The 57,671-nt window shown below is 56.2% G+C and carries 46 protein-coding genes, 1 tRNA gene and 1 rRNA gene (1 of these 48 running past the window's edge); 30 read left to right on the forward strand and 18 right to left on the reverse strand.

Going from position 1 to position 57,671, the window contains the following annotated elements; all coding sequences use genetic code 11:
* Both rrf and KP707_RS00010 read left to right on the forward strand, forming a co-directional pair.
* Positions 1-115: ribosomal RNA gene (rrf, locus tag KP707_RS00005) — 5S ribosomal RNA — on the forward strand.
* A 48-nt stretch (positions 116-163) separates the two neighbouring features.
* A tRNA-Met gene (locus KP707_RS00010) sits at positions 164-240 on the forward strand.
* 47 nt (positions 241-287) lie between these two features.
* On the opposite strand, the gene KP707_RS16670 is transcribed toward KP707_RS00010, so the two are convergent.
* The 3 genes from KP707_RS16670 to KP707_RS00025 all read right to left on the reverse strand — a co-directional run bounded on the left by KP707_RS16670 (position 288) and on the right by KP707_RS00025 (position 2,976).
* Positions 288-467 (reverse strand): hypothetical protein, encoded by a 180-nt coding sequence (locus tag KP707_RS16670; protein WP_252348817.1) that lies wholly within the window; start codon positions 465-467, stop codon positions 288-290.
* A 389-nt stretch (positions 468-856) separates the two neighbouring features.
* Positions 857-2,725, reverse strand: coding sequence for a ferrous iron transporter B (locus tag KP707_RS00020; protein WP_249210264.1), 1,869 nt, complete (start codon positions 2,723-2,725; stop codon positions 857-859).
* An 8-nt stretch (positions 2,726-2,733) separates the two neighbouring features.
* Positions 2,734-2,976 (reverse strand): FeoA family protein, encoded by a 243-nt coding sequence (locus tag KP707_RS00025; RefSeq protein WP_046900211.1) that lies wholly within the window; start codon positions 2,974-2,976, stop codon positions 2,734-2,736.
* A gap of 281 nt (positions 2,977-3,257) precedes the next feature.
* On the opposite strand from KP707_RS00025, the gene KP707_RS00030 reads away from it, so the two are divergent.
* Positions 3,258-3,599, forward strand: coding sequence for a metal-sensitive transcriptional regulator (locus KP707_RS00030; RefSeq protein ID WP_167386112.1), 342 nt, complete (start codon positions 3,258-3,260; stop codon positions 3,597-3,599).
* 25 nt (positions 3,600-3,624) lie between these two features.
* Here KP707_RS00030 and KP707_RS00035 read toward each other — a convergent pair whose 3' ends face one another.
* From KP707_RS00035 to KP707_RS00050, 4 genes are all read right to left on the reverse strand, one after another.
* Positions 3,625-3,906 (reverse strand): hypothetical protein, encoded by a 282-nt coding sequence (locus KP707_RS00035; protein WP_211506886.1) that lies wholly within the window; start codon positions 3,904-3,906, stop codon positions 3,625-3,627.
* A gap of 25 nt (positions 3,907-3,931) precedes the next feature.
* Positions 3,932-4,681, reverse strand: a complete 750-nt coding sequence (locus KP707_RS00040) for a copper resistance protein B (RefSeq protein WP_249210272.1) — start codon at positions 4,679-4,681, stop codon at positions 3,932-3,934.
* Positions 4,682-4,701: 20 nt separating this feature from the next.
* Positions 4,702-6,498, reverse strand: a complete 1,797-nt coding sequence (locus KP707_RS00045; RefSeq protein WP_211502200.1) for a copper resistance system multicopper oxidase — start codon at positions 6,496-6,498, stop codon at positions 4,702-4,704.
* A gap of 85 nt (positions 6,499-6,583) precedes the next feature.
* A complete protein-coding gene (locus KP707_RS00050) occupies positions 6,584-6,988 on the reverse strand; it encodes a hypothetical protein (protein WP_211501751.1) in 405 nt (134 codons plus the stop codon).
* 300 nt (positions 6,989-7,288) lie between these two features.
* On the opposite strand from KP707_RS00050, the gene KP707_RS00055 reads away from it, so the two are divergent.
* The 4 genes from KP707_RS00055 to KP707_RS00070 all read left to right on the forward strand — a co-directional run bounded on the left by KP707_RS00055 (position 7,289) and on the right by KP707_RS00070 (position 14,125).
* Positions 7,289-7,501: a heavy-metal-associated domain-containing protein gene (locus KP707_RS00055; RefSeq protein WP_086634247.1), complete on the forward strand. Its 213-nt coding sequence runs from the start codon at positions 7,289-7,291 to the stop codon at positions 7,499-7,501.
* Between the two features lie 76 nt (positions 7,502-7,577).
* Positions 7,578-9,974, forward strand: a complete 2,397-nt coding sequence (locus KP707_RS00060; RefSeq protein WP_211501752.1) for a TonB-dependent siderophore receptor — start codon at positions 7,578-7,580, stop codon at positions 9,972-9,974.
* Positions 9,961-11,676 carry an SbmA/BacA-like family transporter gene (locus KP707_RS00065; protein WP_211501753.1) on the forward strand — a complete coding sequence of 572 codons (1,716 nt, stop codon included), beginning with the start codon at positions 9,961-9,963 and terminating at the stop codon, positions 11,674-11,676. Before KP707_RS00060 ends, KP707_RS00065 begins: the two co-directional genes overlap by 14 nt.
* 79 nt (positions 11,677-11,755) lie before the next feature.
* The gene (locus tag KP707_RS00070; protein ID WP_211501754.1) at positions 11,756-14,125 is read left to right on the forward strand and encodes a heavy metal translocating P-type ATPase; all 2,370 of its coding nucleotides are present in this window, start codon (positions 11,756-11,758) and stop codon (positions 14,123-14,125) included.
* Here the strand turns inward: KP707_RS00070 and KP707_RS00075 are convergent.
* Together KP707_RS00075 and cysK are read right to left on the reverse strand one after the other, a co-directional pair.
* Complete coding sequence (locus tag KP707_RS00075; protein ID WP_211501755.1) at positions 14,119-14,796, reverse strand: alpha/beta hydrolase; 678 nt, start codon at positions 14,794-14,796, stop codon at positions 14,119-14,121. The two genes, KP707_RS00070 and KP707_RS00075, sit on opposite strands and share 7 nt — an antisense overlap.
* 127 nt (positions 14,797-14,923) lie before the next feature.
* Complete coding sequence (gene cysK, locus KP707_RS00080) at positions 14,924-15,919, reverse strand: cysteine synthase A (RefSeq protein WP_046900204.1); 996 nt, start codon at positions 15,917-15,919, stop codon at positions 14,924-14,926.
* Positions 15,920-16,226: 307 nt separating this feature from the next.
* Here cysK and KP707_RS00085 point away from each other — a divergent pair, with 307 nt between their 5' ends.
* The 5 genes from KP707_RS00085 to KP707_RS00105 all read left to right on the forward strand — a co-directional run bounded on the left by KP707_RS00085 (position 16,227) and on the right by KP707_RS00105 (position 20,339).
* On the forward strand, positions 16,227-16,421 hold the full coding sequence (locus tag KP707_RS00085) for a hypothetical protein (RefSeq protein WP_046900203.1): 195 nt from the start codon (positions 16,227-16,229) through the stop codon (positions 16,419-16,421).
* 118 nt (positions 16,422-16,539) lie between these two features.
* Positions 16,540-17,490, forward strand: a complete 951-nt coding sequence (locus KP707_RS00090) for an ABC transporter permease (RefSeq protein WP_211499808.1) — start codon at positions 16,540-16,542, stop codon at positions 17,488-17,490.
* A complete protein-coding gene (locus KP707_RS00095; RefSeq protein WP_211501756.1) occupies positions 17,487-18,470 on the forward strand; it encodes an ABC transporter permease in 984 nt (327 codons plus the stop codon). Before KP707_RS00090 ends, KP707_RS00095 begins: the two co-directional genes overlap by 4 nt.
* The gene (locus KP707_RS00100) at positions 18,460-19,413 is read left to right on the forward strand and encodes an ABC transporter ATP-binding protein (RefSeq protein ID WP_211501757.1); all 954 of its coding nucleotides are present in this window, start codon (positions 18,460-18,462) and stop codon (positions 19,411-19,413) included. The genes KP707_RS00095 and KP707_RS00100 overlap by 11 nt, the downstream gene beginning before the upstream one ends.
* Entirely contained in the window at positions 19,410-20,339 is a 930-nt protein-coding gene (locus KP707_RS00105) for an ABC transporter ATP-binding protein (protein WP_215751575.1), read from the forward strand. The genes KP707_RS00100 and KP707_RS00105 overlap by 4 nt, the downstream gene beginning before the upstream one ends.
* A 9-nt stretch (positions 20,340-20,348) precedes the next feature.
* On the opposite strand, the gene KP707_RS00110 is transcribed toward KP707_RS00105, so the two are convergent.
* Positions 20,349-20,963, reverse strand: a complete 615-nt coding sequence (locus tag KP707_RS00110; protein WP_086634204.1) for a LysE family translocator — start codon at positions 20,961-20,963, stop codon at positions 20,349-20,351.
* A gap of 112 nt (positions 20,964-21,075) precedes the next feature.
* Between KP707_RS00110 and KP707_RS00115 the strand changes: the two genes are divergently transcribed.
* The 5 genes from KP707_RS00115 (at position 21,076) to KP707_RS00135 (ending at position 29,099) form a co-directional block, all read left to right on the forward strand.
* A complete protein-coding gene (locus KP707_RS00115; protein ID WP_249202697.1) occupies positions 21,076-22,512 on the forward strand; it encodes a PLP-dependent aminotransferase family protein in 1,437 nt (478 codons plus the stop codon).
* Between the two features lie 287 nt (positions 22,513-22,799).
* Positions 22,800-24,260 (forward strand): xanthine dehydrogenase small subunit, encoded by a 1,461-nt coding sequence (gene xdhA, locus KP707_RS00120; RefSeq protein WP_215751569.1) that lies wholly within the window; start codon positions 22,800-22,802, stop codon positions 24,258-24,260.
* Positions 24,253-26,583 (forward strand): xanthine dehydrogenase molybdopterin binding subunit, encoded by a 2,331-nt coding sequence (gene xdhB, locus KP707_RS00125; protein ID WP_211501761.1) that lies wholly within the window; start codon positions 24,253-24,255, stop codon positions 26,581-26,583. Before xdhA ends, xdhB begins: the two co-directional genes overlap by 8 nt.
* Positions 26,584-26,585: 2 nt before the next feature.
* A complete protein-coding gene (gene xdhC / locus KP707_RS00130; protein WP_211499815.1) occupies positions 26,586-27,377 on the forward strand; it encodes a xanthine dehydrogenase accessory protein XdhC in 792 nt (263 codons plus the stop codon).
* Between the two features lie 180 nt (positions 27,378-27,557).
* Positions 27,558-29,099: a glucoamylase family protein gene (locus KP707_RS00135; RefSeq protein ID WP_235271728.1), complete on the forward strand. Its 1,542-nt coding sequence runs from the start codon at positions 27,558-27,560 to the stop codon at positions 29,097-29,099.
* An 18-nt stretch (positions 29,100-29,117) separates the two neighbouring features.
* Here the strand turns inward: KP707_RS00135 and treZ are convergent, their stop codons facing one another.
* The 3 genes from treZ to glgA are packed head-to-tail and all read right to left on the reverse strand — an operon-like array spanning position 29,118 to position 34,747.
* The gene (gene treZ, locus KP707_RS00140; protein WP_211501762.1) at positions 29,118-30,875 is read right to left on the reverse strand and encodes a malto-oligosyltrehalose trehalohydrolase; all 1,758 of its coding nucleotides are present in this window, start codon (positions 30,873-30,875) and stop codon (positions 29,118-29,120) included.
* A 17-nt stretch (positions 30,876-30,892) separates the two neighbouring features.
* The gene (glgB, locus tag KP707_RS00145; RefSeq protein WP_215751568.1) at positions 30,893-33,094 is read right to left on the reverse strand and encodes a 1,4-alpha-glucan branching protein GlgB; all 2,202 of its coding nucleotides are present in this window, start codon (positions 33,092-33,094) and stop codon (positions 30,893-30,895) included.
* Between the two features lie 12 nt (positions 33,095-33,106).
* Positions 33,107-34,747 carry a glycogen synthase GlgA gene (gene glgA, locus KP707_RS00150; RefSeq protein ID WP_211501764.1) on the reverse strand — a complete coding sequence of 547 codons (1,641 nt, stop codon included), beginning with the start codon at positions 34,745-34,747 and terminating at the stop codon, positions 33,107-33,109.
* Positions 34,748-34,951: 204 nt separating this feature from the next.
* Between glgA and glgX the strand changes: the two genes are divergently transcribed.
* Positions 34,952-37,090, forward strand: a complete 2,139-nt coding sequence (gene glgX / locus KP707_RS00155) for a glycogen debranching protein GlgX (protein ID WP_211506890.1) — start codon at positions 34,952-34,954, stop codon at positions 37,088-37,090.
* Between the two features lie 83 nt (positions 37,091-37,173).
* Positions 37,174-37,362 carry a YqaE/Pmp3 family membrane protein gene (locus KP707_RS00160; RefSeq protein WP_086634214.1) on the forward strand — a complete coding sequence of 63 codons (189 nt, stop codon included), beginning with the start codon at positions 37,174-37,176 and terminating at the stop codon, positions 37,360-37,362.
* Between the two features lie 73 nt (positions 37,363-37,435).
* On the opposite strand, the gene KP707_RS00165 is transcribed toward KP707_RS00160, so the two are convergent.
* Positions 37,436-38,230: an SDR family NAD(P)-dependent oxidoreductase gene (locus KP707_RS00165; protein ID WP_211506891.1), complete on the reverse strand. Its 795-nt coding sequence runs from the start codon at positions 38,228-38,230 to the stop codon at positions 37,436-37,438.
* Positions 38,231-38,407: 177 nt separating this feature from the next.
* On the opposite strand from KP707_RS00165, the gene KP707_RS00170 reads away from it, so the two are divergent.
* The 7 genes from KP707_RS00170 to KP707_RS00200 all read left to right on the forward strand — a co-directional run bounded on the left by KP707_RS00170 (position 38,408) and on the right by KP707_RS00200 (position 48,000).
* Positions 38,408-42,031 carry a PAS domain-containing protein gene (locus KP707_RS00170; protein ID WP_211506892.1) on the forward strand — a complete coding sequence of 1,208 codons (3,624 nt, stop codon included), beginning with the start codon at positions 38,408-38,410 and terminating at the stop codon, positions 42,029-42,031.
* A gap of 59 nt (positions 42,032-42,090) precedes the next feature.
* Complete coding sequence (locus tag KP707_RS00175; RefSeq protein ID WP_211501768.1) at positions 42,091-42,930, forward strand: aldo/keto reductase; 840 nt, start codon at positions 42,091-42,093, stop codon at positions 42,928-42,930.
* 100 nt (positions 42,931-43,030) lie between these two features.
* On the forward strand, positions 43,031-43,504 hold the full coding sequence (locus KP707_RS00180) for a flavin reductase family protein (protein ID WP_046900185.1): 474 nt from the start codon (positions 43,031-43,033) through the stop codon (positions 43,502-43,504).
* A 156-nt stretch (positions 43,505-43,660) separates the two neighbouring features.
* Complete coding sequence (locus KP707_RS00185) at positions 43,661-45,862, forward strand: TonB-dependent siderophore receptor (RefSeq protein ID WP_211506893.1); 2,202 nt, start codon at positions 43,661-43,663, stop codon at positions 45,860-45,862.
* Positions 45,863-45,869: 7 nt separating this feature from the next.
* Entirely contained in the window at positions 45,870-46,142 is a 273-nt protein-coding gene (locus KP707_RS00190; protein WP_346343905.1) for a hypothetical protein, read from the forward strand.
* Positions 46,139-46,447, forward strand: a complete 309-nt coding sequence (locus KP707_RS00195) for a hypothetical protein (protein WP_338085291.1) — start codon at positions 46,139-46,141, stop codon at positions 46,445-46,447. Before KP707_RS00190 ends, KP707_RS00195 begins: the two co-directional genes overlap by 4 nt.
* Positions 46,444-48,000 carry a PepSY domain-containing protein gene (locus KP707_RS00200; RefSeq protein ID WP_211501769.1) on the forward strand — a complete coding sequence of 519 codons (1,557 nt, stop codon included), beginning with the start codon at positions 46,444-46,446 and terminating at the stop codon, positions 47,998-48,000. The genes KP707_RS00195 and KP707_RS00200 overlap by 4 nt, the downstream gene beginning before the upstream one ends.
* On the opposite strand, the gene KP707_RS00205 is transcribed toward KP707_RS00200, so the two are convergent.
* Positions 47,990-48,805 carry an aminoglycoside N(3)-acetyltransferase gene (locus KP707_RS00205; RefSeq protein WP_211501770.1) on the reverse strand — a complete coding sequence of 272 codons (816 nt, stop codon included), beginning with the start codon at positions 48,803-48,805 and terminating at the stop codon, positions 47,990-47,992. The two genes, KP707_RS00200 and KP707_RS00205, sit on opposite strands and share 11 nt — an antisense overlap.
* A gap of 3 nt (positions 48,806-48,808) precedes the next feature.
* Positions 48,809-49,297, reverse strand: a complete 489-nt coding sequence (queF, locus tag KP707_RS00210) for a preQ(1) synthase (RefSeq protein WP_046900909.1) — start codon at positions 49,295-49,297, stop codon at positions 48,809-48,811.
* A gap of 171 nt (positions 49,298-49,468) precedes the next feature.
* Here queF and typA point away from each other — a divergent pair, with 171 nt between their 5' ends.
* From typA to KP707_RS00225, 3 genes are all read left to right on the forward strand, one after another.
* A complete protein-coding gene (typA, locus tag KP707_RS00215; RefSeq protein WP_086634249.1) occupies positions 49,469-51,289 on the forward strand; it encodes a translational GTPase TypA in 1,821 nt (606 codons plus the stop codon).
* Positions 51,290-51,565: 276 nt separating this feature from the next.
* Entirely contained in the window at positions 51,566-51,865 is a 300-nt protein-coding gene (locus KP707_RS00220; RefSeq protein ID WP_046900907.1) for a hypothetical protein, read from the forward strand.
* A gap of 149 nt (positions 51,866-52,014) precedes the next feature.
* Entirely contained in the window at positions 52,015-54,120 is a 2,106-nt protein-coding gene (locus KP707_RS00225; protein ID WP_211501772.1) for a type IV pilus biogenesis/stability protein PilW, read from the forward strand.
* Positions 54,121-54,224: 104 nt separating this feature from the next.
* Here KP707_RS00225 and KP707_RS00230 read toward each other — a convergent pair whose 3' ends face one another.
* Positions 54,225-55,478 carry a D-amino acid dehydrogenase gene (locus KP707_RS00230; RefSeq protein ID WP_046900180.1) on the reverse strand — a complete coding sequence of 418 codons (1,254 nt, stop codon included), beginning with the start codon at positions 55,476-55,478 and terminating at the stop codon, positions 54,225-54,227.
* 97 nt (positions 55,479-55,575) lie between these two features.
* Complete coding sequence (locus tag KP707_RS00235; protein WP_202206227.1) at positions 55,576-56,598, reverse strand: NAD(P)/FAD-dependent oxidoreductase; 1,023 nt, start codon at positions 56,596-56,598, stop codon at positions 55,576-55,578.
* 46 nt (positions 56,599-56,644) lie between these two features.
* Here KP707_RS00235 and KP707_RS00240 point away from each other — a divergent pair, with 46 nt between their 5' ends.
* Positions 56,645-57,671, forward strand: the 5' portion of a protein-coding gene (locus tag KP707_RS00240) for a glycosyltransferase family 4 protein (protein ID WP_211501773.1). It continues 41 nt past the right edge of the window; 1,027 of the gene's 1,068 nt are visible here — the first part of the coding sequence; it begins with the start codon at positions 56,645-56,647; the stop codon falls past the right edge of the window.

A 57,671-nucleotide genomic window follows, 5' to 3' on the forward strand; every position in this document is an offset into this window, starting at 1 on the left:
CCTGGTGGCCATTGCGAGGGCCCTACACCCGATCCCTTCCCGAACTCGGCCGTGAAATCCCTCAGCGCCTATGATACTGCACCTCAAGGTGCGGAAAAGTCGGTCGCCGCCAGGTCCCCTAGCCCACTCATCACTCCCACAACACCAACATCACCAATACCACCGCGGGGTGGAGCAGCCCGGTAGCTCGTCAGGCTCATAACCTGAAGGCCGTAGGTTCAAATCCTACCCCCGCAACCAGTGATTCAGACACTCCCGTGAGCATCGCTTCGGGAGTGTTTCTTTTTTCAGCCATTTCCAATGGCTTGCCGTTCGGTCCTGTTCAGGATCGTCCCCAGTTCTCCATACAGCATCGCGTCGATCTCGCCCCGGTTCGGGCCGGGAGTGAGCACGACCTTCTCGATCAGCGCTCGCAGCGCTTCGGCGGCTTCCAGCCGTTCCTCGAGGCGGTTAAGAGCGTCGGTCAAACGGCCTGACCTCTGCCGCTAGATCCACCACAGCGTCATGAACGTCGGACAGCAGGGACGCTAACTCGGTCTTGCAGGCTTCCAGCGCGTTCATCTCCGCGTTGGAGATGCCCAGCAGTCAGTTGGAACTGAAGACAAAGCTTATGATTCGTAAGTTGCCGATCAGTGTAGGAACCTGAGCGCCTAGACATAGACAGCTCAGTGGCATCCCCCTGCTTTCCCACTGCAAGCCTTACAACTGCTGCATCCTTTTGACGGGATAGCAACAGGGGGGCGAGATTGTAACCCGCAAGCATTTTTCAGGCGTCCCCAGCTCACTGGAAAGAGACGTGCATACCAGTAGAGTGCTGCGATACTGACCAGTAGAATGGCAACGATTGTTTCAATCATCATGCGTCTCCTGTGACAGCCCTGGCGACGTGATAGACGATGAAGGCTGCGACATAGGCCAAACCAAAAAGATACGCTGTTGCTCCCAGAACGACTTTCATGGACCGGGTTTCCCGTCGCATGACAGCCAGAGTCGAGATGCATTGCGGGGCATAAACATACCACGCCAGCAGCGAGAGAGCGGTAGCAATGCTCCATTGGCTGGAAAGAAGTGGCAGAAGCTTTGCGGATGCAGCGTCTTCACTCACCCCGAGTGCATAGACTGTCGCCAGCGCGCTGACGGCGACTTCACGTGCAGCGAGGCCGGGAATCAGGGAAACGCAGATTTGCCAGTTGAAACCGATGGGAGCAAAAATCGGGAGCATCAGGTGGCCAATCCGGCCCGCAAGGCTGTAGTCAATAGCAGCACCGGTCGCACCGGCGGGGGGAAGTGGGAAACTGGACAGGCCCCAGAGCAGGACATTTAGCGATACAATAATCGTACCAACTCGTGACAGGAACATCACCGCACGCTGCCACAGACCGAGCGCTAGGCTCTTAAGATTAGGGCGCCGATACGGGGGGAGCTCCAGAAGGAGTGGATGTTCTTCTGATTTGACGCCACGCGTCATTATGCGAGCGGCGATGATGCCGCTGACGATCGCCAGAGCATAGAGCCCAAACAGAACCAGCCCCTGAATTCCAAAAATTCCGAGAACTGTTTTGTGCGGGATGAATGCGCCAATCAGCAGTGTGTAAACTGGCAGACGGGCGGAGCACGTCATGAGGGGAGCGATCAGGATCGTGACCAGTCGATCCCTTGGGTTCTGGATAGTACGTGCGGCCATAATGCCGGGAATGGCGCAGGCAAAGCTGGAGAGAAGCGGGATGAAAGACCGGCCACTCAGACCGGCCAAAGCCATGACACGGTCCAGAAGGAATGCCGCACGCGGCAGATATCCCGACTCTTCCAAGGCCAGAATCCACAGGAAGAGAATTAGGATTTGCGGGAGGAAAACAATGACTGTTCCTGCGCCCGCGATAACGCCATCAGCCAGTAAGCTCCGCAAGACACCGTCAGGCAGCGGCCTGAGAATGAACTCCCCAAGCATGGTAATGCCACTTCCCAGAGCATCCATGAGAGGTTGTGCCCACGCAAAAACTGTCTGGAACATCACGAACAGCACGACCAGCAGAATGACTGGGCCCCAGACAGGATGCAGGAACCAGCGATCCAGTCGATCAACTAATCGGGCATGGCCAGCAGAGCGATCCGTAACATATGCCTGAAGCAGACGTCGGACTTCGGCATGAAGGTCCGCGTCCGGGGAAAGCGCTTTTGGCGGGGGTGGAAGAGGGCGGTCCAAAGCTTCCAGTAAAGGCTTAACACCCTGCCTGTTCAGGCTGATGACAGGCACAATCGGCATGCCAAGTTCTTGCTCAAGCCCGGCAATATCAATGGTCATGCCATTGCGCTTGGCCTCATCCATCATGTTGAGCGCAACGATGACGGGGACTTCAAGCTGACGAAGTTCCAGCAGAAAGCGCAGATGCAGCCGAAGATTGGTTGCAGAAATAACGCTGATCAGAAGTTCGGGACGTTTCTCAGTGCGGTGCTGTCCCAGGCAGACATCTCGCGTGACGTCCTCATCCGGGCTCGTAGATGCTAGACTGTAAGCCCCAGGAAGATCTAGCACGCGGATCGGGCGACCTTGCGGCGTGGAGAAAAAGCCTTCTTTTCGCTCGACCGTGACGCCAGCGTAGTTCGCTACTTTCTGACGGCTTCCGGTCAGCTGGTTGAAAAGCGAAGTCTTGCCGCAGTTCGGGTTTCCAACAAGGGCAGTCTGTAACACATGAGTCATAGGAGACGGCGAGGCGGGAGACGTCATTATGATGGTCAGACTGGGCGGCGCAGAACAATACGCGCTGCTTCTCCTTTGCGGAGCGCAAAACGGGATGTGCCAAGACTAACAGCAATAGGGTCTGCGCCGATTGGACCGGTCGCCACAATTTCCACTCTCTCGCCCGGAACAAAGCCAAGTTCACCGAGGCGGGCAGAAATGGGGTCTGCCAGTGTCAGCTCTTCGACCCGATCAATAATGGCATGATCTCCTTTGGAGAGTGTATTCAGATACCACATCAGTTTCTTATCCCAGTGCCTCCCAGCTCTCCCTTGGGCGTGCTGGCCGTTTCCCTAGATAGGCTCATCCGGCGGGAGCGAAAAGAGAGAGATGAGAATTATTTGCATCCACAGTTTACTTATTGACTGTGTGCCTCAGGATTTTTCTTGCGTGATATCATGTGGGCCGCCTCAAGAACGCCAGAAAGAGCCCGTCTGATAGGGCCGAATGGTCGGAATGAGCGTGGAGATGCTATGAACGCCTTCGCATGACCGCAGAGGAGCCGTGACCTATGAAGAGTATGACGAGAGAAGACGAGATTCCGGCAGACGGCTGTGTGCATTGTGCCACCAGTGAGACCCCCGGTGAGAAGCGCGTTGAGCAGCCTCAGAAGAAGGCACTGCTGAACCGCATCCGTCGGATCGAAGGTCAGGTTGGTGGTATCCTGAACATGGTACAGGATGACCGTTACTGCGTTGATATTCTCACACAGATCTCTGCCATCAAATCCGCGCTTGATGGTGTTTCCATCCAGATCCTGTCCACGCACGCTAATGGTTGTGTCAGGAAAGCCGTGCAGACGGACGGCGGTGAAGAGGCGATTGACGAGCTTTTGCAGGTCGTGCGCCGGATGATGCGCTGACGCCTCCTCTTTTCCATCGGTGGATTTAGCGGTCCTGTGTCGCGTCCGGGGCTGTGTCAGAAGGAGCGTCCATGCTCATCGCCTGACAGGCCTTGAGCTGCTGCTGCATCTTCGGAGTTAAGGGTTTGCTTTGCGTCTTGAGAGTTTCAAGGCGCTCGCAGATTTCCATCTGCTGATCCATGGTCAGGCCTGCCAGAGGATCTGCCTTTACGGCTACAGGCGCCTTTGGTTCGGTTGTCTGGCTGGGGGCAGCAGATGCCACTGTGGCGAACAGAAGGGCAGAGGCGGTGAGAAGAGCTTTTTTCATTATGAGAACTCCTGAAAAATGAAGATCAGAACCAGCTTCTGATGCCTAGGCTGAAGCGTACCGAGCCGGGCTTTTCGCCCTGATCCCGTACGATCCTGCGAGCCTGTGTCAGATGGCCGGAATATGTGATGCCCACATAAGGCGCGAATTTTCGCCATAGCTCGTAACGAAGCCTGAGCCCGGCATCGACGTCTGACAGGCCTGCGCCTGCCTGCCGGGCTGGATCAGACTTCGTATAGAGATTGAACTCCGCCTGAGGCTGGAGAATAAGACGATTGGTCAGCAGGAAGTCGTATGATCCCTCGACGCGGGCACCAAAGCGCCCACGGTCACTGACATACCCCGTGGCTTGAAACTCGAACTGGTATAAGGCCAGCCCTTGAATACCGAAGGCCCCCCACGTCCGGGTCGGGCCATCATCCAAGTCAACACGTACGCCGCCCTGAAGGTTCCAGTATGTGGAAATGGCACGGCTGTAGAGAATATCCTGCTGGCCATCGCTCAGGCGCCCTTTCTCAAGCGTGCCTTCAGACTTGATCCAGAGTCGGTCATAATCCGTGCCGTACCAGACTTCACCGTCCCAGCGGAAATCAGTTCCGGCGGGGGCATAGCGCCCTTCTGCCTGCTCCAAAATGCCATGGAACCAGCTGCTCTGGTCCATCATCACGGGCATGATGTTGCCAAGATGCGTGACCGCGCCCGGAATCGGAGCATCCGCGGCGTGATACTGCGTGGTGTCTTCGGCATGAGCCATACCGGCTCCAGCCAGAAGCATGGTTGCTGCCCAGGCGGCTTTCATGACACCACCACGGTGCGGAACATGCCCAGATCCATGTGATAGAGCAGATGACAGTGATAGGCCCACATGCCGGGAATATCTGCCGTCACGAGATAGCTCATGCGAGATCCCGGTTGTGAAATGATGGTATGCTTGTAAGGGCGATAATTGCCTTGGCCATTCTCCAGTTCACTCCACAGGCCATGCAGATGGATCGGGTGTTCCATCATGGTGTCATTGATCAGTGTGAAGCGGACCCGCTCTCCTTTTTTGAGGCGGATTGGTCCGGACTCTGAGAATTTTCGGCCATTAAAGCCCCAGATATAACGATCCATGTTTCCCGTTAGATGCAGGATAATCTCACGTGATGGAGGCCTGCGGTCTGCGCCCGGTCGTGTCGCGCGAAGCTGCCCATAATTCAGGACGCGTCGGCCATTGTTTTCCAGCCCATCCCCTGGGCTGTTTGTCCGATCAATCGGCATCATTGCGACGTTCTGGTTTTCGACATTAATCGGCGGCGGCCCAGGATCGTCGATTTCCATCTTTTGCATGGACATATGACCCATATGGCTCATGTCCATGTGAGACATATCCATTCCAGGCATGTTCTTCATGTCCGTGCCGTGGTCCATTCCGGGCATCGCCATGTGGTCCATGCTCTCTCCCGGCTTCATGTTGCCCATACCCATGTCGACCATGGTGCGGACGGGGCGTGGATCCATGGGCGGAATCAGTGCACTCATGCCCGAGCGAGGCGCCAGTGTGCCGCGGGCAAAGCCTGTTCGGTCTTCGCTTTGAGCAAAGATCGTATAGGCCCGGTCTTCCTTGGGCTGAACGATGACGTCATATGTCTCCGCCACACCGATGCGGAATTCATCAACCGGAACTGGCTCCACGTCGTTGCCATCCGCCTGAACGACGAGCATTTCGAGACCCGGAATCCGCACGTCAAACAGCGTCATGGTGGCGCCATTGATGAAGCGCAGACGCACACGCTCGCCTGGGCGGAACAGGCCGTTCCAGTTCATGTCTGGCGCGTTGCCGTTCAATGTATAGGTGTAGATAGCACCTGAAACATCCGCGATATCGGTTGCGGCCATGTTCATCCGGGACCAGGCAAGCCGGTCCTTCAGAGCGGCCATGGCGCTCCCCGCATCACGGGCTTCTTTGGGAAAGGATGCGGCTGTTCGTTGACGGAAGACGTAATAGTCATCCTGCATTTTGAGATTGCTGACGATGTCATGGGGCATGACATCCGTCCATTCTCCCAGAAAGATGACATAATCCCGGTCGCAGGCATTCGGATCAGGACGAATGGGGTCAATGACGATGGCGCCATACAGTCCCATCGCTTCCTGCATGTTGGAATGGCTGTGATACCAGTATGTGCCGCTCTGATGCAGGCGAAAGCGATAGCTGAAAGTCTCGCCCGGTGGGATGCCCGCAAAGCTCAGGCCCGGCACGCCATCCATATTGGACGGGACGCGGATCCCGTGCCAATGGATCGACGTTGTTTCATCCAACGCATTTGAGACGTTCAGTGTAACGGTTTCGCCCTGTTTCCAGCGCAGGATGGGGCCAGGCACTGTTCCACCAATATTGGGGGCGTGCATGGATTTTCCATCGAGAGAAATATGCGTTCGGCTGACCTTTAGATCCCAGATATTGGAAGGGGTTGAAGGCAGAAGGCCTGTAGACGTGCGAGTGCTCGCTTGTGCTTTGTGAGGCAGGGCGCTTAGGCAGGCTCCCGCACCGAGGCTCGTAACAAAACGCCGCCGCGTCAGGGGGCGTATGGGGTCGAATGAATTAGGCATCAGCTGAAAACCGGGAAACGGTGCAGGAAAACCGGAGCGCACGGATGCACACTCCAGCCGCAGCAAAGCTGCGGATCGGGTCGTTTCAGGAAATCAGCTGTTTGGGGGGAGGGGGCGTCGGAATCCAGTCTGTTCCAGACAGCGATGTGTGGCCTGTTTTGGCAAAGCGTCTGGCAATCGCAGGATGCGCCGACAACGAGGGTGTGTTCGCAAGCGTCAAGAGAGGCTCAGCCGACACAGAATGGATGTGGCAGCAGCCCTGTCCATGCCCCGCGTGGTGATGATCATGGAGAGTGGGAGTTCCGAGGCCCGGCATACTGTGCTTGTCGCAGGCATCAGTCGTCTTGTGAGTCATGGATACGCAGTGCGTCATGGCCATGGCGTGTGCCCGTGATGCTGCATGCGCCGGAAAGGCACCAGCCATCAGTCCCACCTGCATCAGCAGGCAGGCAATGATGCCAAGCCATGTCCGGGTATGCGTTTTGAGCATCACAGATCCCTGTCTTCCACAGGCGTCTGGATGTCCTTTCGCCTGCCTCCTGCAATGACCCTATACCCAGGCAGGGAATGAATGGAAGAGAGATTTCACCCACAGAGCACACACAAAAAGCAGGAAGACAGGATTTCTCTTGGATACCCCCCATCCGTACACATTATTTAATACGTTATATTAACGATTTTAATTTCAAAACCGCCCGGAAACCGCATAGGAGAAAAACATATACCCAACAGGGGTATGAAAGAATCGCAGTATTCCAAGGATACTGAGTAAGCCAGAAGGAAAATGACCATGACGCAGACAGCACATCTCAAAGTGGAAGGAATGTCCTGCGAAGGATGTGCAAAGCGTCTGCGCGAGGCGCTGGAACACGTGAGCGGCGTCTCGTCGGTTACAGTCGTACTGGCTGGCGGACAGGTTACGGTGGTGTACGATCCCGACGTGGCAACTCCTGCGGGGCTGGCCGAAACTGTTGAAGAAACAGGGTTCGACCTGGTTTCCTAACGCGCGTCGCCTTCTCATTCAGAGAGGCGCACGGTACACAACACCCGGTTCAATCTGTGAAACCAGTCCGGGTGTCATGCTGCAGCGTTATATTGTCAAATCGAAACAAATTGTGCGGCAGAATTATTTTTTCTGGGCAGGTTTTATGACACATCACGGCATTGACGCATCCAGACGTTTCCTGAAGTTCTCGGTCTCCGGGTCTGCCCTTCTTTGCGGGACTGTCCTGATGGGCTCCGCTCCTGATGCTCAGGCTGCGGAACGCGGAGAGAAAACACGCCAGAAAATGTCTCATTGCCGCATTCAGCACAAAGATGCGGGGGGACGGCAGGTCTGCGGGAAGCCGATGGTTTCTCCGGAAACTACAGCCGCTATTGCTGAAGCACCCGTGGCCCAAAGCCCCGATCTGGCCTCGACCGTGGATGGCGGAACAGAAAACCTGCGTGTTTATGGAACGCCACGCTCCTATACCGCACCCGCCGTAGAGGCATGGGGTAAAACGCTTGTCGCATTGAAGGATATTCCGCACTCCATTTCTGTCATCACACAGCAGCGCATGGAAGATTCCAACATGCTGACGATGACGGACGCCATGCGGCAGATTAACGGTATCCGCGTTCTTCCCGGTTCCACCGCCAACAGTAATTTCTATTCACGCGGCTATCAGCTCACGACGTCCATCGATAATACGCCGAACGCTGCTGGAACGCTGAATAATGCGAGTTTTGACCTGTCCATGTTTGACAGGATCGAGGTTATGCGCGGATCGGCCGGATTATTGCAGGGCGCTGGCGGAGCTGGTGGCGTTGTCAATCAGGTGACAAAAAAGCCTGGCAAGGATTTTGCTGCAAGCGGAAGTGCCTCGGTTGGTAGCTTCAATAATTATCGCGCCGATATTGATCTGACCATTCCGCTCAATCGCTCCAAAACGCTACGGTTCCGTACGGCCGACGTCTTTCAGGATAACGATTACTTCTACAAGTATGCCCATAATCGGATGTGGCAGGCTTATGGCGCTTTGGAATGGGACATTACACCGTCCACCACATTCCTTGTCTCTCATGCAGCCCAGAAGCAGAATATTGATGCACCCTATTACGGGCTCCCCGTCACGACCACGCGGACGCTCTGGTATGGCGGCCGGGATGCGAACCCCACGCCACCGTGGGGCTACAGCAATTATATGACCCAGCAGACGATCGCCTCGTTGACGCAGAAGCTCTGGGGCGACTGGAGCGTCACAGCACGTGGGACATTCTACGACCAAAGCTACAACACGCTTTATAATGAGCCGTGGACCAACATTGATACCCAGACAGGGCGCCTGACCTACAAGGACGCTGGAAACTTTCCATACCGAGGTACGAACACCTCCAGATCTGCGGACATCTATGCAACAGGCAGCTTCCGCCTTCTGCACCGGACGCATCATTTGCTGCTGGGTTTTAATTATAACGCCTACAACACACACGTTGCCTACGGAGCTGTAAATTCAGACGCGCTCTACTCTGATGTCAGCATCAACAATACGGCGGTCGTAAAGAAACCGGCTGCAGGCAGTATTACCTATAACCCGGCGGAAGGGGCTGAAGGCACAGACGACAATGCTTATCAGTGGGGGTTCTATGGTCAGCTACGCCTTGAGCTGATCCATCATCTTTCGCTGATTCTTGGCGGCCGGGTGTCACGCTTTTCCGAAAAGACGCGGGATGGCAGTCCGTCTCCGGAAAGCCCATGGAAAACCACGGCGAATATTCATGGCCAACTGACGCCTTATCTCGGCACGGTGTATCAGATCACGCCCAACCTCTCCTGGTACGCCAGTTATGCCAGCATCTTCACACCTTCTGTGGGGCGGCTGACTTTCAACGGAGAAGGTTTGACGCCGCAGCAGGGCAATCAGGTCGAAACGGGGTTTAAGGGCGAGTACTTCCATGGGCGCCTCAACATCTCGACAGCCCTGTTTCGTATGGAGAGTGTGAACCAGCCTGTACAGGACCTGGATCACACCAGCTTTTATATCACGACCGGCCCAATCCGTCGGCAAGGCTGGGAAGCGCAGGTGGATGGCCAGATCCTGCCGGGACTGGATGTCTCCATCGGATACACATATCTGGATACCAAGGTTTCCAACCCGAAAGTTTCAGACTTCGGGGGTGTTTTCTCACCGCATCACATGTTCAAGTCCTGGGTGCATTACAATGTGCAGCAAGGTCGTCTGAAGGGACTGAATTTTGGTGTCGGGCTGGACGCATACAGTAATCTTCGGGGCAGTTATGCCACGACAGTTCAGGGCGGTTACATGACGCTCGACAGCGTCATTGGATACCGGTTCAACAAGCATCTCAAACTTCAGTTGAACGCTTATAACCTGACAGACCGCTATTATTACGAGCGTGCCAGCGGCGTCTGGCAATTTAACTTCCCGGCCGCTCCCCGCAGTTTCATGGCAACGCTTCGTGGCACATACTGAACCCCCGACACCCCCACATTCTCTTTCTGACTGGAAGGTTCTGCTCCCCTACTGGCGGTCGGAAGATCGCTGGAAGGCGCTGGGCCTTCTGGGCAGTATTATCGGCTTATCCTTCCTGGATGTTCAGGTCGCGGTGTGGTTTGGGAAATGGGACCAGACCTTTTTTGACACGATGTTCGCGTACCGTGTTGCAGCCTGCATTGCGTTACTGCCCATTTATATTCTGATGACGTCGCTTAGCGCAGGAATGAGAGTCATCCAGCAATATATGACACAGGTGCTCTCCATGCGCTGGCGCCTGTGGAATACACGGGTCTATCTGCGCAAATACCTTTCTGATGACGCGTATTATCATTTGGAACATGGTCAGAACCGGGCGGATAACCCGGATCAGCGTATTGCCGATGATCTGGCCCAGATGACCGTTTGGACGCTCCGCCTTGGGCTGGAAGCCATTCAGGCTGTCACAACCTTTTTGTCCTTTGCGGTCGTGCTTTGGACGATCGGTGGAACACTCTCATTTGTCTGGCATGGTTGGCACATCGTCATCCCCGGATACATGTTCTTTGGAACGACGATTTCCATTCTTCTGGTCTCGTTCGTGCTTGAAAAAGCAGGTGGCCTCCTTGTCAGCGCTAATTATCGTCAGCAGCATTACGATGCTGATTTACGCGCGACCTTGCTGGATGTTCGCCGCAACGCTGAACAGATCGCGTTCTATGGTGGAGAGGCTGCGGAGCACTTCCGTTTGTCCGAATGCCTGAACCGTATTGCCAAAAACTGGCGCAGCGTCATGACCTACACGTGGCGCGCCAATACTGTGGTCGAACTCTACACGGGTGGCGTTAATATCGTTTTGTGGGCGCTGCTTGTGCCGAAGCTGCTGGCCCATGCTCTGACGTTTGGTCTGTATTCGCGAATCAATTCAGCATTCATGAATGTGCGCCGAAGCCTGCAATGGTTCATCGAAAATTACACGGATCTGGCAACGCTTCGCTCCATCCTTCAGCGTCTGGGGGAGTTTGAGCGTGTTGTTGTGAGCCTTCCGGCTGGTGGTATCGTGCGGGAGCCGACGGATGCAGACGGGATTGAAATTAAAGCTCTGTCTCTGGATCGCTCTGATGGCTCTCGCATCGCGGATATAGGAAGCCTCCATATTCCTGCGGGAGAGCGATGGTTTATTAGCGGGCCATCCGGGGCAGGGAAGAGCACCATGCTACGGGCCCTCGCCGGACTATGGACGCAGGGGAAGGGGCATATTTCTTTCAACATACGCGATGCCATGTTCCTTCCTCAGCGCAGTTATGTTCCGGCTGGCTCTTTGCTTCAGGCCCTTAGCTATCCAGCAACCCCGGATCGCTATGCCCGTAAAGCCTGTGAAGAGGCGCTTCTCGCGGCAAATCTGGAGTTTCTTACGCCAGATATGGAAAATGAAGCGGCCTGGGGAGACGTGTTATCTCCGGGAGAGCAGCAACGACTGGCATTTGCCCGGGTTTTTCTTGCTCGACCGTCCACGTTGTTCCTCGATGAAGCAACGTCTGCTCTGGATGAGAAGAACGAGGCTGATCTTTATGCGCGCCTCCTTGAACGCCTGCCTCACATCACCCTCATCAGTGTTGCGCATCACGCAGCCCTTAAAGCATTTCATGGCCAGGAAATGATTCTTCGCGAAAAAAGCGTAACTGTTCAGCGTCTTTTATAATACCATATGGGGGTATATTATTCCCCTTTGTTTTGGAGCCTGTGGCTTCGCGAATTCCGTCCGCTCAGGAGAGTCCCAGATGTCACAAACGGTCAGTTTTCCAGTTGGTGGAATGACCTGTGCGGCCTGCGCTGCGCGGATCGAGAAAGTTCTGAACCGCAAGGACGGTGTTCAGGCAGCCGTCAATTTTGCGTCTGAGCGTGCGCAGGTCGAACTGGAAGGCTCGGGCACCACAGTCGGGGACGTTATTGCCGCAGTGCGCAAAGCCGGTTTCTCGGTGGATGAGCAGAGTGTGGACTTCGCAATTACGGGCATGACCTGCGCTGCCTGCGCTGCGCGGATTGAAAAGGTTCTGAACCGGATGCCGTCCGTGCAGGGAAGCGTAAATTACGCTGCCGAGCGTGCGCATGTCACTTATGTTCCAGGCATTGTGACGCCTGACGATCTTGCAACCAAAATCACCAAGGCTGGGTTTGGGGCATCTCGTCTGGATGAAGGGACGCGCGAAGATCCGAAGGCAAAGCGTGAAGCTGTATGGCGTCGGGAGCGAAACCGCTTTTTGCTGACATTCGTACTTGCACTACCGCTTTTCATTGAGATGTTCGGCATGTTGCTGGGGCGTATGGAGACAGTCCCGCTTGCTGTTCAGTTTGTAAGTGCGACGCTGGTTCAGTTCGTCTGTGGCGCTCATCTTTATCGCCGAGCCTGGAATGCAGTTCGGGGCGGATCGGCGAACATGGATGTGCTGGTCGTTCTGGGAACGAGCATTGCGTATCTGTTCAGTGCCCTGGTGGCGATCCTGCACTTGCCCCAGCCAGTTTATTTTGAAGCCAGCGGTGCAATCATCACGCTGATTTCACTCGGCAAGCTGATGGAAACGCGTGCCAAAGTACGTACCAGTGCAGGGATTGAAAGCCTGTTGCAGCTTCAGCCGCAAACCGCACATGTCGAGCGGGACGGTGTTCTGGTTGATCGTGCGGTAGCTGATATGCACACCGGAGACATCTTTATCGTCCGGCCGGGCGAGAGTGTCCCGGTGGATGGCGAAGTGCTGGATGGTGCTTCAGATGTGAACGAAGCCATGCTGACGGGCGAAAGCGTACCGGTTCTGAAGCAGGCCGGGAGTGAAGTTTTCGGCGGGACGATCAACGCGAACGGTATGCTTCGGGTGAAGGCAACAGGTGTTGGCTCGGATACAGCTCTCGCGCGGATTGTTCGCATGGTCGAGCAGGCGCAGGGATCGAAAGCAAATGTCCAGAGACTGGCAGACCGTGTTTCCGGTATCTTCGTTCCCGCCGTTGTCGCATTCGCTGTCGCGACTTTCCTGATCGGATGGCTGGTCACAGGTTCCATGACATGGAGCCTGATTTCAGCGGTTTCTGTTCTCGTCATTGCCTGTCCCTGCTCGCTTGGTCTGGCTACACCGACGGCCATCATGGTCGGGACAGGGCGAGGGGCCCAGAATGGTATTCTGTTCCGGAATGCAGATGCGCTGGAGCAAGCCGAGAAACTTACGACAATCATTCTCGATAAGACTGGAACCCTGACGCAAGGTCGTCCGACTGTCACCCGTTTGCATCCTGCTGAGGGCGTTTCGGCTGACCGCCTGCTGGCCGTGGCCACATCGCTGGAGCAGAATTCCGAGCATCCTCTGGCTCGGGCTATCGTGGACTATGCCTCAGCTCACCGTGCGACGATTTTGAGTGTGGATGGGTTCAAGGCCATCCCAGGTCTGGGCGTTGAGGCACAGATTGACGGAGAGGCAGCTTTGCTCGGATCTCCGCGCTATCTCACGCAGGCCGGCTACAGCCTGGAAGCTCTTCCGGTGGCGGCGCTCGAAAATGAAGGGCAGACCGTAATTGCGGTCGCCACGGGAGGACACCTGCTTGGCATCGTCGCGTTGGGGGATGGTCTTCGCCCGGATGCCATTTCAACGGTCACCGCACTGAAGGCGCGTGGAATCAAGGTTGTCATGCTGACGGGCGATAATGAGCGTGCCGCAGCTGTTGTTGCGCGGCAGGTTGGCGTGGATGATTACCTCGCTGGCGTTTTACCGCAGCACAAGGCTGAAAGCGTGACGAAATATCGTGCTCAAGGTGCCGTTGTGGGGATGGTCGGGGATGGCATCAATGATGCACCGGCCCTGGCAGCAGCGGACGTGGGTTTTGCTGTCGGGGCCGGTTCTGCCGTTGCGTTAGACACGGCAGATGTCGTGCTTATGAAGAGTGAATTGGCGGCCGTTCTGGATGCCATTTCCCTATCTAAGGCTACGCTTTCGAAGATCCGGCAGAATTTGTTCTTTGCCTTTATCTATAACGTTCTGGGTCTGCCACTGGCCGCATTGGGCATGCTGAACCCGATTGTCGCGGGTGCAGCCATGGCCATGAGCTCAGTCTCGGTCGTAAGTAATTCTCTGCTTCTGAACCGCTGGAAACCACACTCTCACTGAGCTGGTGTCGTGAGGCGGCGTTGAACAAAGGAGATAAGGGTTCTGGCGCCATGGCTCCAGAGCCCCAGAAAATCATTACTCCCCACATGTCCTGTCAGACCGGCATCCGTAAATTCAGCTTGCCACCGTTGTGCCAGTAGCCGGGCACGATCGTTGGAAAGCCACTGATCGTTCCGGCTGGCCATCATGGCGACGGGAACCGGAGAGGGAGCCTCTGAAAGTGGAGCAAACGCGTTGATGCGAGATGCTTCCGGGTGCGTCGTATGCTCAATATCCGCTGGCGCAACGAGGAACGCACCAGCGACATTGGATGACTCATGCTGTGCGAGCCACCGCATGGTCAGGACAGCACCGAGGCTATGGGCGATAAGAAGGACAGGTTTTTCAGCATGCTGAATGGCCTGTGTCAGCGCAGCGTCCCACTCTTCCGGTGTTGGATTTTCCCAGTCTGCCTGATGCAGGCGAGGCAGGCCAAAAGCAGTTTCCCATCGGGTCTGCCAGTGGTGCTGTCCGGAACCGAAAAGCCCAGGTACGAGTAAGGGCGTGAACTGTGTTTTGATGTGATGAAATTCGGCGGCAAGAACCGTCTCTTCAGACGAGTGCTGAAAGGAAAGCGCTCGAGCACTCGCTGCTAGGTCCAGAGCAGTTGCGCGGCCAGAGAAAAGGTTCATGCCCAAAGCCTCCAGAAACCTGACCGGGAGACAATTCCCGATCAGGATTTGTGATCTGGATTAATAACGAACATAAATCAGAGTTCAATAAAATAACTATATCATAAAGTTATTTTATTGAACTTTTTTAGGCCAGTCCGTCGAAAAGCTGTGTGGAGAGATAACGCTCCGCAAAAGACGGGGCAATAACAACGATCGTCTTGCCCCGATTGGCGGTTTTCTTGGCCAAAGTCATGCCAGCATAGAGTGCGGCGCCAGAGGAAATTCCGATGGGAATGCCTTCGACGGCGGCGCAAAGACGGGCTGTTGTCAGCGATTCCTGCTCTGAAACCTCAATCACGCTATCCAGTGCCCGCAGATCCAGCGTATCCGGCTGGAATCCGGGGCCAATACCCTGAATACCGTGGGGGCCAGGTTCATCACCATGTAGAACGGCGCTTTCCCGTGGTTCTACACCAAAGACCTTGATCGCCTTGTTGTGTTTCTTGAGGCCGTGCGCAATTCCGGAAGCCGTGCCGCCAGTGCCCAGTCCGGCTACAACCATATCCACTTGCCCGGCAGTGTCGTTCCAGATTTCCAACGCGGTTGTCTGCTCATGAACTGCCGGATTGGCGTCATTTTCAAACTGACTTGGCATCCAAGCGTCAGGCAGCGTTTCCATCAGTTCTTCTGCCCGGCGGATGGCACCGGCCATTCCATCATTTGCAGGTGTCAGCTCGGTTGTCGCGCCCATGAGACGCAGCATCTTGCGCCGCTCAATGGAGGCACTTTCCGGCATGGTGACGATCAGGCGATAGCCTAGCGCAACAGCTGCAAATGCAAGCGAAATGCCTGTATTGCCGGATGTCGGCTCAATGAGGGCTGTCCGTCCCGGCGTGATCAGCCCGCGGGCCTCGGCATCGCGGAGCATGGCAACGCCAATACGGTCCTTGACGGAGCCTAGCGGGTTGAAGAACTCGAGCTTCAGCAGGAGGCGCCCCTGCAGCTTTTCCTGTTCCGTCAGGCGGGGCAGTGCAACGAGCGGCGTGCCCCCGACTGTCTCCAGGAATGAGTTGTAAACCTTACCGCGCGGAGCGGCATAACCTTCGAAGGGAGCGGGGGAAGACAAGGCCTTTTTGTTCATATCGTTTCTGTATCACAGGACGTGGAAAAGGGCAGGACGGAATTTGATCTTAAAAAACTAAATATAAAAGTAATATAATATATAATTTTACGAACCACTTATTGTTTATCGTAATATATTGACGATCTGACGTTTCATCCGTTATGAGAGCATGAATTGATCCACCGGAAGGGCATCCTGATGATGTGTCGAATGTGCTGCTGGCAACCCCCGTGTTGCCGACTTTCCGCGAGCCGGAATTCTTTCTCTTTTCATTCGTAATTTCCCGACAGCACACAGATGTCGGGCGCTTTTAAGGTTCGACGTCATGCTTGGTTCCACAGTTATCGAAATCAATGGTATTTTTCTCGGCGTTGCCATTCTGGTCAGCGCAACGGGTGCGCGCCGCTTCTATGCCGCCCATGACAGCGTTCGCGGGCTGCATAACCAGACCCTGACAGATTTATCCGCCCTGCGCCGTCTGGTCTCGCAGCATGCACGGTCCGTTCTGAGGCCGATCTGAATAAACGATTTACGTTTCTTCCTTTACACCTCTTCTCTTCCCCTGTCGGTCCGCTAGAACGGTAGGCTGAACAGATCGGCAGATGGGAGTGTGTGTGGGAGGAAACGGTTTTCTGCGAATGATCCGCGCGCTTTCCGTCAAGAAAGGCGTTGCTCTTGCAGTCGCGGCATTGGGGCTCGTCATTCTGGCGAGCTTATGTGCTCCGCTCTACGCCCAAATGGTGGGAGTGGACCCGTTTTCTTCCAACATTGCTGGAACCACCACACGTCACGGCCAGTCACTGGACCTGATGCAGCCGAACGATAATCCTCTGCATCTGGGTTTGACGCCCTTGGGGCCTGACTGGTCACCGGGTGCCTATATGCTGGGTTCTGATTCCCAGGGACGGGATGTTGCGTCTCGTCTGTTGTATGGCGGTCGAAGCTCCCTCTTGATCGCGGCATCGGCCGCACTGCTGTGTCTGTGCCTCTCGGGAAGCATCGGTATTTGTGCCGGATATTTCGGGGGTTGGGTGGATGTCGTTCTGTCCCGCTTGCTCGATATCCTGTGGGCTATCCCGGTTTACCTGTTTGCCATTTCACTGTCGGTTGTAACTGTAGGGCATGGCCTTCATCTGGGGTTTATAACGCTTGCTGCCGATAGCTTTCTGATTCCCATAGGCATTATTGCGCTGGTTTATGTGCCGTATGCCGCCCGCCCATTGCGAGCCCGTGTTCTGAGTCTGTCACGAGCAGAATTCGTCATGGCGGCCCGGGGAATGGGGGCCTCGGATTTTCGTATTCTCCGACGTGAAATTCTGCCCAGTCTTGCGCCCTCGATGGTTGTTCTCGGGCCTCTCGTCATGGCTCTGTGCCTTCTGGCGGAATCGGCGTTGTCCTTTCTGTCTCTTGGTGTGCAGGCCCCCGCAGCGTCATGGGGAACGCTCATTCAGGATGGAGAAGGCCTTCTCTATACGAGGCCAATTGTCGCCATAGCGCCGGGCATAGCAATTGTCGTGACAGTGCTGGCCTTGAATGTTCTGGGGAATGCCCTTCGGGATCATCTGGATCCGAAGGGAGCCGGTCGATGATACGCAGTTTCCTGTCGCGAGCCGGGCAGATGGCGCTGGTGATTTTCGGCATTTCCGTTCTGGTATTCTGCATTTTCTTCGCCACTCCCGGAGCAGACCCGACTGCGCGTATCGCAGGCAGGGGCGCCAGCCCGCAGGTCATGGCGCGGATCCGCGCCGAATATGGGTTCGACCGCCCGTTGCCTGTTCAGTACGTGCGCATGATGGAGAAACTGTTCGTCAGCAGAGATCTCACGTCTTTCGTTAATCATGGTCAGAAAGTCGTGCCCGAAGTGGTGTCTGCGGCACCGGTAACGCTGTCCCTCGTTGTGTGGGCTGCCTTCTTCTGGGTTGTAGGATCTCTGGGAATTGGCGTTGCGTCCGCGGTGCTGAGGGATAGCTGGGTGGATCGGGTCCTGATGGTGCTGGGTCTGATCGGGCTGTCCATGCCGGTTTTCTGGCTCGGGGAGGTGATCAATTTGTTCACCCAGAGTCGCTGGCACGATACGTGGCTGTTTCGATGGGTGCCTCCGTTGGGATATGTGCCGCTCTCTCAAAGTCCGACCGGCTGGGCAAAATCACTGCTTCTTCCATCGCTGACGCTCTCGGTCTCCTTCATGGGACTATATGCCCGCATCCTGCGATCAGAGCTTCTGAGTGCGATGGGAGAAGACTCTATCCGCACGGCAAGAGCGAAAGGCGCAGGGCCGGCTCGTGTCTGGCTCTGGCATGGATTGCGACTGTCATGGTTGAGCTATGTCTCGCTCTTCGGTCTGGATTTTGCCCAGTTGCTAGGCGGCGGAGCGTTGCTGACAGAGGTCGTGTTTGCTTTGCCGGGCGTGGGACGTCTGACCTATCAGGCTCTGGCCACCCTGGACCTGCCTCTGATCATAGCGACGGTCATGTATGCAGCCGTATTCGTTGTCATTGCGAATGCTCTGGTGGATGGACTGTATGCGCTCCTAGACCCGCGTATCAGGGATGGTCAGCATGGACGCTGAACAATTGCTCGATATTCAGGGCCTGAAGCTGAACCTGCCCGGTGGTACGCGGCTCCTTGAAGGTGTTTCATTGCGTCTGAAAGCTGGCGAGGCTTTGGGGGTCGTGGGGGAATCCGGGTCGGGCAAGAGCCTCACGGCCATGAGCGTCATGGGGCTTCTTCCCGGCCTGAAAGCATCAGGGAGCATCCTCTTTTCTGGACAGAAACTGGTCAACCTCCCGGACAAGGTGATGCGTAAGCTCCGGGGTGCGCAGATTGCAATGATCTTTCAGGACCCGATGACGGCTTTTTTGCCAGTAAGGTCTATCGGGGCGCAGATTGACGAGCAGATCCGTTTGCATCATTGCGTCAGCAGAAGCGAGGCCCGTGCAAGGACGGTGCAGCTTCTGGAGCGGATGGGCGTGCCCGATCCGGCTATGGCCGCAAAGCGGTACCCTCATCAACTGTCAGGCGGTCTGCGCCAGCGCGCCATGATTGCGATGGCACTCTCCTGCACACCGGCCCTGCTGATTGCCGATGAGCCCACGACAGCGCTTGACGTTACCGTGCAGGCTCAGATCCTGACATTGCTGCGCGAAATCCGGGAAGAAGGCGCCGGGGTCATGCTGATTACGCACGATATGGGTGTTGTCGCGCAGGCTTGCACACATGTGGCAGTCATGTATTCGGGACTGGTGGTTGAAAATGGCCCGGTTCGGGATGTGCTGGATCGTCCCTTGCATCCCTACACTCAGGCGTTGCTAGCGGCCATTCCACCCCTGGACGGTCCCAGACCCGAACGGCTTCCAACCATTCCAGGTCAGCCGCCGACACCTGATGATCGTCCAACCGGGTGTGTGTTTGCTCCCAGATGCAGCGTCGTTCGGCCAGAATGTGCCGTACGTCCGCCCCTGACTGAAATCGAGGAGGGACGACGCGTGGCGTGTGTCCTGTATGCGGCATGAGTGTTCTGCTGGAAGCGCGCAATCTGGAGAAATCTTACCGTCTTGGCCGGGGACGTGTGTTGCATGCTGTCTCGGGTGTTTCCCTGCAGGTGCGGAAAGGAGAAGCTCTGGCGCTCGTCGGGGAATCCGGATGCGGAAAGTCGACCCTGGGACGTACTCTGATTGGTCTGACACAGCCGACATCTGGCAAGGTTCTGTTCGACGGGCAGGAAATTTCCGGACTGTCCGATCGCGCAATGCGCCCTTGGCGCGCGCGAATGCAGATGGTCTTTCAGGATTCTTCTGCTGCCTTCAATCCACGCCGAACCGTGGGGGAGTCTCTGGCCGAGCCCCTCCGCATTCATCGTCGGCACGGGGTTAGGGAGCGTGTTGCGGAACTGCTTGATCAGGTGGGTCTTTCCCAGTCAGTCGCGGGGCGTTTTCCGCATGAGTTCTCCGGGGGGCAGAGACAGAGGTTGAACATTGCCCGCGCTTTGGCGCTAGGGCGGGAGCTTCTTGTCGCAGACGAGCCCGTTTCCGCACTGGACGTTTCTGTTCAGGCTCAGATCGTCAATCTGTTTGGGGATCTGCGGGCTTCTCTCGGCGTGGCATGCATCTTTATCTCTCATGATCTGTCCGTTGTCCGGCAAATGGCAGATCGGATTGCTGTCATGTATCTGGGCAGTATTGTGGAAGAGGGAAACGGCCTCGATGTGCTGGACCGGCCGGCACACCCCTATACCAAAGCATTACTGGATGCGGTTCCGCGCCCGGATCGGGCCTTGCCGCCGCCTTTGCAAGGCGACGTGCCTAGCCCGATCAATCCGCCATCAGGGTGTCGTTTCCATACCCGCTGTCCGATTGCCCAGCCGCGTTGTGCAACAGAACGTCCTGTACTTCAGCCGTCCGGTGAGGGACGGCAGGTCGCCTGCCATTACCCTCTGTGAAGTTGAAATTCAGCGAGAGGCCGTTTCAAAAGCCAGTGGGTAAAGGGACGCAACCAGTAACAGAGCCATCGCATAGTTGAAGCTCCGTAACAGAAGCGGCCGATGAAGCCACCGTCTCATGCCTGCGCCAAAGCCGGCCCAGAGCGCGACGGAAGGGCAATTCACCAACCCACAGATGACGCCGGCGATGGCAAGGTTGAAGAAGAAACCTTCCTTCGGAACATAGGCTGCAACAATACCGACGGCCATGACCCAGGCTTTCGGGTTGACCCACTGGAAACCAGCAGCCTGCAGGAAGCTGATGGGCTTTCCTTTCCCATTGGCTTCAGGCGTTGCTGAGGATGTGGCAATTTTCCAAGCCAGCCAGAGCAGATAAGCCGCGCTGGCATATTTCAGGCCAACGTAAAACCAGGGTGCATGCTCAAACAGGCTTCCCAACCCAAGGCCGAGAATAACCACCATTAGGACAAACCCCAGCGCAACCCCAAGCATATGTGGGATCGTCCGGCGGAATCCGTGTGTCAGCCCGGAGGACGCCAGCATCATATTGTTGGGGCCGGGCGTAACGGATGCGACAAACGTGAAAAGAACGAGAGGCGCAAAAGCCTGCCAGTAAGTCGGCATGACGGAATTTCCTGTTGCAGACGGGATTATCCTGATCACTATGACAAGGATTACCGGAACAGTACCGGTACAGTTGAACAGGATTCTTTCAGACTGTTCCGGAGGTTTGACCATGACAGTAATGCCAGCTCAGCATGGGACATTTCCCCTCTGGAAGCCCGTCCGTGGTGGTGACACAACGCTCGTTGAGCAACTCGAAACTGAATTCGCCGAGCGTATAGAGACACACAGGCTCAGGCCCGGCAGCCGCCTGCCGTCAGTTCGCAAGATGGCCGAAAGCGCAGGGCTCAGTCGCTATACGGTGATGGAAGCGTATGAGCGTCTTCTGGCGCGCGGGCTGGTTTTGTCACGGCCAGGCGCGGGATATTTCGTGCGCTCACCCGTCGAGCCGCCGGTCTTTGCGGAAGCCATAACGCAGGCGCCCCCGGAACAGTCAAAGCTCGATGTGACATGGCTTTTGCGCGAAATGTTCGGCACCGGACAGTCTAATCGCCTGACTGCGGCCTCTGGTGTTCTTCCATCGCACTGGCTGGATGCGGATCTGATCGCCAGCGCCATTCGGGCGGCCGCACGGGAAGATTCTGCGGGGTTACTGCAGTACGGCCATCCCCAGGGGAGCCCGCAGTTACGCCGACATATTGCGGCCATGCTGGGTGGTCAGGGAATCGCTGCGCATCCGGATCATCATCTGCTGATGACGGCGGGTGTCACGCATGGAATTGATCTTGTGCTGAGATTGATGGTCCAGCGTGGAGATACCGTACTGGTGGAGGAGCCGGGCTGGCCTTTGATTTTTGGTCGCCTGGCTGCCTACGAGGCAAGAATCATCAGTGTGCCGCGGGGACGGGAAGGGCCGGATCTGGAGGTTCTGGAGCGTCTGGCTGCGGAGCATAAACCGAAGCTTTTCCTAATTAACAGCGTTGTTCACAACCCCACGGGATATACTCTCGGGGCTGCAGCGGCGCATGATATCCTGCGTTTGGCCGAGAAATATGACTTCATGGTTCTGGAAGACGATACCTACGCGGATTTCCATGACGGAGCTGCTATTCGTCTTGCATCCATGGACCGCCTGCAAAGGGTTATTCTCGTTACAGGCTATGCCAAGACGATGGCGGCCGGTCTGAGAGTGGGTGTGCTGGCGGCGCGTCCGGATATTGTGGCGCGGCTGACGGACCTAAAACTTCTGGCCGGTTTATGTACGCCGCAGCTGGGAGAAAACGTCATGGCGCGTCTTCTGAAAGATGGACACTACGGTCGGCATCTTTCCCGGCTCCGGCAGAGGGTGAATCAGGCGCGCCAGAAATGTGCTGATGCGCTTATCGGATGTGGTCTTACGCTGCCGTATCTTCCGCCTGCGGGTATTTTCGTCTGGGTGGATTGTGGGCAGGATTCTGAGGCCGTTGCGCGGGCGGCATCTGCAAAAGGGATGCTTCTGGCGCCTGGAACATTATTTTCTCCGACGCAGGCACCGTCGAGCATGTTGAGGTTTACCGTTAGTGCTGTGGAGCAGCCCGAACTCTGGTCGGTTCTGAAAGGTCTTCTCTGAGGCGGCGCGCTGCAACAGCCATAATGGCTTGCTTAAAGATGCTGCATAGCGAAGCGAAAAGTGAGCTCGGTCTTGTGTGTCAGTGCGTGTTATTTGTGCTCTCGAAAAAGCAACGCGTTATGCGTATCTTGGATATGGACGGCAACGCCCTCTTCGGTGCAGGACTCTGCTAGTCTCCCATTTTCATATTCGGGGTTTCCCCATCTTCACCAGGGTCGAACTTTGACAGTCCAGCCAGCCTTCTTCCGTTTTGCTTTGCGCGTGTTGCCTCATGGAGGGCAAGAATCATGAGACAGGCTGTACAATTTTATCTGGGCGATGAGCACTGCACTCTGAATGGCCTGAACCCGACCCTGACTCTTCTGGACTGGCTACGAGATCGTTGCAAAACCGGAACGAAAGAGGGCTGTAACGAAGGCGACTGTGGCGCCTGCACCGTGCTGGTCGTACGATTGGATCAGGATCGGCTCGTTTGGCGCGCTGTGAATGCATGTATTCAGTTTGTCAGCATGCTGGATGGTGCGCAGGTTTATACGATTGAAGACCTCGGTACGCCTGATGCACCGCATCCCGTGCAGGCTGCTATGGTGGAACAGCACGGTTCGCAGTGCGGTTTCTGTACGCCAGGTTTTGTCATGTCCATGGCCGCGTATCGCAAGACGCCTGGTGCAACTGTTGATGATGCCCAGATTGACGATGCTCTGGCTGGAAATCTTTGTCGCTGCACCGGATACGCGCCGATTGTGCGCGCCATGAAACAGTCCATGTCGGCTGGCCCGGACCGTTTCGATGCGCAGGTTGCGACGATCACGGAGCGTCTCACAGCCCTGAATGACGGTGAAACCGTTCAGGTGTCTGGCGCAGAAGGCACCCTTACAATTCCGGCGAGTGTAGATGTTCTGGCTGACACATTGGTGCGGCATCCCGAGGCTACGATTGTCGCCGGGGCAACGGATGTGGGTCTGTGGGTGACCAAAGGCATGAAGCAACTGCGGCATGTCGTCTCGATCGGCCGTGTCCCTGAGTTACGGAAGATTGAGCTCACGGATGAAGGCCTGACGATCGGCGCTGCCGTGACTTATCAGGAAGCCAAGCCGTTTATCGCAGACCTCCTTCCCGATGCAGCAGAGATGATCCGTCGTCTGGGTTCAACGCAGGTGAGGAACAGCGCGACAGTCTGTGGAAATATCGCCAACGGTTCGCCAATTGGTGACGGGCCACCGATGTTTATTGCCGCTGGTGCAACCCTGCATTTGCGACTGGGCAATGAACGCCGCTCCATGCCTCTGGAAGCCTATTTCATTGCTTATGGAAAGCAGGATCGGCGGCCCGGGGAGTTTGTGGAAGCCGTTACTCTTCCGGTTCCTGGAAAGGACGTTCAGTTCCGCGCTTACAAGATTTCCAAGCGGTTCGATCAGGATATCTCAGCGGTTCTGGGGGCTTTTTTCATGCGTCGGAATGCAGACGGAATCATTACGTCTATCCGGCTGGCCTATGGTGGGATGGCAGCAACACCGAAGCGTGCAGCGAATGCTGAAGCCGCGCTGCTCGGCCGCCCGTGGGAAGAAGCAACGCTGGACGCCGCAAGAGCCGCGATTGCACAGGACTTCACGCCTCTGACGGATATGCGCGCCACAGACTGGTATCGCCGGACAGTCGCCGCGAATCTGCTGACGCGCTTCTTTGAGGAAACAACGGGCGGCCCACAGGCCCGTCTGGCCCGTACGGGAGGGCTGGCCCATGTCTGAAGCTCGCAAGATCCCGATGGTTCAGGGCGCGGCTTCCACCAGCATGAAGCATGAAAGCGCGATCCTGCATGTGACAGGGCGTGCGAACTACATCGACGATATGCCGGAGCCGAAAGGCATGTTGCATGTCGTCCCGGGGCTGAGCACCAAGGCTCATGCGCGGATCGTTTCCATGGATTTGAGCGCGGTGCGGTCTGCGCCCGGTGTGGTGCGGGTTCTGACGGCAGAGGATGTTCCGGGCGAGAACGAGATCAGCCCGGTTCATGCGCATGATGAGCCACTGCTGGCCACGGATCATGTTTACTACTGGGGCCAGCCGATGTTTGCCGTGGTGGCGACGTCCCGGCAGGCTGCCCGTCAGGCCGTCCGGCTTGCAAAGATCGAGTACGAAGAAAAACCCGCTATCCTGAACGTCGCTCAGGCGCGGGAAGCTGGCGGCGATCTGGTCTGGCGTCCGCTGGTCATGAAGCGCGGTGATGTGGAGGCCGGACTGGCTGCCGCGCCGCGTCGTCTGTCTGGCAGTATCACGATGGGCGGGCAGGAGCATTTCTACCTTGAAGGGCAGGCCGCTCTGGCTCAGCCAGGTGAGGCAGGGGAGATGCGTGTCTGGTCTTCCACCCAGCATCCGTCTGAAACGCAGCATCTGGTGGCCTGCGTTCTGGGGCGGCCGCATCATCTGGTCACGACTGAAGTGCGCCGGATGGGCGGGGGCTTTGGTGGCAAGGAAACGCAGGCCAATGCTGCGGCCTGTCTGGCGGCCATTGCGGCTGATCTGACCGGACAGGCTGCCAAGATGCGTCTGGACCGTGACGACGACATGATGATGACCGGCAAGCGGCATGATTTCGTCGTGGATTATGATGTCGGCTTCACGGATGACGGCGACATTCTGGCAGTCGATATGGTTCTGGCCGCCCGCTGTGGCTGGTCCGCCGATCTGTCTGGGCCTGTGGTGGATCGTGCGCTGTTTCATGCAGACAACGCGTATTTCTACCCGGATGTGCGGTTCCGTTCCGAACCACTACGTACCAACACGCAGTCCAACACGGCCTATCGAGGGTTTGGTGGTCCGCAGGGTATTGTCGCGGCAGAACGCGTGATCGAGGAAGTCGCATTTGCGACGGGGCTTGATCCTGTGAGCGTGCGACTGCGCAATTTCTATGGAACGACAGATCGGAACGTCACGCCGTATCACATGACGGTGGAAGACTCGATCAGCCGGGAAATCGTCACGGAACTGGTACGGCGCTGCGATTATGCAAAGCGCAAGGAAGAGATCCGCGCTTTTAATAAAACCAGCCGATACATCAAGCGCGGGATTGCCCTGACGCCGGTGAAATTCGGCATTTCGTTCACGGCGACGCACTACAATCAGGCTGGTGCGCTGGTTCATGTCTACACGGATGGTTCCGTGCAGGTGAACCATGGCGGGACGGAAATGGGGCAGGGTCTGCACACGAAAATGGTGCAGATTGCCATGCGTGAGTTTGGTCTGACGTCCGACCGGGTCCGCATCACAGCCACTACAACGGGCAAGGTTCCCAACACGTCTGCAACGGCTGCGTCTTCCGGAGCAGATCTGAACGGCATGGCAGTTCTGGATGCCATTACCAAGATCAAGCGCCGCATGATCGCGTTTGCTGCCGAGAAGTGGAATGTCGCGGAAGAAGACGTGCAGTTCCTGCCCGACGGCGTGCATGTCGGGGCAGACGTCATGACCTTCCAGCAACTGGCATGGCAGGTCTATTTCGCCCGTATCTCTCTGTCTTCCAACGGGTTCTACAAAACCCCCAAGATCTCCTGGGATCCGGCAACGGGGCGGGGACGTCCGTTCTTTTACTTCGCCTATGGTGCGGCCTGTGCGGAAGTGTCCGTTGATCTACTGACGGGTGAAAACACCATGGACCGCGTGGATATTCTCCATGACGCCGGGCAGTCCCTGAATCCAGAAATCGATGTCGGGCAGATCGAAGGTGGCTTCGTGCAGGGAGCAGGCTGGCTGACGATGGAAGAACTGGTCTGGGACCCGGCTGGTCGTCTGCGGACCCATGCGCCCAGCACTTACAAGATCCCGGCCTGTTCCGATCGGCCACGGATTTTCAATGTGGAACTGCTGGAAAACGCCCCGAACCAGGAAGAGACGATTTTCCGGTCCAAGGCCGTTGGGGAGCCTCCTTTTGTGCATGGCGTGGCAGTTCTTCAGGCCATTTCGGACGCTCTTGCCAGCCTGAATGACTACAAGACCTGCCCGCAGCTTGATGCGCCTGCGACGCCAGAACGTGTTCTGCGGACTGCCATGAGCCTGCGTGGCGAGAACGACTGACCATGCTGGAAGCCATCCGCCGCTGGCGTGATGCGGGGGAAGCGGTGGCCAGAATAACGGTTCTGGTCGCCAAAGGGTCCACGCCGCGTGAGGCCGGGGCTTATATGCTCCTCACACAACGCGAGCAGGTTGGGACCATCGGTGGGGGACGTCTGGAGTGGGACTGCATGGCGGATGCCCGGGCCCTTCTCACCAATGGTGACGATCATCTGGAACGTCATATTCCGTTGGGGCCTGCCATCAACCAGTGCTGTGGCGGCGCTGTGACGGTGAGCATCGAGCGCATACGAAACCTGGATGACATTGAGCGTCAGGCCTGGAAAGAGCGGGAGACGCTGCCTCAGTTGATTCTGTTCGGGGCTGGGCACGTAGGTAGAGCGCTGGCGAAATCACTGGCGCTTCTGCCCCTCAGGCTTGTCTGGGTTGATGCCCGGCAAGATGAGTTCGGGCCTGTTCCGCCAACAGTCGAAGCACAGGTCACATCAGACTGGGAAAGCACATTGAATGCAGCGCCTGCTGGTTCGGGCGTTCTGGTGCTGACACAAAGTCACACTCTGGATGCCCTCATTACGGGGGCAGCGTTGGCGCGAAATGATCTGCGATACGTGGGGATGATCGGCTCTCGTACGAAACGCAAACGCTTTGAGAGTGCATTCCGGGCAATCGACATCCCGCAGCAGCAAATTGATAAACTGGTCTGCCCGATTGGAGATTTTGGCGTACGGGACAAGCGTCCTGAAATGATTGCAGCTTTCGTGACGGCAGAAATTGCGGCTCGTTTGCTGGAGGTTTGACGGCAGTAGGAATCCGGGACTCGCCCATGTAACGGAAGCTTGCAAAATCGTACGGGATTCGTGATTTCCGAGTGGATAATTTTCGATATTTCTGGCAGTTTTCCAAGCCTCGCAGACATCACGCCGTTGTGATGTAACACCACGTTCAAGTGATGCATCTTCTGCGCTTATGGTGAGCCTATGAGCACTGACTTTCGGATGCAGCCTGCGCCAGGCAGCAGGTTTCTCTCGACAGCACGACGTGCAGGACAAAAGTTCTGTGCTTCATCCTCCCGTTTTCTCCGGACTGGAGTAGCGGCAGGGGTTGTGCACCTTGCCCTCTTTTCAGGATCTGCCATCGCAGCAGGTGCGGCGATACCGCAGGCCGACAAACCACCATCCCTCACGGCGGCCGATCAGACGTTTGTGGAAGATCTGGAACATCGGACATTCCGCTGGTTCTGGGACACGGCCAACCCCAAGAACGGGTTGATCCCTGATCGCTCTCCGCTGCCGAACGGCGCTGCGAGCATTGCGGGCGTGGGCTTCGGTTTGACGGCTTATGGGATTGGAGCGGAGCGCGGATACATAACCCGCCAACAGGCTGCGGACCGCACGCTGACCACCCTGAGATTTCTGATTGGTCTGCCGCAGAATGACAAGGTTTCAGGTGCAGCAGGGTATAAAGGCTTTTTCTACCATTTTTTGGACCCCAATACCGGCCTGCGCGTCGCGGACTGGTCTGAACTTTCCAGTGTAGACACAACGCTTCTCATGGGCGGCGTTCTGTTTTCCCAGTCTTATTATGACCGCGATACTGCGCAGGAAAAAGAAATCCGCGACATTGCCGATCGCCTGTATCGCCGTATCGACTGGACGTGGATGAAAGCGCATGGCCCTTGGCTGAGCATGGGATGGTCGCCGCCCAACACGTTCATCACGACGGACTGGAAGGGCTATAACGAAGGCCTGATCATTTATCTTCTGGCCATAGCATCGCCGACGCATCCCCTTCCGGCAGAAACATGGAAGACCTGGACGGCAACCTACGATGGGCAATGGGGAGATTTTCAGGGCCATAAGCTGCTGAATTTCGCACCACTCTTTGGTCACCAGTACAGCGAATCCTGGATTGATTTCCGTGGCATTCAGGACGATTTCAATCGCAAGCATGATGATGACTATTTCCAGAACGGGCGTGAAGCCGTGTACGCGCAGCGCGCTTACGCACAGGCGAATCCCGGAGACTGGAAGGACTACGGCGCTAATATCTGGGGTCTGACCGCCTGTGATGGCCCCGGGGACATTCAGCAGGATTATGACGGCAAGCATCGCCATTACCTCGCCTACAGCGCGCGCGGGGCGGGCCGGGATTACATTCTGGACGATGGCACCATTGCACCAACAGCCGCGGGCGGATCGATTGCCTTCGCGCCTGAAATTGCTCTTCCCGCACTGGAAGAGATGCGCAAGCGCTACGGAAGCCGGATTTACAATCAGTATGGCTTCCTGGACTCCTTCAACCCCTCATTCAAAGACAAGAATGATTACTGGGTCGACGGGCAGCAGCTTGGCATTGATCAGGGACCTATTCTGCTAATGCTGGAAAACTGGCGCAGTGGCTTCGTGTGGAACACGATGAAAAAGAATCCTTATCTGCGTGATGGCTTGAAACGCGCGGGATTTCAGGGCGGCTGGCTGAACGAAAAAACAGCGTCCAGCCAGGGCGACCGTCCGCTGTAATTTTGTAGGTCGCCCTTGTTAAAAGGCGCGACCAAGTGCCGCAACGAGCGTTCCGGGCGGAAGTGTCTGGGATGCTCGTTTAGAGCTGGTTTCGTAAAAGATGTTTTCTGGCTCGGGGAGCGAGACAGTGTCTGTGCCCAGGTTAACGGCAATGGTCAGCAGGCTGCCATCTCCAAGAGTCCAGGAGGCAATGACCGCTTTCTCTCCCAGAATATCAGCTCCCGCGCTGTAAGCTCCTTTTAGGTGCGGCGTAATTTTGGAATGGCGTAAGGCCAAAAGTTCTTTTGTTCTGGAAAGCCACGCTTGACCTTCCGGTGTGTCCCGTTCGGCCCGGTCCGGGCGAGAAATTCGAAATGTTTTCGGGTCAGTGGGGCTCGGAAGTGTCGCAAGAATTTCCGGGTCCGTCAGGTTGCAGTATTCGGCAAACTGTTCTTCGCGCCCACGGCGGACCTTCTCGCCAATGGCCCCGTGAAAATCCGAAAAGAAATAGAACGGCGTTTTTGAGCCCCACTCTTCCCCAAGGAACAGCATTGGCGTCATGGGGCAAAGAAGAAGCAGCGCATAGGCGGCTTTGAAGGCGTCGGGGTCAGAAAGGGTGATCAATCTTTCCCCCAGAGGGCGATTACCGATCTGATCGTGGTTTTGTAAAAACGTTACGAATTTTGTTGGAGGTAAATCGCTGCTCGGACTGCCACGCGTTTTCTGGCGCGGCGGAAAAAATTCGCCCTGCCACGCAAGCCCCTCTGTCAGGACACGTTTAAGAAGGCCGGTTGTTTCGTGATGAAACGGCAGGAAAAATCCTTTGTCCTCTCCGCTGAGCATGACGGTCAGGGTGTGGTGCCAGTCTTCGCTCCATTGTCCAGAATAACCATCGCGGAGAAGGCCCGCGTCATTATTCTCGTTTTCAAGAATTAAATGAACATGGCGGCCCTTTTCGACGGTTTTGTGAATGCGGCTCCGAAGTTTATAAAACCATTGTCGATCCGTAATGGCCCATGCGGCATCGATGCGGAGGCCGTCGAAGCGATATTCCATCAGCCAGTAAAGCGCATTGTCGATAAAGAAATCCGCTACGATTGGGTTATGGAAGTCGATACCATCACCCCAGGGCGTGTCGTAGCGCGGGTCGAAGAAGCCTTTTGCATATTCCAGCAGGTAATTCCCGTCTGGGCCGAAGTGATTGTAAACAACATCTAGAAAGACCATCAGACCCAGTGAATGAGCATGGTCGATCAGGTCCTTCAGGGCTTCAGGCCGTCCATAAGCTGGCGTTGGGGCATAAACCAGAACGCCATCATATCCCCAGTTCCAGTGACCACTGAAACTGTTGACCGGCATGAACTGAACCGTTGTGATGCCCAGATCCGCCAGTTCCTGAAGGCGGGCTTTCATGCCTTCATAATTGCCTTCAAGACCCAGATGCGTCTCGTAAATGATCGTTTCTTCCCACGGGCGCCCCGTCCAGTCGGGTGTTTTCCAATCATAAAAATCGGGGTCAAGAATTTCGCTTCGCCCATGTACGCCATCAGGCTGAAAGCGGCTGGCCGGATCAGGAACCGTGACATTGTCGCGGACGCGGTAGAGGTATCGCGCTCCGGCACCGCAAGGTGCTTCGGCGACGAATGTTCCATCTGCGTGTCGCCTCATGGTGATAGGCGGAAGGTCCTCCACCTCCACGAAGACTCTCTCACAGGAGGGAGCCCAGAGCGTGAACCGTGTCCGATCGGGAGCGATGAGTTCTGCACCCAGGCGGTTTTTAAACCTGAAGGAAGACATGCGCTGCGTCCTTTGTCTCAGGGAGCTGGAGAAAGATAAAGCACGGCAAGAGGAGGGAGGATCAGTTCGACAGAGTGTGGCATGCCGTGGGCGGGAATATCCTCGGCATACACGTGTCCATGATTGCCGAGATTACTTCCGCCCAGATGGGCTGCGTCTGTATTGAGGAGCTCTCGCCATTCACCGCGCCATGGAACGCCGATGCGGTAGTTCATGCGCGGAACAGGCGTCATGTTGCCTACAACAAGAACAGGGCGTGCATCTGGAGACTGTCTGAGCCAGGCAAAAACCGTGTTGGCGATATCGTCGGCAACGAGCCACTGAAACCCTTCATGCTCATCATCGGAAGCATGAAGGGCAGGATGAGAGCGATACAGCGTGTTGATGGAACGAACCGTGTCATGCATGCCGCGGCCATACCCGTCCCACAGCCGATACCACGCCAACTCACTTTCATGATTCCATTCGTGCGGTTGAGCCAGCTCTCCGCCCATGAAGAGAAGTTTTCGGCCCGGATAGGCCCACATCAGGGCATAGAGTACGCGCAGATTGGCATGTTTCTGCCACTCATCTCCCGGCATTTTGGTCAGGAGAGACCCTTTTCCGTGGACAACCTCATCATGGGAAAGTGGCAGGATAAAACGTTCCGAATAAGCATAGATCATGCCGAAAGTGATGTCGTTTGCGTGGTAACTGCGCCAGAGCGGATCAAGCTCCATGTACCGCAGCGTGTCATGCATCCAGCCCATATTCCATTTGTAGGTAAAGCCCAGGCCGCCTGTTCTGGCGGGCGCTGTCACGCCTGGCCAGGAGGTTGATTCTTCCGCGATCAGCATTGTGTCGGGGTGGAGGTCTTCCAGAGTTTCTGACAGATGGCGCAGGAAATTGACTGCTTCCAGATTTTCGCGCCCTCCATGAATGTTTGGGCGCCATTCTCCTTCCTTGCGGCTGTAATCCCGGTACAGCATGGACGCGACAGCATCGACGCGCAGACCGTCAACGTGGAACTGTTCCAGCCAGTGCAGGGCGCTCCCAGCCAGAAAACCACAGACTTCGTTACGCCCATAATTATAAATCAGGGTGTGCCAGTCCTGATGATAGCCTTCTTGCGGGTCTGCATGTTCATACAGGTGTGTGCCATCGAACTGGCTCAGCCCATGCTGATCGGCAGGGAAATGGGCAGGAACCCAGTCGATGATAACGCCGAGGCCGGCTTGATGGCAACGGTCAACGAAGTTGGCAAACTGGGCGCGTGAACCATGGCGTACTGTGGGCGCATAAAGGCTGAGCGGTTGGTATCCCCACGAGCCGGAATAAGGATACTCCGCGATCGGGAGCAACTCGAGATGAGTAAATCCCAGATCCTGAAGATACGGAATGAGCGCATCACCAAGTTCCTCCCACGTCATGATGTCATTGCCATGTTGGGGATGACGCCATGAGGGGGCATGAATTTCGTAAATTGAAATGGGAGCCTGACTGGCATGTCTGGCCGCGCGCGTGCTCAGCCATTCCGCGTCGTGCCAGACAAAGTCATCTGGCGCCGCGATAACGGAGGCATTGGCAGGCGGCAGTTCTGCGGCTTTGGCATAGGGATCTGCCTTGGCGGGAAGAACGTATCCATCCTGAGAGACTATTTCGTATTTGTAACGCTCTCCGGCGTGCACTCCAGGAATAAATAACTCCCACACGCCAGACCCATGACGCAGACGCATGCAGTGCCGGCGGCCATCCCAGATATTGAAATCGCCAACGACGGAGACACGTTTGGCGTTCGGTGCCCACACTGCGAAGCGGACGCCATTTACGCCGTCAACGGCCATGGGAATGGCGCCCATCATCCGGTCGATCTGCTGATGTTTCCCTTCCGAAAAAAGGTACAGATCCATGTCGCCCAGAAGTAGTCCGAAGCTGTATGGATCATGGGTGTCCTGCCAGGCGTCGGCCCAGCGGATACGCAGGCGATAGCGGGCAGAGCGGGGGAGCGTGGCGGAATACAGGCCGCGATCATCGATCCGTCGCATGGTTTTTTCCAAAACCTGCCCTGATGCCTGTTCCACCATGAGATGGACTTCCACAGCATCGGGGTAAAAGACTCTCACAATATCCTGGCGATGATCCCGGTGGCGGCCCAGGAGTGCGAAGGGGTCACTGCACTGCCCGGTCATAAGTGCGTCTGTCATGGATTGAAGAACGGGATCGACCGGACGAGCCATCATGCAAAAATACCTTCAGGAGCGGGTGCCCGTACGGGGCGTGAATGGAACAAGTGAAGACGTGGCTGCGTCGCCTGCGGTGCGTGGCATCCGTGCAACCTGCCGTGACAGCCGTGGACGTGCAGATGCCGGATCGGCCCGGCGTGGGGCGATATCACTGCCAGGCTCTGTCATGACTGTTTCATGGCCGGTCATGTCCTGCAGCAGGCGGGCGTATTGGGCGGCTTTGCCATTCCAAGACACATCGTGTAGGGCCCCATTCCGCTGCATCCGTGCCCAGACAGCCTTTTGACGAAACAGTGCCTGCGCGCGGCGGATTGCCAGATAGAGCATGTCCTCTGTTGTGGGGGAGAACAGAATTCCGTTTGCGACGCCCTCTGATACAGCGGCTGAATTGGCATCAATAATGGTGTCGCTCAGCCCTCCCACGCGGGCTGCAATCGGGATTGATCCGTAACGCAGGGCATGAAACTGCGTCAGGCCGCAGGGTTCAAAACGGGAAGGGATCAGGGATGCATCGACCGCAGAGTGCAGTCTGTGGCCAAGTGTCTCGCTGTACCGCAGATGGCAGACGAAATTTTGCGGATACCGGCTACGTAGGGTCGCAAACTCCTGCATGATGCCTTCATCACCCACACCGACAACTGCGAGCTGGATATTCTCCTGAAAGAGGCGAGGGGCCAGCTTTGCGAGAAGGTCAGCCCCTTTTTGTGTTGTCAGACGACTGACCATCCCGAGAAGCAGAGCATCCGATTTCTGGGGAAGGCCAAACTCAGCCTGAAACACACGCTTGTTCGCACGGCGCGCGATGATGTCTCCAACCGCATAAGGAAAGAAGACGGAGGGATCGGTCATGGGGTTCCATTCCCGAAGATCCACGCCATTCAGAATGCCGGTCAGGGCATTGGAACGCGCCCGCAGGACGGTATCCAGCCCCATTCCTTCCTCAGGGGTCTGAATTTCTTCTGCATACGTTGGTGACACACTGATCAGACGGTCTGAAAACTGAAGAGCGGCTTTCATGAAGCTGATCTGGCCGTAATATTCGAGTTGGTCGAAGGTAAAAGACCACTCCGGCAAACCAAATGCGTGTAGCATTTCGCGGGGGAAGAGCCCCTGGAACGCGAGGTTATGTACGACATGGGCGACCGGCGGCGTCGGGCCCTCCATATAGCGCAGATAGGCGGGAACCAGCCCGGCATGCCAGTCGTGGCTCAGAACTGCGTCTGGTTTCCAGTCGGGTATTAATCCGGAAGCAATTAATGCGGCCGTTCGGCATAGCACCGCATAACGGATGCCGTTGTCGCTCCAGGGCTGACCGTCTGGCGAAAGATATGGATTTCCGGGACGATTATAGAGATCTGGCACGTCCACGGCATACAGCGTGCCTCCATCGGTGCGGCCTTCCCAAAGGATAACGGAATATCCGAGAACATTATCGATCCGGATTGTTTCTTTGCGGTTGCACAGTGCATGCAGAACTGCCGGATAGCCGGGCACGATGGTGCGTGTGCTGATCCCGTGAGGCTCAAGTGCCGCTGGCAGTGAGCCGACGACATCTCCCAGTCCCCCGGTTTTGATCAGCGGATAGATCTCCGCCGCTACGGAAAGAAGCTGCAGCTCTCTCACAGCTGATGCGGGCGTATTCTGCGTCATCACACACACACCTCTCGCTATCCTGCGGAGTTGGATATTTTTTGGCTTTGTCGATGAAACAACGCCTGATGGATGCTGTTGGAAACGCCTTCACAAATAATTTATAGTCGTGTCAGAAGCCCTTCCAGCGTTATCGCCCCAAAAGCTGCACGGCTCTGCCATGGGGCAGGAAAACCGACTTGCGTTTTTGCTGGAACAATCAAAATGAGCGGTTCGCGTCAGAAGGGATTACAGGAAGGAAATCCTAATAATCTCGGAGCTACCTATGACGATTCCGGGGTAAATTTCGCCGTTTTTTCTGCCCACGCCAAAGCTGTTGAAGTCTGCCTGTTCGATGAAGACGGAACACGCGAGACAGATCGGATCCGTCTGCCTGAATATACTGATCATGTTTTTCATGGATGGATCCCGGATCTGAAGCCGGGGCAGTTATATGGTTACCGTGTTCATGGGCCTTATGAGCCCGACGAAGGGCACCGGTTCAATCCGAATAAATTACTCCTGGATCCATATGCCAGAGCATTCCATGGGGACCTTAAATGGGATCCTTCCCTGTTTGGTTATGAACTAGACAGCCCGGACAAGGATCTGAGTTTCAGCACGGCAGACAGTGCTGCATTTGTCCCCAAAGCCATCATCATTGACCCGACGCCGCAGCTTTTTGACCATCCCGATACACCCTGGACGGATACGGTCATCTACGAGATGCATGTGAAGGGGTATACCCGTCAGAACTCTGCCGTGCCCGAGAAACTGCGGGGAACCTATGCCGCACTGTCAGACCCGAAACTGCTGAAAAGTATTCGGGATATGGGCGTGACAGCGGTGGAATTCCTGCCGGTTCAAAGCTTCGTTAACAGCAAATTTCTGGCGGATAAGGGCCTTAGAAATTACTGGGGCTATAATACGATTGGTTTTTTTGCCCCCGAAAGCCATTACGCAGCAGAGCCTGATAATGCGGCTCAGGAATTTCGGGCTTTGGTGCGTGCCTGCCATGAGGCGGGCCTCGAAGTTATTCTCGACGTTGTTTACAACCATACAGCCGAGGGTAACGAGCTTGGTCCTACGCTTTCATTCCGGGGCTTGGATAATGTTTCCTATTACCGGCTCATGCCGGACAGCAAAAGACATTACATAAACGAAACGGGAACCGGAAACACATTCAGCCTGACGCATCTGAACTGCATCCGCTTTGTTGCGGACAGCTTGAGATATTGGGTCAAGGAAATGGGTGTTGATGGATTTCGGTTCGACCTCGGAACAATCCTTGCGCGTGAAGAAGATGGTTTCCATAATGATGCAACGTTCCTGCGTGTCTGCCGGCAGGATCCGGTGCTGTCGCATGTGAAACTGATTGCCGAGCCTTGGGACGTTGGTCCGGGTGGTTATCAGGTTGGGAATTTTCCGCCGGGCTGGGCAGAGTGGAACGACACGTTCCGGGATACTGTTCGTGATTTTTGGCGTGGCGAGGCCAAGTCTGGCGCGCTGGCGCCCAAGCTTCTGGCCAGCCCGGACCGTTTCAATCACAGTGGACGTCAGACATGGGCCAGTGTGAATTTTGTCACTGCTCATGACGGTTTCACACTTATGGACTGCGTCTCCTACAACGAGCGCCATAACGATGCGAACGGGGAGGAGGGTAAGGATGGCTCTCCCGATAACCGATCCTTCAATTATGGCGTGGAAGGACCGACAGAAGACCCGGATATTAATGCTACTCGCTGGCGCCAATGCAGGAACATGCTGTCCACTCTGCTTCTGTCACAGGGAACGCCGATGCTTCTGGCCGGTGACGAATTTGGCCGGACGCAACAGGGGAACAATAATGCCTACTGCCAGGATAGTGAGATTTCGTGGCAGAACTGGGAGATCGGCAAAGAAGGCGCCCAACTTCAGAATTTTGTTCGCCGCTTAACGGGACTAAGGCGCCGGTATCCCATTCTCCGGCGCGGGCGCTTTCTGACGGAGGCTTACAATAAAGAGCTGGATGTTCAGGAACTCACCTGGCTGACTGCTGGTGGCAATCAGATGATGCCGGAAGACTGGGGGCATGATCAGTGTTTTGGTCTGATGATCGACGGCCGCAGCCAGCGGAGTGGCATCATGCGACGCGGGTCAGATGCGACTGTGCTGCTTGTATTTAATGGATGGAAAGACGCCGTTCCATTCATACTGCCAGAGACAGGAGAAGGCCGGTGGAAGCTTCTGTTGGACACAAACCAGCCAGACGCTGGTAGCGAGATCGAGAAAGAAGTCTTTGACCAGAAGCATGAATACACCGTCACCGGTCGGTCTCTGCTGCTGCTGGAACTGATTTGTCGTGAAGCTGGTGAGTGTGCCTGAGGGCGGACATGGCGGATGAAACATTGCATCCATGTCAGAGCTGACGAAGAATGACGGACCCTGTTTTAGGAAAGGACTATCTTATGCGTCTCATTCTTGCCCTGCTTCTGCCGTGGCTTCAGTTCTTCACCATTGGTCGCCCGTTTGCAGGCATTATCTGCCTGTTCCTTCAGGTGACTGTTATTGGCTGGATTCCAGCTGCAATCTGGTCCGTGTATGCGTTGAGCCAGTATCGCACAGATCAGAAGCTGGCCGCTGCACGTCGCGGCTGAGCCTGTAACGCTCATAAAAAAGCCCCGACGTCGAAAGGCGCCGGGGCTTTTTTTATATTCTTAACTCGGGTCTTTAGATCGTATCGACGGTTCCACCATCAACCCGCAAAGCTGCACCCGTCGTGGCAGAGGCGAGGGGCGATGCTGCGTAAACAACGATATTCGCGACCTCGTCGACTGTTGCCATGCGCTGAAGGATATTGCTTGGGCGGTGCTTCCGGACGAAATCCGCCGCAAGCTCTTCCACAGGCTGAGTGCTGTCAGGGTTCTGGACCTTGAGCATGTCTTCTACACCCTCGGAAAGGGTCGGTCCTGGCAGGACGGAATTTACCGTGACATTCGTTCCCGCCATATCCTTGGCCAGACCGCGGGCAAGGCCTAGCATGGCTGTTTTGCTGACACCGTAATCGATCATTTCCACAGGAATGTTGATTGCCGATTCCGACGCGATGAAAAGGACACGACCCCAGTTACGCTCTTTCATGCCGGGCATGTAGGCGCGGGCCAGCCTGACACCGGAAAAGAGGTTGACCTCGAACAGCTTCTGCCAGCTTTCATCCGTGGTCTTGAAGAAGTCATTGGGGCCGAAAATTCCGGCATTGTTGATCAGAATATCAACAGCGCCTTCAGTGTTCACAAGCGTGTCACACCCTTCGGCAGTGCCAACATCCGCCACCACACTGCGGAAAGTGCCACCAGGAATACGTTCCCGCAGAACGTCCAGCGCTTTGTCTACGCTTTCCTGTTTACGGCCGTTGATGATGACGGTTGCGCCAGCTTCTGCCAGGCGCCGCGCTATGGCGAGCCCGATCCCGCCAGTGGACCCTGTGACAAGGGCTGTACGACCACTCAGATCAATTCCAAGCATGGCGGGTTTCCTTCTTCATCGGATGGCACATGGCGAAGGAAACGCGGCACGCTCTTGATGGTCGCAAAGGTTTTATGGAAAAGAACTCTGGCGGGAGGCTGCGCTCCTGTGAAGATCTGTTAGTGTGAGGTCGGCCCTCGTCCATCCGGGAAAAGCGGCGTGACCGGGAGAGACAGCATGACGGCCGGTTCAGAAGTAGCGCAAGCCAGCGGCAACGCTCTTCCTCCTTCGATCGTGCATCAGATCAGAACAGCCCTTGAAGACTTCTCGGAGCATCTACTGGCTTTGGCAGTCAGTCTGGGTGGTGGAGCTGCTGCTCTGGTTCTCCGTGACCATGATCGGGAGTGGGTTATTGTCTCTGGTGGAGACAGCCACTTTCTTGCCGAGCTTGAGGGTCAAAATCCTGAGGCTGTTTGCCGTCTTCCCGTTTATGAAAGCTCTCCTGAAGTCTGGCTGTGTGTCAGGCAGAAAACGCCAGGTCTGGAGAATGTCCAGGCCCTTTGCGCGCGCCATATTGCCAGGTCATTTCCGGTGGCAGACGGCTCCGGAGTGGCCAGTCAGCTTCATCGGCTGGATCGGCGTATCAGAAGAATGGCCGAAGCCGCGGAGATGGGTTTTTTCCGCTGTAATCTGACGCGTCGGCTTCTATTTGGAGATGAGCGCTTTGCCCAGATCTGGGGCCTTTCTCCCGAACTGCTGATGCAGGGGCTTTCGCTGGAAGATGCATATGCCTGCCTCCACCCAGATGACCGCGCCGCATATGAAAGTGTTGCAGAAGACGAATTGCGGGAAGAAGGCACTTTCGAATTCCGTTTCCGCATCGTGGTCTCACATGCGCAGGGTCCGACAATGGTGCGGCATCTGCTTATTCGCGGCTGGCGGGATGATGATCGGCCGGGTCACGATGATCTGTGCTCTGTCGGCGTGGTTATGGACGTTTCAAACGCCTCTGCCGTGGCTGAAGCGCTCAGATCCAGCGAAGCTTTTACCCACCTTCTTCTCTCCAGTTCGCCAGACTGCATTCATATTCTAGACATGGATGGGTGCATCCGGTTCATCAATGCAGGTGGCATCGAGGCTATGGAACTCGACAGCCCGATTATCCTGCATGGTGTTCCATGGGTTGATCTGTGGCGGGGGCAGGCTCGCATCATGGCCACTCAGGCCGTCAAAACGGCACTGGGTGGAGAGGCGGGACGCTTTCAGGGTTATGCCAATACCATGCGGGGAAACCGCCGCTTCTGGGATGTGGCCGTTACGCCGATTTTCGGGGAAGATGGAGACGTCCAGCGGCTTCTGGCGACGGGGCGTGATCTGACGGAAGTCAATCAGTCCAGTCTTCGGCTTCAGCTTGCACTGGATGCAGGCGCCATTGCCGGAACATGGATGTGGGATGACAATTCTTCTCTCGTGATCGGGGATACGCGTCTGGCTGAAACGCTGGGCCTTGATGCAAAAGCGCTGGAGCAGGGCGTTCCTGTTACGGCGTTCTACGCTGCTATCGAGCAGGAAGATCAGGGGCGCGTTGCGGCCGCCATCACAAACGCCCTTCACACAGGCGGGCGATGCGATTTCGAATTCCGTGTCCACACACCAGCTGGCCCGCGATGGTTTGAAGGGAATGGGCGTTGCGATCTGACTGAAGACGGGCGACCGCTCCGTTTTCCTGGCATCGTGCTGGATATTGATCACAGCAAGAGACAGGCCCTTCGTCAGGCGGCATTGGTAGAGCTTGGAGATCGCCTGAGGGCACTGGAAAACGCTGATGAGATGGAAGGCGTCGCCGCGCAGATCCTGTGTCGCGAACTTTCCGTAAGCTGCGCCGCCTACGGAACCGTCGATGAGGCGGGAACGGGTCTGCTGATTGGTGCAATGCGGACAGTGACGCTGGGGTCAGGCAGTCATGTCCAGCGTCAGGCGTCTATCCGTGGATTCCATGCGTTCCGTGACTATGGTGATTATGGCCCTCTGTTGGCTCGCGGGCGTACTGTCGCAATTTCAGATGTGCGTCTGGACACTTTGACGCTTAAGCGTGTCGAACGCTTTGAAACCCTCAATATTCGTGCACTTTTGAATGTGCCCCTGTTCAAGTTTGGCAGGCTCGTGGGTGTGATGTGCGTGTATTCCACTGTTCCGCATGTCTGGACGGAAGAAGAAATCGTCTTCACCCGCGCTGTGGCGGATCGCACCCATGCTGCCATGCGCCAGGCCAAGACCCAGCAGGAATTGCGTGAAATGAACGTCATGCTGGAGGAGCGAATCCGCCAGCGAACGCGGGAACGTGACCGCCTCTGGACCATCGCCAAGGACCTGTTCGTTATCATCAGCCGAAGTGGTCACTACATGGCTGTCAGTCCCTCCTGGTTGCGGGCGTTGGGTTACACACAGGAAGGTCTGATCGGACTGAGAATTGAAGCCCTGTGTCACCCGGATGATCAGGCTGCGGTTTGTGAGGCGTTCGATCGGGTTCGACACAGCACGCCCTGGTCCGATGTCGCGCTGGACGTGCGGATGAAGCACCGGAACGGCACATGGCGGCTCTATAACTGGAACTTCAATAATGAAGGGGACACCATTTACGGTGTTGGCCGTGATGTCACCGAGCGCAATGATCTGGAAGAGCAGTTGCGCCAGTCCCAGAAAATGGAAGCTGTTGGCCAGCTAACGGGTGGTCTCGCTCATGACTTCAACAATCTGCTTGCGGGAATAGGCGGGAGTCTCGAGCTGCTTGAGACCCGACTGACGCAAGGCCGCACCATTGGTCTTGATCGCTATATCACGGCCTCACAGGACGCAGTGCGACGTGCGGCGTCACTTACGCACCGTCTGTTGGCCTTCTCGCGTCGGCAGCCTTTGGACCCCGTGCCGACAGATGTGAATGGTCTGGTCAGTGGTCTGGAGACCCTTCTTCGCGGAAGCGTCGGCCCATTGGTGTCTATTCAGTTTGATCTGCAGCCGGGAATCTGGACGACACGGGTTGATGCTAACCAGCTTGAGAACGCCGTGCTTAATCTCTGTATCAATGCACGTGATGCGATGCGAGAGAGCGGCGGGACCATACGGATCGTGAGCGCTAATACATCTTTGGGGTCTGTGGCCAGCCACGAAGCCGGGGTGCCTGTTGGTGACTACGTGCTTTTGAAGGTAGAGGACAACGGCTGTGGGATGGCGGAAGAAACCCTGCAACGGGCGTTTGATCCGTTTTTTACGACCAAGCCTTTAGGGAAAGGGACTGGCCTGGGGTTGAGCATGATTTATGGTTTTGCCCGTCAGTCTGGTGGGCAAGCCCAGATCAGGTCCCAGCCTGGAGAAGGAACATCTGTTAGCCTCTGGCTCCCTCGCTACAACGGGCCTGCTACTTTGTTACCAGCAGATGTTCCTAACGGTGATATTCTGACGAAAACGGCGTCTGTGCGGCTGTCTGGAAAGCTGGTGTTGATTGTGGATGACGAGGAAGCCGTACGCCTCATTGTCAGTGACGTTGTCGGCGATCTGGGTGCAAGAGTTCTGACAGCAGAGGACGGTATTTCAGCTCTGGAATTATCAGATCGTTTTTCGAATGGCGTTCAGCCAAGCGTGATGATTACGGATATTGGTATGCCAGGTGGCATGAATGGGCGGCAACTCGCTGCGCGCATGAGAGACAGATTTCCCGATCTGAAAATTCTGTTCATTACGGGCTATGCGGAGCAGAATATTCTGGATGAAGGGCTGCTTGAACCAGGCTGTGCTCTGCTTGTGAAACCGTTCAGCACCGAAGCTTTGGCCCGCAAGCTTTCACAGCTCGTGGTGCCAGCCTGAACTCAGTCGGCCGATCAGGCGTTTGATATGTAAGAACAAGATTTGAAAAGGAATTTCTGATGAACGATGAGGTGCCATATCTGGATAACCAGACAAGAATTACACTGAACGATGGCCGGGTTATTCCGCAGCTCGGGCTGGGCGTCTGGAAGACGCCCCCTGAAGAAACAGCAACGGTTGTGCGGGAGGCTGTGAAGCTAGGATATCATTCTGTCGATACAGCGCGTCTTTATCGGAACGAAGATGGCGTTGGTGAAGCTCTGGCGGATTATCCTGATGTGTTCGTGACGACGAAGGTCTGGAATGACGAGCAGGGCTACGACAATACGCTGCGTGCCTATGAGGAGAGCTGCCGGCTGCTGCGTCGTCCAGTTCTGGATATGTATCTCATTCACTGGCCGATGCCGGAGCAGGGGCAGTATGTGGAAACATGGAAGGCACTCGTGACCTTGCAAAAGGAGGGGCGCGTGAAGTCCATCGGGGTGTCCAACTTCGAGCCAGACCATCTGTCGCGTATTATGGATGCAACTGGCGTCGCTCCGGCGGTCAACCAGATCGAGCTTCATCCATTTTTCCAGCAGAAGGTGCTTCGTGCCTTTAACGAGCAGCACAATATCCGCACGGAATCATGGCGCCCGCTCGGGAAAGGGCAGGTGCTGGAGAACGCGACGATTGGGGAGGTTGCCCGGAGTGTTGGTCGGACACCCGCTCAGGTCATTATCCGCTGGCACCTTCAGAACGGTCTGATTGTGATCCCGAAATCAGCGAACCCAAAGAGACTGGCTGAAAATCTGGACGTCTTTGACTTCACCCTCACTGAGAGTGACATGGCCGCGATTGAAAAACTTGATCGCGAAGATGGCCGTATGGGCGCGCATCCGATGACTGCCCGTTTCTGAAAAAGAGAGTGTCCAGAGCTTCCCTCGCTTCTGGTGACGGTCAGGGTTCTCCTGTAATGGTGCCGGAACCAAAAATTCCGACGATGGCAGGAGAGTTGTCATGACGACACTGAATGAGCAGGACTTTCGCCGGGCGATGTCCCATTTCGCAACGGGTGTCGCAGTTGTGACCGCCAAGGGAAGCGAAGGCGAACAGGGCGCAACCATCAGCGCCCTGACATCGGTTTCTCTTGATCCGCTCCTGCTTCTGATCTGCCTGCATCGCGGCAGCTCGACTTATAAAGCGATTGCTGAAGCCGGGCGTTTTGGTCTGAGCATCCTGAACAACAGCCACAAGGATGTGGCTATGCTGTTTGCCAGCCGAACGGCGGACAAATTCGGGTCAGACGTTGTAGTGCGAGCTGAAGATGGCACAGCCTTCATCGATGGCGCGCTGGTGCAGATGCATTGCGAACTCGTCGAGACGTTCCAAGGTGGCACGCATGCGTTGTTTATGGCGAAGCCCACGTCCATCACTGTTCGTGATGAAGCCCCATTACTGTACTTCCAGGGTCAGTTGGGAATTGAAGCGTAACCATTCGCCTGCTTTGGTTACAGGGATATGACCTGTAGGTCATGATCTGAAAAAGTGATGGAAATTTCGAAGCTTTTTTCGAAATTCCTCATTTTTCTTTGTTGAGAATAATTATCATTAGTGTTATCTCCGCGCTCGCTTTTCGGAGATTTTGTGATGCGGGTACGGTCGTGTCTTATTCCCTGTGCAACAGTGTTGCTGGGGCTGCCTTCGGGTCTGGTGCTTGCGCAGGAGCCGGAGAAGGAACGTCCGAGGCATTATCAGCACCCTCCTTCTGGACGCGAAAAAGCCGCTGAACATTCCAGGCATGCGGGTCATTCCCCTGAGCTGTCACGGGAAGAGCGTCTGGAAGTGAAGGGCAGTCATGTCGGGTTGCTAGCGGCTGGCGGAAATGCTGCGACCAAGACATCCACGCCACTTGAAGACGTGCCCCAGAACCTGACCGTCATTACGCAGGCCCGCATGACGATGCTGAACGCCCGGAGTATTTCCGAAGCAGTTCGCTATGCGGCCGGTGTTTCCGATTATGGCTCAAAGGATGATCCACGCGGCTATTTCGGAACGATCCGTGGATTTTCACCAGATATTTACCTTGATGGCACACGAACACCTGACGCGACGACGTCTTTTTCCTACAGCATTGAGCCATGGGGCCTTGAGGAAATGGACGTGCTGCGGGGTGCCTCGTCCGCGCTGTATGGGTCGGGACAGCTTGGCGGCATCATCAATGCTGTCAGCAAGCGCCCGCGGTTGAACCAGCAGAATCAGGTGACATTCCAGACCGGGTCTTACAGTCGTGTTCAGGGTGCGGCAGATGTGGGTGGAGCGTTGAACGCCTCCAAGACACTCCTGTGGCGCTTCAACGGATTGATCCGAAAATCCGACACGTATGCCAAGAACATCAAGAACAATGAGATTTATGTGGCGCCTTCCGTCAGCTGGCGTCCGGACAGCAAGACGGATTTTACGATCCTTGCCAGTTATGAGCAGGTCGATGGCGGGTCCACGTCCCAGTTTCTTCCCGCAAACGGAACGCTTTATGCGAGCCCATACGGCTATATTGCGCGCAATTTCCTGAACAGCGATGCAGACTATGATGTTTACTCAAAGCGCCAGGTTTCCATTGGCTACAGCTTCACACGTCATCTGACGCCCAACTGGACCATCAGTCAGAACATGCGTTACGCGCATATTGACGCGTCATACCGATATGTGACGGCTGTTGCCCTGTCTGCGGACCAGAGAACTCTGACGCGTCAGGCTCTTCTGCAATCCTCAAACTACAACAATGTCACGCTGGATACGCGCTCAAACCTGAAGCTCAGGACGGGGCCTGTTCACCACGAGTTACTGGTCGGTGTGGATTTTCGCAGTGACTTTATGGCGTTCCGTCGCGGGCAAAAGACAGCGCCTTCTCTTGATCTGTACAATCCCGTTTACAATCCGATTTCCTGGCCGACCTATGGTACGACCACCAATACAAACGAGACAGAAACACAGACAGGCCTTTACGCGCAGGAACAGGCAGACTGGCATCGCTTTTACCTGACGCTTTCTGGCCGTGAGGATTTCACGCAAAGCCTGACGGTCAATAATCGGACGGGGGAGCAGACCCCTCAGCAGAACAATGCCTTCACCGGGCGTGTTGGGTTGCTTTACAAATCCGCCATCGGTCTGGCGCCGTATGTGTCTTATGCAACGTCTTTTCAGCCTCAGGTTGGAACGACACGTGAGAACACGCCTTTTCTGCCGACACGCGGACGGCAGATCGAAGCTGGCCTGAAATACAAGCCCCCACATGGCACGCCCTGGGGCGAAGATTTCATGTTAACGGCTGACTTCTTCAATCTGGTCGAAAGCAATGTTCTGACGACTGACCCGGCTGATTCGACCTATGACATTCAGACGGGCGAACAGAGAACACGGGGCTTCGAGGCGGAGGGCGTAGGTCGACTTCCTTACAAGATCGATATGCTGACGTCTTTCACCTATCAGGATCCTCGCATCACGAAGACGACCGTCGCGGCCCAGAAAAACCAGCGTCCAGTGGCCATCCCATCTCACATGGCATCCCTGTTCCTGAAGCGTGATTTCCATCTGGCCCGAAACTGGGTGACGGGTCTGGGCGCTGGTGTGCGCTATACGGGCAACACGGCAGGCGCACTGCCTGCGACCTTTACGGTTCCAAGCCAGCTTGTCTGGGATTTGCAGGCGCACATCGATTATCAGCGCTTCGGAATTCAGTTTAACGGCACCAATATTGCAAACCGCCATTACGTCGCCGCATGTACGCGCTCGGTTGCTTGTGCATGGGCGCCAGGGCGGGCAGTCTTCGTCACTCTGTCCTATCGTTGGTGAGCGACCGGTGGTGTTCGAACTCCTTTCTGTAGTCCTGACAAGTCTCGCGGCTGGACTGTTTTACCTGTCTGTACCGTCTCAGTGTCTGCTGCGCCGCTCTCTTTCGTCGCGTGAGAGCTTATTGCCGGGGCTGCTCAGCCTGTTGGCTGCTGTGGGGGTGATGAGCCTGAGAATGCATTTTCTGACCGCACTGCTGATGGTCGGAACCGTGCTGATTCTGGCGTGTATTCTGCTGCCTCTGACACTGGCGATTTTCAGGCCTCAGGGGCGCACATTGTGAGTGGTACGACGCAGCCCAAGCCATTGGATGGCACAGGATGGATCGGGAAGGTGTTGGCCGGACTGATACTCGGCGCCACGCTGGCGATCGGTCTGATGGGCATCCTGGGGCTGGTGTTTCACGCCGATGCTCAGCTTAAAACCGCAGCATCCCAGATTTTGCGCTGGTTTCCCGGGCCTGTCTGGGGGCTCGTGGTGGCATTTTCTTTCCTGTTCCGCTCACCCCGTCAGGCATGGCTGACGCTGGTTCTCGTCAATGCCGGGGTGTGGGTCCTGTTTTTCCTGCTGCATGGTGTCATGGCATGAAGATTCGCGGGGATGTCGTCCGGCTTTACCGGAATGTTCATAGCTGGGTGGGCATTATGGCAGGGCTGTTCCTGTTCATCGCCTTTTACGCAGGCGGCATGACGATGTTTGAATTGCCGCTGGGGAATTGGGCCTCTCGCACAGCTACGTTACCTGTGCCGGTTCCGGCAGATCGCCTGTCCGAGCTGGTGCAGAAGGCCGAGACGGCAGATCCGTCCATGATTGCCAACCATACTGTGGTTTTGCATCCGGATGAGACCAGTCCATCGAGCCTCATGTGGGTTGTCTCATCAGACAGGGACCATGGGCCTGCACGGACAGTGTATGCAGGTCTGGCCGCAGATGGCACACTCGTTACCCAGACGAGAACACCCTCGCAGGTCGGGTATTTCCTCAACATCCTGCATCAAAGAATAGGCCTTCCCTTGAACCGGGAATATGGGCGCCTCATTATGGGGATTGTGGCGCTTTTGTATGCTGTGGCTCTCGTGTCGGGCACGATTGTTCTGCTGCCCTCTCTGGTCCGTAATCTCTTTGCCGTCAGACTGACCGAAAATCTGCGCCGCATGTGGCTCGATTTTCATACATTGCTGGGTGTTTGCTCGCTGCCGTTTCACATCGTGATGGCTGCAACGGCTGCTGGGTTTGCATTTCATCAGCCCATCATGGCGTTGGAGAAAACCCTGTTTCTGCCAGCAGTGTCCGCACATCCGCCTCAGAAAAATCACTCGCACCAGGGTGACCGGCCTCAGGCACTTCTTGAGCCGCTGGCGATTGTCGATGCCTTCCGAAAGCAGGTTCCGGGGCTTGAGCCGGACACGCTGGCCTATTCCAGCCGGGGCGGGAAGCTGTCTTTGCACGTGACGGTACAGGACGCGGCGCAGATCAGCCGGCGACCGGATGGGGGGTATGGCGAGGTCAATCCTTACACAGGGCGCCTGATCTCAACTGATTTTCTGCCTAACCATCAGAAGCCGGCATTCCAGGCCCTCACATTGATCTACGCTCTGCATTTCGGGACTTACGGAGGATGGCTGATCCGATGGGGCTATGCCGTTTTGGGATTTGGTGGAGCATTCCTGTTTTACTCAGGCAATCAGCTCTGGATCTCATCGCGCAGGCGTCGTGACCGCTCGGCTGGTCTGACGGAAGACGGCTTTGGAACGCGCTGCCTCTCGGCTCTGACAACAGGCTGCATGATTGGCTGCATCAGCGGTGTATCCGCAGTTCTTGCTGCCGCGCCTTTTTTACCAGAAGGCGGCCACTACCAGGCAGCCGAGGCCCTGTTTTACGCGGTCTTTTTCATCTGCCTCACTGTCGCTGCGTGTTGGGGCGGAACGAAAAGTCTTCGTCCCCTTCTAACTGCGGCTGGCGTGCTGACCCTGCTGATCCCCCTGACGGACATGACACGATCTCTGACGTCGCGAGAGGTTACGTCCTTGGCTGCGAGTGTGGATGGTGTGGCGCTTGTTTATGGAGTGGTTCTCATTGTGCTGGCCCTCAGGAAGAGCCCGCACAGGGGGGCTGAAATACGCATCCCGGTTACGTCATAAGGGGCGGTAAGCTCCACATTTCCACGGCCGTATCAACGGCCTGAGCGACTGGAAATAGCCGCGAGGGGGCCGCTCCGACATGGCCATGTTGCAGCATGGCCTGTCCATCCAGCTTTGCCCCGATGGCCGGAAAGCGCTCCACATTCGTTTGCGGCATGCGGAACCGGACCCAACGACGTTCTTCATCCACCAGCAGAGCAGTTCCATCTTCAAACGTGGGGCCGTGCGGATCTGAGAGCCGTTCCGCCAGATGAAGTGCCGTACAGGTTTCCCAGCCTGTGCCGATCATCAGCACGTAAGCGCCGCACTGGTTCAGAACCGCGAGAGGCGAAACAACGCCAAACGGGTCCTCAAGAGGCTGGCTGGAGAGGATGTCTGCAGCGCGTGGACCCCGGGCAGTAAAGGACACCTGCGGATGCAGGCTTCGGAGCGTCCCAGGCCACGTGCGGAAGGCCTCGGCAACTGTGCCAACGCCCCGCGTGGAGGTTGTGCGGGGATCGAACGCAGGCATGCTGGCTCGGATCGTGTCCCACCAGGTCTGTGGGACGGGTGGATCACACCATCCGGCGGGATCGCTCAGGTCCGAAGACTGCGCAGGCATGACGATCGTGCCTTCCGGCCCCACAACCTGAAGAAGAGCCTCAATAACACTTCTTGCTCCGCCACAGATCCAGCCAATACGGCTCATGGCCGTATGGACCAGAACCGTCATGCCGGGTTCAAGGCCAATCCGTCTGAAATCAACCGCCAGCCGTGCCTGGGTGACAGGCCCGCGGGCACGGGCAATGGCAGCCGCTTCAGTCATGTCTCAGCCACGGCCCCGATAGCCGGGAACGTCCTGTGAGGGAATCCAGACGCCTGCTGGTGGCTCACCTGTCTGCCAGAAGACATCGATTGGGATGCCGCCGCGGGGGTACCAGTAGGCTCCGATGCGCAGCCATTCCGGATCGAGCAGTTCAACAAGGCGTTCGGCAATCGCAACGGAACAATCCTCGTGGAAAGCGCCGTGGTTGCGGAAGCTGGTCAGGTACAGCTTGAGAGACTTGCTCTCCACGATCCATTTGCTCGGGATGTAATCGATGACGATGTGCGCGAAGTCCGGCTGGCCCGTCACGGGGCAAAGAGATGTGAACTCCGGTGCCGTGAAGCGCACGACGTATTTGCGACCCTGATGAGGGGAGGGGACACGCTCCAGAACGGCTTCTTCCGGGCTGTTTGCAGCGGGCGTGTTACGGCCAAGCTGGCTCAGGGCGTCAGTTCCCGGGGCGGAAGGCCCCGTTGGATGATGGTCGGACATGGTGGATTCTTCTCGCGGAAAGACTGTGTTTTCCAAAGATGTGGACCAGCTTTGCGCCTCACTCAACCCGGCCCCTTTACGAAAAGACTGCGACAGAGTTTGCATATTCGCGGGATTCGGTGCAGAAGACGGCGCAAATTCTCATCTTCGATGCACCGTCTGGAAGACCAAATGGAAATCCGTAACATCGCCATCATCGCGCACGTCGATCATGGCAAAACCACGCTGGTTGACGCGCTCCTCAAGCAGTCCGGCTCTTTCCGCGAGAACCAGCACGTTGCTGATCGCGCGATGGACAGCAATGATCTCGAACGCGAGCGTGGCATCACCATTCTTGCCAAGTGCACATCCGTTGTCTGGAAAGACTCGCGTATCAACATCATTGATACGCCGGGCCATGCTGACTTCGGTGGCGAAGTCGAGCGTATCCTGAGCATGGTGGATGGCGCGATCATCCTTGTTGACGCCGCTGAAGGTGCTCTGCCGCAGACGAAGTTCGTTCTGGGCAAGGCTCTGGCCCGTGGCATCCGCCCGATCGTGGTCGTGAACAAGATCGACCGTAGCGACGCGCGTCCGGACGAAGTGCACGAAGAAATCTTCGATCTGTTCGCATCCCTGGGTGCAGACGAGCATCAGCTCGACTTCCCGATGCTGTACGCTTCCGGCCGTCAGGGCTGGGCTGATCTTGAGCTGGACGGACCGAAGAAGGACCTGTCCCCGCTGTTCGATCTGGTTCTGCGCCACGTCCCGACGCCAAACGTCGACAAGGATGCGCCTTTCGGCATGGTTGCAACCATCCTTGAGAGCGACAACTTCCTTGGCCGTATCCTGACGGGTCGTATCGATCAGGGCCGTGCGAAGGTGAACATGCCGGTTCGCGTGCTGCGTCCGGACGGAACGGTTGTTGAAACCGGCCGCCTGACCAAGCTGCTGTCTTTCCGTGGTCTGGACCGCGTGCCGGTTGATGAAGCCGAAGCTGGTGACATCGTGGCCGTTGCTGGTCTGTCCGAAGCAACGATTCCTGACACGATTGCTGATCCGTCCATCAGCGAGCCGCTGCCGTCCCGCCCGGTTGATCCGCCGACCCTGTCCATGACCTTCCGTATCAACGATGGTCCACTGGGTGGCCGTGAAGGCAAGAAGGTCACGTCCCGTCAGATCCGTGATCGTCTCTTCAAGGAAACCGAAGGCAACGTGGCCATTAAGGTTACGGAAAGCCCGGAAAGCGAAGCTTTTGAAGTTGCCGGTCGTGGTGAACTTCAGCTTGGTGTTCTGATCGAACAGATGCGTCGTGAAGGCTTTGAGCTGACGATCGGTCGTCCGCGCGTTCTCTTCCGTGAAAACGAAGAGACCGGCGATCGTGAAGAGCCGTTCGAAGAAGTTCTGGTCGACGTTGACGAGCCGTATTCTGGTGTTGTCGTCGAGAAGATGTCCCTGCGTAAGGGTGTGATGCAGGACATGCGTCCGTCCGGTGGTGGCAAGGTTCGTCTGACGTTCCTGATCCCGTCCCGTGGCCTGATCGGCTACCACGGTGAGTTCCTGACCGACACGCGCGGCACAGGCCTCATGAACCGTCTGTTCCATGGTTATCTGCCATATGTCGGCACGATCGAAGGCCGTCGTAACGGCTCGTTGATCTCCGCTGAAGATGGTCAGACAACGCAGTACGCGCTGTTCGCCCTTCAGGATCGTGGCACGATGTTCGTGGACGCTGGCGAGAAGATTTACACAGGTATGATCCTGGGTGAGCACTCCCGCGAGAACGATCTGGACATCAATGCGGTCCGTGAAAAGAAGCTGACCAACATGCGTGCGTCCGGCAAGGACGAAGCCCTGCTTCTGACGCCGCCGCGCCGTATGAGCCTTGAGCAGGCCATTGCCTACATTGAAGACGATGAGCTGGTTGAAGTGACGCCGTCCGCCATTCGTATCCGTAAGCGTTATCTGGATCCGAACGAGCGTAAGCGCGCTTCCAAGAGCCGCGAAAGCTGATCTTTCCCATAAGGGAATAGATTTCGAAGAACGCGCACCGGGTTTCCGGTGCGCGTTTTTTTTATGGCTGAGAGTCGAGAGGCAAGAAATCAGGAAGTCCTCGACGGGACTTTGGCGGAATTGAGGCGTATTTACGAAGAGGAACCTCTATCCCCCTGAAATTTCATAAAGTTAATGCACGACGAAGACGCGCACTGGTGCTAATTTCAACGCATGGCCACTTCGAATTTTCTGAAATGTGGTCCGTTTTTCAGTTCTCTGGAGCTTCGTTCTCAGATGCGCCTTTTCAATCGTTCCCTAATCGCCGCCGTTTCTGCTCTGGCCCTGACAGCTGCTCCGGCTTTCGCTGATCCAGTGTCTGCTCCGGTCGAAGCAACGCCTGCTCCGACGGCTCCTGCCGCGCCAGCAGAACCGGCTGCGCCTGCCGCCGCTCCGGAAGCAGCATCCACGGATGCCGCAACGTCTGACAAGACGAGCACCACGAAGAAGCATCATCACAAGAAGCACCACCACAAGAAGCACAAGAAGGCTGCCGCTGCTGCCTCCACGACGGATGAAGCAGCACCGTCCAACTAATGGCGGCTTACCCGGTTTTACCGGGTGGTAAGTAGAGGAAAGCGGGATCGGCGCAGGCTGGTCCCGCTTTTTTTGTTTTTACTGTACGGTTACCCCAAGCTTGTTGCGTTCAAGATTATCGTCCCGCCAATTTTCCGGATTTGGATTTCATGACTTCTTATCTTCTGTCCTGGCATGGAACACTGCTTGCCAGCAGGGAAGCCTGCCTCTGCACAGCATCCTTTGCAGACGTCTTGCTAAAAGTGGTCACACCAGTTCTGGTAGAGGACGGCTATGAAGTGACACCTGCCCGGTCTGGGCTCGTGCTTCGCGAACTGCCTGACACAACACGACCTTTGTGTGTTCTGAGGATGGGGACAGAGTTTCTCTCCAGCCGAAATTCCATGGATCTGGACTGGACGGGGCATCACATGGACTGGGAGAGCTTTCTTCCAATCCGGGCATCTCTCATTCCTGTCCTTCATGCTCTGCTGTCGCGCAGATGGTCTATGGGGAAAGGGTCTTTGCACCTCCCATATATTCGTGAATTTTCTCTCGTAATTGGGGAGCAGGCATGGCCTCTCGAAACTCTGATGGCCACGAGAGAAGATGATATCGTTCTCTTGGAAACTGAAGGCGAAGAGACCGTCTGGATCTTGGAATCTTGCCCGCCCAAAGTCTTATCTCAACTGTTGAGTGCCCTGTCTGAGAGTCTCATGGGTGCTGATTCAACGTCCGAAACTGAATGGCTGAACAGGCAAATTCTCAAAGTTTCCGTCGCTCCGCATGAAATCATTCATATTCTGTATCTGGCGTTGATGTGCGCAGAGCAGGGGCGATTGGATTTTGCCCAGGAATTTTTGAAATGTGCCCGACTGTATGATGAACGTCCTGATCTCATCTACTTTCAGGCCATTCTGTCGGAGCGGATGGGAGATCATGCTGCCGCGACAGCGCACCTGTCTCAGGCGCTTGCACAGCAGTTCCCTGATCCGAGCATAATTAGGCAATTTGGGTATCTTGAGACCAGAATGGCAGAGGGAGAGAACATGCTTCTTCTTCTCCCAGAACTGATGCAACAGGTTTCAGGAAGTGGCTTCGATCCTCTTTTTGACTCCCTGATGCTCCCCCAGAAGTTGGCCATAACAAATAATCAGGATGTGGTGCAGGCCTACAGTCTGATATTTGAGCAGTCCTGTTTCAGTAAAGGTCGAGACCGTGGCCTGGCGCTTTTGCGGCATGAGCAGACATGTAATGGCATCCGTTACTGGAGCGAGATTTGTTTGGGGCATGACGCATGGCTGTCCGGGGATCGAGCTGCCGCAGACAAGCATTATAGCGGGGCCAAGACCCAAGCCATCGAAACCGGGATCATGCCAATTCACTATAATTGCGGTGTGTTTTCGTGGCTGCCTGAAAATGAAGTTGCAGGCCTTGAAGACAAAGTCGTGGAAGACCGTCTTGGAACATCGGGGTGGACTTGGAAGTCCAGTGTTCTTCCGGGACAGGAGGACGTTCAGCCAGAGCTTTGTCTGGTTTTCGGATGTGATACTGGATACTTCCAATTCATTCCCAAGCTAGTGCTGTCTTTGCTGAAAGTGTGCATGGCCCGACCGAAGGGTGGCCGCATCAGGCTCTGTCTGGGTATCGATAGCCCGACGAATGAACAGTTGGACTGGTTGGAAGAGATAGTCAGTGCCTTGTCAGTGCATGATTATGGGCTTGATTTCACCTTCGCGCATGGCCCGCTGACCTACCGTGACGGTGCAACCTATACGGCTATTCGATACCTGATTTTTCCGGAAATTGCCGAGCGCTGGAGCTGTCCGGTCATTACCGCAGACTGCGACGGCTATTTTCCGTCAGACTTTTTGACACTCTGGGAAGAGATGAAAGCCACGGCAGATTATGGCTTCCGCCTTTATGCATACGATAAGGCCGGGCATCAGTTTTTTGGAGAGCCGTGGGGTTTGGGGGCTGGCATCTCCTACTTTGGGAATGCGGATAAAGTGCCCGACATCGCCCGTTTTCTGCATAATTATCTTCAAATTGCCTACAATCCGGATAATCCGACCAACTGGTGTATCGACCAATGCGCTTTAGTGCAGGCTTACAGGCAGTTTGTAGCACCAGATTGGGAGACGTTGCGTATTCGCTTCATGGATGACGGAACGCCGTTGATGGTGATGCCCCATCATGTTGGTGGTAAGCAGGAGCTGCTTGAGCACGAAGGCACAGTGTCCGCAGAGGACGTTCAGGCTTTTCTGTCCGCTTGAGCGGAAGAGTATGGCTAAAAACTGATTTTGGCAGATCACGTCAGATCGGTCTGCCAGAGAAACAATGCTGCTATCAGCTTTATAAAGCCGATAGCAGCATTGTTTTACAGATAACGGTCGAGAGAGAGATCCAGTGACGGGATGGCCGTCTGTCGGCCGGAGATCTGGTCTGCAACGATCTGGCCGGAGCCCGCTGCCATGGTCCAGCCAAGCGTGCCGTGACCGGTGTTAAGCCATAGATTGCCGTAGCGCGGAGCTGGCCCGACGATGGGTGTGCCATCTGGCGTGCAGGGACGCAGGCCGGTCCAGTAACGTGCAGCAGAGAGGTCGCCGCCGCCGTACATCTCGTTGAAGGATAGTTCCAGCGTTTCACGACGGTCCGGGCTCAGGCGCAGGCTGAAGCCAGTCAGTTCGGCTGTTCCGCCGATGCGGATGCGATCCCCGAGGCGCGTGATGGCAACCTTGTAGGTTTCATCATTCACCGTGGATACCGGCGCACGGCTCTCATCTGTGATTGGCATGGTCAGGGAGTATCCCTTGACCGGATAGATCGGCAGACGCAGCTCCAGCGGCTTCATCAGGCGCGGGGAGTAGCTGCCAAGAGCTAGCACATACGCATCTGCTGTCAGGCGGCCAGCGCTGGTACGAATGCTCACGATGGATTTGTCAGCCGCTTCGATGGCTTCAATCGTGGTGCCAAGACGGAACTTCACACCCTTCTGTTCGGCCATAGCAGCGAGGCGACGTGTGAAGAGATGAGCATCACCTGTCTGATCGCCCGGAAGGCGCAAGCCACCACGCAGACGATGGCGTGCATGGGCCAGACCCGGCTCATGAGCAATGATTTCATCGACGTTCAGAAGCTGATGATCCACGCCACTTTCTGCCAGAAGACGCATGTCCTCGGCAGCGTGTTCGACCTGGGCATCCGTCCGGAAAAGCTGGATCAGACCCTTTTGGTCACCGTCATACGTGATGCCGGTTTCGTCGCGCAGGGCGTCGATTTTATCGCGGGCATACTCCGCAATCCGAAGCATACGGCTCTTGTTAATGTCGTATGCTTTTTCCGAACAGTTCGCGAGCAGCTCGCCCATGAAGCGGAACATGGCCGTATCGAAGCGCGGGCGGATGATCAGCGGGCTGTGTTTGCTGGTCATCCATTTGGCGACTTTGAACGGCAGACCCGGCATGGCCCATGGTGTCGAGTAACCAGGGGAGACCTGACCGGCGTTGGCGAAGGACGTTTCAAGCCCTACGCCAGGCTGCCGGTCAATAACCTCAACTTCATGACCTTCCTGAGCAAGATACCAGGCGGTTGTCACGCCGATGACGCCGGCGCCCATGACGATGATTTTCATGACAGTTCTGCTGCTTTCCGATTGGTAGAAAACCGTATTTTCGATTTGGTACCGATCAGATCAGCACCAGCGGAAACGGTTGTCTACCCCCGGCTTTTCAGCCCGGAACGCCCTTGCTGGTGGAATATTCGAAGTGCAGGGCTGTATCCGGATGAACTATGGCGTGAATGGCATGAACTGCCATCGCACCTTCAGAAAATCCCTGAAGAATTAATTTAAGCTTACCAGGATAGGTTGCCACATCGCCGATGGCGAAAATGCCCGGTGTGCTGCTTTCCAAGGTCGCCGGGGTGACCGGAACCGTGTTGCGATGCGTGTCCAGACCCCAAAGCGCGATCGGGCCGAGATCCGTGGAAAGACCATAGAACGGCAGGAGCGTATCAGCGTCCAGATGGCGGGATTCGCCAGCCAGAGTGGTGACTTCCACCGCAGAAAGCTGGCCGTCCGTACCGTGCAGGGCGTGGAGCTGGTAAGGGACAACCTTCTCAATACGGCCCGCTTTGATCTGATCGTCGATGCGGGACAGTGTTTCCGGGGCCCCGCGGAAGCGGTCTCGGCGATGCAGCAGATAAATGTGCTCAGCAACATCTGAAAGCGACAGCGCCCAATCCAGAGCAGAATCGCCACCACCGGCAACGACAATTTTCTTGCCGGCGAAATCAGCACGCTTCTTGACGTAGTACTGAACTGCCCCTGTGCGCTCGTACGCTTCCAGTCCGTCTAGCGGTGGACGGTTCGGACCGAATGCGCCAGCACCAGCGGCGATGATGACAGCCTTGGCTTTCACGGTGTCGCCACGTGCTGTGGTGAGCGTGAAGTCCCCACGGTGGCCCGTCAGGGTTTCCACGCGGGAGCCGAGCAGACGGGGAACGTCGAACGGTGCAATCTGCTGATCCAGCGCTTCGATGAGTGCGCCGCCCTCAATGGAAGGGTGCGCCGGAATGTCATAGATCGGCTTTTCCGGGTATAGCGCCGCGCACTGACCACCAATGCTGTCGAGCGCGTCAATCAGGACGCAGCTCAGTTTGAGCATTCCGCATTCAAAAGCTGCAAAGAGGGCGGTCGGACCGGCGCCAACAATCGCGACGTCGGTGGAGAGGGTTTGAGGTGAAATCGTCATATCTGTTTCTTAGGCGTTTTGAGTTGAATGGGGTAGACCATCCCGCATGCGGTGCGCCTTTGTCATCCAACATATTAATGCAACAGGCGGAACCGAGCGCTCTGCCTGCGCGGTGATGAACGGGCTTGTTCAGCGGGATGTGACGGTTCATCTGCTGGAACTGTTGGGAAACGGCCCGCCCGTCTTTCCGCTGGATGACAGAATTCCCGTAAAATCCCTGTTTGAAAAGCCGGTAAAAATTTTCAGCTCCTGGCCACGAATTGTTGGGAAATTGGTGCGCTATCTGAAGCGTCACCGCATCGACACACTAATTGTCGTGGAAGCCACACATGCTCTGTATGGCGTGGCTGCGGCCCGTCTGGCCGGGTGTCGGTGCATCGTGTGGGAGCACTTCAATTTCAACATTGCGCTGGGGCGTCGCAAACGGGTCTGGGGGCGGCAGATTGCGGCACGATGGGCTGATGATGTGGTGGTCCTGACGGCGCGTGACAAAGCGCTCTGGCAGGCAGGACTATCCCTCAAAGCGTCTCTGTCAGTTATTCCGAATATGGCCCCCCCGGTCTGGCAGACAGCTTATGCGCAGGCTTCTCGTCTTGTTCTGACGGCAGGTCGGCTGACCGCTCAGAAAGGCTATGATCTCCTTCTGAAAGCCTGGGCGATTATAGAAGCCGATCAACGCGGAGCAGCCTGGTCTCTGCTTATTCGTGGAGACGGACCGGACCGCCTCATGCTTCAGCAACAGGCGGCGTGCCTGAAGCGCGTGACGATTGCACCCGCGACCCCTCATCTTGACGACGATTACCGGCAGGCCGCGCTCTACGTGTGTTCATCGCGCTACGAAGGGCTGCCGATGGTTATGCTTGAGGCTGCCTCAGCGGGAGTGCCGGTGGTGGCGTTTGATTGCGAAACTGGCCCGGCGGAAGTGGTTGTGCCGGAGGAAACAGGAATCCTCGTGCCACCAGAGGATTATATCGGACTTGCTGAAGCTCTTCTGGCTCTGATGGAGCGGAATGAAAAAAGGCGGGCCATGTCTGACATGGCCCGCCTTAAAGCGCTGGAATTTCAGGAAGGCC

This window comes from Gluconobacter sp. P5E10 (assembly GCF_018812145.1).
Lineage (GTDB): Bacteria > Pseudomonadota > Alphaproteobacteria > Acetobacterales > Acetobacteraceae > Gluconobacter > Gluconobacter cerinus.

Excerpts from the sequence above, each read along its gene's own strand:
- KP707_RS00020 (WP_249210264.1), bottom strand. The coding sequence starts at position 2,725 with ATGACGTCTCCCGCCTCGCCGTCTCCTATGACTCATGTGTTACAGACT.
- KP707_RS00025 (WP_046900211.1), bottom strand. The coding sequence starts at position 2,976 with ATGTGGTATCTGAATACACTCTCCAAAGGAGATCATGCCATTATTGAT.
- KP707_RS00030 (WP_167386112.1), top strand. The coding sequence starts at position 3,258 with ATGACGAGAGAAGACGAGATTCCGGCAGACGGCTGTGTGCATTGTGCC.
- KP707_RS00035 (WP_211506886.1), bottom strand. The coding sequence starts at position 3,906 with ATGAAAAAAGCTCTTCTCACCGCCTCTGCCCTTCTGTTCGCCACAGTG.
- KP707_RS00040 (WP_249210272.1), bottom strand. The coding sequence starts at position 4,681 with ATGCTTCTGGCTGGAGCCGGTATGGCTCATGCCGAAGACACCACGCAG.
- KP707_RS00045 (WP_211502200.1), bottom strand. The coding sequence starts at position 6,498 with ATGCCTAATTCATTCGACCCCATACGCCCCCTGACGCGGCGGCGTTTT.
- KP707_RS00050 (WP_211501751.1), bottom strand. The coding sequence starts at position 6,988 with ATGCTCAAAACGCATACCCGGACATGGCTTGGCATCATTGCCTGCCTG.
- KP707_RS00055 (WP_086634247.1), top strand. The coding sequence starts at position 7,289 with ATGACGCAGACAGCACATCTCAAAGTGGAAGGAATGTCCTGCGAAGGA.
- KP707_RS00060 (WP_211501752.1), top strand. The coding sequence starts at position 7,578 with ATGCTGCAGCGTTATATTGTCAAATCGAAACAAATTGTGCGGCAGAAT.
- KP707_RS00070 (WP_211501754.1), top strand. The coding sequence starts at position 11,756 with ATGTCACAAACGGTCAGTTTTCCAGTTGGTGGAATGACCTGTGCGGCC.
- KP707_RS00075 (WP_211501755.1), bottom strand. The coding sequence starts at position 14,796 with ATGAACCTTTTCTCTGGCCGCGCAACTGCTCTGGACCTAGCAGCGAGT.
- cysK (WP_046900204.1), bottom strand. The coding sequence starts at position 15,919 with ATGAACAAAAAGGCCTTGTCTTCCCCCGCTCCCTTCGAAGGTTATGCC.
- KP707_RS00085 (WP_046900203.1), top strand. The coding sequence starts at position 16,227 with ATGCTTGGTTCCACAGTTATCGAAATCAATGGTATTTTTCTCGGCGTT.
- KP707_RS00090 (WP_211499808.1), top strand. The coding sequence starts at position 16,540 with ATGATCCGCGCGCTTTCCGTCAAGAAAGGCGTTGCTCTTGCAGTCGCG.
- KP707_RS00095 (WP_211501756.1), top strand. The coding sequence starts at position 17,487 with ATGATACGCAGTTTCCTGTCGCGAGCCGGGCAGATGGCGCTGGTGATT.
- KP707_RS00100 (WP_211501757.1), top strand. The coding sequence starts at position 18,460 with ATGGACGCTGAACAATTGCTCGATATTCAGGGCCTGAAGCTGAACCTG.
- KP707_RS00105 (WP_215751575.1), top strand. The coding sequence starts at position 19,410 with ATGAGTGTTCTGCTGGAAGCGCGCAATCTGGAGAAATCTTACCGTCTT.
- KP707_RS00110 (WP_086634204.1), bottom strand. The coding sequence starts at position 20,963 with ATGCCGACTTACTGGCAGGCTTTTGCGCCTCTCGTTCTTTTCACGTTT.
- KP707_RS00115 (WP_249202697.1), top strand. The coding sequence starts at position 21,076 with ATGACAGTAATGCCAGCTCAGCATGGGACATTTCCCCTCTGGAAGCCC.
- xdhA (WP_215751569.1), top strand. The coding sequence starts at position 22,800 with ATGAGACAGGCTGTACAATTTTATCTGGGCGATGAGCACTGCACTCTG.
- xdhB (WP_211501761.1), top strand. The coding sequence starts at position 24,253 with ATGTCTGAAGCTCGCAAGATCCCGATGGTTCAGGGCGCGGCTTCCACC.
- xdhC (WP_211499815.1), top strand. The coding sequence starts at position 26,586 with ATGCTGGAAGCCATCCGCCGCTGGCGTGATGCGGGGGAAGCGGTGGCC.
- KP707_RS00135 (WP_235271728.1), top strand. The coding sequence starts at position 27,558 with ATGAGCACTGACTTTCGGATGCAGCCTGCGCCAGGCAGCAGGTTTCTC.
- treZ (WP_211501762.1), bottom strand. The coding sequence starts at position 30,875 with ATGTCTTCCTTCAGGTTTAAAAACCGCCTGGGTGCAGAACTCATCGCT.
- glgB (WP_215751568.1), bottom strand. The coding sequence starts at position 33,094 with ATGATGGCTCGTCCGGTCGATCCCGTTCTTCAATCCATGACAGACGCA.
- glgA (WP_211501764.1), bottom strand. The coding sequence starts at position 34,747 with ATGACGCAGAATACGCCCGCATCAGCTGTGAGAGAGCTGCAGCTTCTT.
- glgX (WP_211506890.1), top strand. The coding sequence starts at position 34,952 with ATGAGCGGTTCGCGTCAGAAGGGATTACAGGAAGGAAATCCTAATAAT.
- KP707_RS00160 (WP_086634214.1), top strand. The coding sequence starts at position 37,174 with ATGCGTCTCATTCTTGCCCTGCTTCTGCCGTGGCTTCAGTTCTTCACC.
- KP707_RS00165 (WP_211506891.1), bottom strand. The coding sequence starts at position 38,230 with ATGCTTGGAATTGATCTGAGTGGTCGTACAGCCCTTGTCACAGGGTCC.
- KP707_RS00170 (WP_211506892.1), top strand. The coding sequence starts at position 38,408 with ATGACGGCCGGTTCAGAAGTAGCGCAAGCCAGCGGCAACGCTCTTCCT.
- KP707_RS00175 (WP_211501768.1), top strand. The coding sequence starts at position 42,091 with ATGAACGATGAGGTGCCATATCTGGATAACCAGACAAGAATTACACTG.
- KP707_RS00180 (WP_046900185.1), top strand. The coding sequence starts at position 43,031 with ATGACGACACTGAATGAGCAGGACTTTCGCCGGGCGATGTCCCATTTC.
- KP707_RS00185 (WP_211506893.1), top strand. The coding sequence starts at position 43,661 with ATGCGGGTACGGTCGTGTCTTATTCCCTGTGCAACAGTGTTGCTGGGG.
- KP707_RS00200 (WP_211501769.1), top strand. The coding sequence starts at position 46,444 with ATGAAGATTCGCGGGGATGTCGTCCGGCTTTACCGGAATGTTCATAGC.
- KP707_RS00205 (WP_211501770.1), bottom strand. The coding sequence starts at position 48,805 with ATGACTGAAGCGGCTGCCATTGCCCGTGCCCGCGGGCCTGTCACCCAG.
- queF (WP_046900909.1), bottom strand. The coding sequence starts at position 49,297 with ATGTCCGACCATCATCCAACGGGGCCTTCCGCCCCGGGAACTGACGCC.
- typA (WP_086634249.1), top strand. The coding sequence starts at position 49,469 with ATGGAAATCCGTAACATCGCCATCATCGCGCACGTCGATCATGGCAAA.
- KP707_RS00220 (WP_046900907.1), top strand. The coding sequence starts at position 51,566 with ATGCGCCTTTTCAATCGTTCCCTAATCGCCGCCGTTTCTGCTCTGGCC.
- KP707_RS00225 (WP_211501772.1), top strand. The coding sequence starts at position 52,015 with ATGACTTCTTATCTTCTGTCCTGGCATGGAACACTGCTTGCCAGCAGG.
- KP707_RS00230 (WP_046900180.1), bottom strand. The coding sequence starts at position 55,478 with ATGAAAATCATCGTCATGGGCGCCGGCGTCATCGGCGTGACAACCGCC.
- KP707_RS00235 (WP_202206227.1), bottom strand. The coding sequence starts at position 56,598 with ATGACGATTTCACCTCAAACCCTCTCCACCGACGTCGCGATTGTTGGC.